The 56834-nt window shown below is 65.0% G+C and carries 47 protein-coding genes and 1 riboswitch (1 of these 48 running past the window's edge); of the genes, 28 read left to right on the plus strand and 19 right to left on the minus strand.

From position 1 onward, the window contains the following. Nucleotides 1-28: 28 nt before the first annotated feature. From A9O65_RS05515 to A9O65_RS05530, 4 genes are all read left to right on the plus strand, one after another. Nucleotides 29-1378, plus strand: coding sequence for a sodium-dependent transporter (locus A9O65_RS05515; protein WP_064701571.1), 1350 nt, complete (start codon nucleotides 29-31; stop codon nucleotides 1376-1378). 140 nt (nucleotides 1379-1518) lie between these two features. Then, a complete protein-coding gene (locus A9O65_RS05520; protein WP_064700093.1) occupies nucleotides 1519-2856 on the plus strand; it encodes a DUF2252 domain-containing protein in 1338 nt (445 codons plus the stop codon). A 76-nt stretch (nucleotides 2857-2932) separates the two neighbouring features. Continuing rightward, on the plus strand, nucleotides 2933-4411 hold the full coding sequence (locus A9O65_RS05525; protein ID WP_064701572.1) for a protein adenylyltransferase SelO: 1479 nt from the start codon (nucleotides 2933-2935) through the stop codon (nucleotides 4409-4411). A gap of 191 nt (nucleotides 4412-4602) precedes the next feature. Beyond that, nucleotides 4603-5472 carry an MBL fold metallo-hydrolase gene (locus A9O65_RS05530; protein WP_064700091.1) on the plus strand — a complete coding sequence of 290 codons (870 nt, stop codon included), beginning with the start codon at nucleotides 4603-4605 and terminating at the stop codon, nucleotides 5470-5472. A gap of 75 nt (nucleotides 5473-5547) precedes the next feature. Here the strand turns inward: A9O65_RS05530 and katG are convergent, their stop codons facing one another. Next, complete coding sequence (gene katG, locus A9O65_RS05535; protein WP_139180688.1) at nucleotides 5548-7767, minus strand: catalase/peroxidase HPI; 2220 nt, start codon at nucleotides 7765-7767, stop codon at nucleotides 5548-5550. A gap of 225 nt (nucleotides 7768-7992) precedes the next feature. Continuing rightward, entirely contained in the window at nucleotides 7993-8940 is a 948-nt protein-coding gene (locus tag A9O65_RS05540; RefSeq protein WP_064701573.1) for a LysR family transcriptional regulator, read from the minus strand. A gap of 159 nt (nucleotides 8941-9099) precedes the next feature. On the opposite strand from A9O65_RS05540, the gene A9O65_RS05545 reads away from it, so the two are divergent. Continuing rightward, the gene (locus A9O65_RS05545) at nucleotides 9100-10599 is read left to right on the plus strand and encodes a CoA-acylating methylmalonate-semialdehyde dehydrogenase (protein WP_064700089.1); all 1500 of its coding nucleotides are present in this window, start codon (nucleotides 9100-9102) and stop codon (nucleotides 10597-10599) included. 76 nt (nucleotides 10600-10675) lie between these two features. On the opposite strand, the gene A9O65_RS05550 is transcribed toward A9O65_RS05545, so the two are convergent. From A9O65_RS05550 to A9O65_RS05565, 4 genes are all read right to left on the minus strand, one after another. Continuing rightward, nucleotides 10676-12172 carry a sodium:solute symporter family protein gene (locus A9O65_RS05550; RefSeq protein ID WP_064701574.1) on the minus strand — a complete coding sequence of 499 codons (1497 nt, stop codon included), beginning with the start codon at nucleotides 12170-12172 and terminating at the stop codon, nucleotides 10676-10678. A gap of 176 nt (nucleotides 12173-12348) precedes the next feature. After that, a complete protein-coding gene (locus tag A9O65_RS05555) occupies nucleotides 12349-12741 on the minus strand; it encodes a RidA family protein (protein ID WP_064700087.1) in 393 nt (130 codons plus the stop codon). After that, nucleotides 12738-14219 (minus strand): N-acyl-D-amino-acid deacylase family protein, encoded by a 1482-nt coding sequence (locus A9O65_RS05560; protein WP_064701575.1) that lies wholly within the window; start codon nucleotides 14217-14219, stop codon nucleotides 12738-12740. Before A9O65_RS05560 ends, A9O65_RS05555 begins: the two co-directional genes overlap by 4 nt. Before the next feature lie 2 nt (nucleotides 14220-14221). Beyond that, nucleotides 14222-15085, minus strand: a complete 864-nt coding sequence (locus A9O65_RS05565; protein ID WP_064701576.1) for a MurR/RpiR family transcriptional regulator — start codon at nucleotides 15083-15085, stop codon at nucleotides 14222-14224. A gap of 167 nt (nucleotides 15086-15252) precedes the next feature. Here A9O65_RS05565 and A9O65_RS05570 point away from each other — a divergent pair, with 167 nt between their 5' ends. The 4 genes from A9O65_RS05570 to ilvD all read left to right on the plus strand — a co-directional run bounded on the left by A9O65_RS05570 (nucleotide 15253) and on the right by ilvD (nucleotide 20666). Further along, entirely contained in the window at nucleotides 15253-16464 is a 1212-nt protein-coding gene (locus A9O65_RS05570; protein WP_064701577.1) for an amino acid deaminase, read from the plus strand. A 159-nt stretch (nucleotides 16465-16623) separates the two neighbouring features. After that, nucleotides 16624-16732, plus strand: a riboswitch (TPP riboswitch). After that, on the plus strand, nucleotides 16722-18137 hold the full coding sequence (locus A9O65_RS05575) for an SLC5/6 family protein (protein ID WP_064700083.1): 1416 nt from the start codon (nucleotides 16722-16724) through the stop codon (nucleotides 18135-18137). (Overlaps the previous riboswitch by 11 nt.) Then, the gene (locus tag A9O65_RS05580; protein ID WP_064701578.1) at nucleotides 18124-18828 is read left to right on the plus strand and encodes a TenA family protein; all 705 of its coding nucleotides are present in this window, start codon (nucleotides 18124-18126) and stop codon (nucleotides 18826-18828) included. The genes A9O65_RS05575 and A9O65_RS05580 overlap by 14 nt, the downstream gene beginning before the upstream one ends. A 149-nt stretch (nucleotides 18829-18977) precedes the next feature. Beyond that, nucleotides 18978-20666 carry a dihydroxy-acid dehydratase gene (gene ilvD / locus A9O65_RS05585; RefSeq protein WP_064701579.1) on the plus strand — a complete coding sequence of 563 codons (1689 nt, stop codon included), beginning with the start codon at nucleotides 18978-18980 and terminating at the stop codon, nucleotides 20664-20666. 6 nt (nucleotides 20667-20672) lie between these two features. Here the strand turns inward: ilvD and A9O65_RS05590 are convergent, their stop codons facing one another. Then, a complete protein-coding gene (locus tag A9O65_RS05590; protein ID WP_064700080.1) occupies nucleotides 20673-21356 on the minus strand; it encodes a hypothetical protein in 684 nt (227 codons plus the stop codon). Between the two features lie 130 nt (nucleotides 21357-21486). Then, on the minus strand, nucleotides 21487-21768 hold the full coding sequence (locus A9O65_RS05595) for an XRE family transcriptional regulator (RefSeq protein ID WP_064700079.1): 282 nt from the start codon (nucleotides 21766-21768) through the stop codon (nucleotides 21487-21489). Nucleotides 21769-22103: 335 nt separating this feature from the next. Between A9O65_RS05595 and A9O65_RS05600 the strand changes: the two genes are divergently transcribed. The 5 genes from A9O65_RS05600 (at nucleotide 22104) to A9O65_RS05620 (ending at nucleotide 28544) form a co-directional block, all read left to right on the plus strand. Continuing rightward, complete coding sequence (locus A9O65_RS05600; protein WP_064700078.1) at nucleotides 22104-23528, plus strand: APC family permease; 1425 nt, start codon at nucleotides 22104-22106, stop codon at nucleotides 23526-23528. Nucleotides 23529-23568: 40 nt separating this feature from the next. After that, nucleotides 23569-24765 (plus strand): L-2-hydroxyglutarate dehydrogenase, encoded by a 1197-nt coding sequence (gene lhgD, locus A9O65_RS05605; RefSeq protein ID WP_064700077.1) that lies wholly within the window; start codon nucleotides 23569-23571, stop codon nucleotides 24763-24765. A gap of 152 nt (nucleotides 24766-24917) precedes the next feature. After that, nucleotides 24918-25880 carry a TAXI family TRAP transporter solute-binding subunit gene (locus tag A9O65_RS05610; RefSeq protein ID WP_064701580.1) on the plus strand — a complete coding sequence of 321 codons (963 nt, stop codon included), beginning with the start codon at nucleotides 24918-24920 and terminating at the stop codon, nucleotides 25878-25880. After that, nucleotides 25880-26476 carry a DUF1850 domain-containing protein gene (locus A9O65_RS05615; protein ID WP_064701581.1) on the plus strand — a complete coding sequence of 199 codons (597 nt, stop codon included), beginning with the start codon at nucleotides 25880-25882 and terminating at the stop codon, nucleotides 26474-26476. Before A9O65_RS05610 ends, A9O65_RS05615 begins: the two co-directional genes overlap by 1 nt. 61 nt (nucleotides 26477-26537) lie before the next feature. After that, nucleotides 26538-28544, plus strand: coding sequence for a TRAP transporter permease (locus A9O65_RS05620; RefSeq protein WP_064701582.1), 2007 nt, complete (start codon nucleotides 26538-26540; stop codon nucleotides 28542-28544). Nucleotides 28545-28628: 84 nt separating this feature from the next. On the opposite strand, the gene A9O65_RS05625 is transcribed toward A9O65_RS05620, so the two are convergent. Beyond that, entirely contained in the window at nucleotides 28629-29285 is a 657-nt protein-coding gene (locus tag A9O65_RS05625) for a YbaY family lipoprotein (RefSeq protein ID WP_064700073.1), read from the minus strand. 270 nt (nucleotides 29286-29555) lie between these two features. Between A9O65_RS05625 and purE the strand changes: the two genes are divergently transcribed. After that, nucleotides 29556-30065, plus strand: coding sequence for a 5-(carboxyamino)imidazole ribonucleotide mutase (purE, locus tag A9O65_RS05630; RefSeq protein WP_064700072.1), 510 nt, complete (start codon nucleotides 29556-29558; stop codon nucleotides 30063-30065). Nucleotides 30066-30073: 8 nt separating this feature from the next. After that, nucleotides 30074-31186, plus strand: coding sequence for a 5-(carboxyamino)imidazole ribonucleotide synthase (locus A9O65_RS05635; RefSeq protein WP_064700071.1), 1113 nt, complete (start codon nucleotides 30074-30076; stop codon nucleotides 31184-31186). Between the two features lie 101 nt (nucleotides 31187-31287). On the opposite strand, the gene A9O65_RS05640 is transcribed toward A9O65_RS05635, so the two are convergent. Then, nucleotides 31288-32280: a YeiH family protein gene (locus A9O65_RS05640; protein WP_064700070.1), complete on the minus strand. Its 993-nt coding sequence runs from the start codon at nucleotides 32278-32280 to the stop codon at nucleotides 31288-31290. 112 nt (nucleotides 32281-32392) lie between these two features. On the opposite strand from A9O65_RS05640, the gene A9O65_RS05645 reads away from it, so the two are divergent. From A9O65_RS05645 to A9O65_RS05675, 7 genes are all read left to right on the plus strand, one after another. Next, nucleotides 32393-33277, plus strand: coding sequence for a LysR substrate-binding domain-containing protein (locus tag A9O65_RS05645; protein ID WP_249260690.1), 885 nt, complete (start codon nucleotides 32393-32395; stop codon nucleotides 33275-33277). A 60-nt stretch (nucleotides 33278-33337) separates the two neighbouring features. Beyond that, nucleotides 33338-34294, plus strand: a complete 957-nt coding sequence (locus A9O65_RS05650; RefSeq protein WP_064700068.1) for a LysR family transcriptional regulator — start codon at nucleotides 33338-33340, stop codon at nucleotides 34292-34294. Nucleotides 34295-34527: 233 nt separating this feature from the next. Next, nucleotides 34528-35997: an ethanolamine permease gene (gene eat / locus A9O65_RS05655; RefSeq protein ID WP_064700067.1), complete on the plus strand. Its 1470-nt coding sequence runs from the start codon at nucleotides 34528-34530 to the stop codon at nucleotides 35995-35997. Nucleotides 35998-36048: 51 nt separating this feature from the next. Next, nucleotides 36049-37431 (plus strand): glutamine synthetase family protein, encoded by a 1383-nt coding sequence (locus A9O65_RS05660; protein ID WP_064701584.1) that lies wholly within the window; start codon nucleotides 36049-36051, stop codon nucleotides 37429-37431. 171 nt (nucleotides 37432-37602) lie between these two features. Further along, complete coding sequence (locus A9O65_RS05665) at nucleotides 37603-38988, plus strand: aldehyde dehydrogenase family protein (protein ID WP_064701585.1); 1386 nt, start codon at nucleotides 37603-37605, stop codon at nucleotides 38986-38988. 147 nt (nucleotides 38989-39135) lie between these two features. Further along, nucleotides 39136-40305, plus strand: a complete 1170-nt coding sequence (locus A9O65_RS05670) for an iron-containing alcohol dehydrogenase (protein ID WP_064701586.1) — start codon at nucleotides 39136-39138, stop codon at nucleotides 40303-40305. 39 nt (nucleotides 40306-40344) lie between these two features. Beyond that, nucleotides 40345-41052, plus strand: a complete 708-nt coding sequence (locus tag A9O65_RS05675) for a glutamine amidotransferase-related protein (protein ID WP_064701587.1) — start codon at nucleotides 40345-40347, stop codon at nucleotides 41050-41052. Here A9O65_RS05675 and A9O65_RS05680 read toward each other — a convergent pair. Beyond that, a complete protein-coding gene (locus tag A9O65_RS05680) occupies nucleotides 41049-41846 on the minus strand; it encodes a TraX family protein (protein WP_064700063.1) in 798 nt (265 codons plus the stop codon). The genes A9O65_RS05675 and A9O65_RS05680 overlap by 4 nt on opposite strands. A gap of 112 nt (nucleotides 41847-41958) precedes the next feature. Next, entirely contained in the window at nucleotides 41959-44157 is a 2199-nt protein-coding gene (locus A9O65_RS05685) for a heavy metal translocating P-type ATPase (RefSeq protein WP_064701588.1), read from the minus strand. A gap of 91 nt (nucleotides 44158-44248) precedes the next feature. On the opposite strand from A9O65_RS05685, the gene cadR reads away from it, so the two are divergent. Then, nucleotides 44249-44701: a Cd(II)/Pb(II)-responsive transcriptional regulator gene (cadR, locus tag A9O65_RS05690; RefSeq protein ID WP_064701589.1), complete on the plus strand. Its 453-nt coding sequence runs from the start codon at nucleotides 44249-44251 to the stop codon at nucleotides 44699-44701. A gap of 122 nt (nucleotides 44702-44823) precedes the next feature. On the opposite strand, the gene A9O65_RS05695 is transcribed toward cadR, so the two are convergent. The 6 genes from A9O65_RS05695 to A9O65_RS05720 form a co-directional block, all read right to left on the minus strand. Further along, a complete protein-coding gene (locus tag A9O65_RS05695; protein ID WP_064700060.1) occupies nucleotides 44824-45591 on the minus strand; it encodes a transporter substrate-binding domain-containing protein in 768 nt (255 codons plus the stop codon). 147 nt (nucleotides 45592-45738) lie between these two features. After that, a complete protein-coding gene (locus A9O65_RS05700) occupies nucleotides 45739-46470 on the minus strand; it encodes an ABC transporter permease (RefSeq protein WP_064701590.1) in 732 nt (243 codons plus the stop codon). Beyond that, entirely contained in the window at nucleotides 46470-47174 is a 705-nt protein-coding gene (locus A9O65_RS05705) for an ABC transporter permease (RefSeq protein ID WP_064700059.1), read from the minus strand. The genes A9O65_RS05700 and A9O65_RS05705 overlap by 1 nt, the downstream gene beginning before the upstream one ends. Nucleotides 47175-47198: 24 nt before the next feature. Further along, nucleotides 47199-47969, minus strand: coding sequence for an ABC transporter ATP-binding protein (locus A9O65_RS05710; protein WP_064700058.1), 771 nt, complete (start codon nucleotides 47967-47969; stop codon nucleotides 47199-47201). A 229-nt stretch (nucleotides 47970-48198) separates the two neighbouring features. Beyond that, a complete protein-coding gene (locus A9O65_RS05715; protein ID WP_064700057.1) occupies nucleotides 48199-49191 on the minus strand; it encodes a succinylglutamate desuccinylase in 993 nt (330 codons plus the stop codon). Between the two features lie 212 nt (nucleotides 49192-49403). Then, the gene (locus A9O65_RS05720) at nucleotides 49404-50423 is read right to left on the minus strand and encodes an SMP-30/gluconolactonase/LRE family protein (protein ID WP_064700056.1); all 1020 of its coding nucleotides are present in this window, start codon (nucleotides 50421-50423) and stop codon (nucleotides 49404-49406) included. A gap of 183 nt (nucleotides 50424-50606) precedes the next feature. On the opposite strand from A9O65_RS05720, the gene A9O65_RS05725 reads away from it, so the two are divergent. Next, entirely contained in the window at nucleotides 50607-51542 is a 936-nt protein-coding gene (locus A9O65_RS05725; protein WP_064701591.1) for a class I SAM-dependent methyltransferase, read from the plus strand. Between the two features lie 4 nt (nucleotides 51543-51546). Here the strand turns inward: A9O65_RS05725 and A9O65_RS05730 are convergent, their stop codons facing one another. Further along, the gene (locus A9O65_RS05730; protein ID WP_064700054.1) at nucleotides 51547-52485 is read right to left on the minus strand and encodes a 4-hydroxyproline epimerase; all 939 of its coding nucleotides are present in this window, start codon (nucleotides 52483-52485) and stop codon (nucleotides 51547-51549) included. A 121-nt stretch (nucleotides 52486-52606) separates the two neighbouring features. Between A9O65_RS05730 and A9O65_RS05735 the strand changes: the two genes are divergently transcribed. From A9O65_RS05735 to A9O65_RS05745, 3 genes are all read left to right on the plus strand, one after another. Next, the gene (locus tag A9O65_RS05735) at nucleotides 52607-53935 is read left to right on the plus strand and encodes an NAD(P)/FAD-dependent oxidoreductase (protein WP_139180687.1); all 1329 of its coding nucleotides are present in this window, start codon (nucleotides 52607-52609) and stop codon (nucleotides 53933-53935) included. A 64-nt stretch (nucleotides 53936-53999) separates the two neighbouring features. Next, a complete protein-coding gene (gene nhaC, locus A9O65_RS05740) occupies nucleotides 54000-55433 on the plus strand; it encodes a Na+/H+ antiporter NhaC (RefSeq protein WP_064701592.1) in 1434 nt (477 codons plus the stop codon). A 224-nt stretch (nucleotides 55434-55657) separates the two neighbouring features. Continuing rightward, nucleotides 55658-56834: the 5' portion of an alkaline phosphatase gene (locus A9O65_RS05745; RefSeq protein ID WP_064701605.1), read on the plus strand. 395 nt of this gene lie beyond the right edge of the window; the window shows 1177 of its 1572 coding nt (coding positions 1-1177); the start codon lies at nucleotides 55658-55660; its stop codon lies off the right edge, out of view.

Raw genomic sequence — 56834 nt, forward strand, 5'->3', positions numbered from 1 at the left:
TGAAATAGATGAAGAGCCATCTATTGCCATGAACAAGACAAGAGCGCAGTTCACCTCCCGCTTCGGTTTCCTGATGGCCGCGGCCGGTGCCGCCGTGGGCCTGGGCAATGTCTGGAGCTTTCCCTCCATGGCCGCCAACAACGGGGGCGGTGCCTTCCTGTTGCTGTATGCCTTGATGGCCTTCGTGCTGGCCTATCCGGCGCTGATGGCCGAACTGACCCTGGGACGTTACGCCCAGAGCGGTGTCATTCAGGCCATGTCGCGCCTCGGCGGGGCCGGCACTGCGGGTCGGTTGGGCGCAGCGATCGGGGGGCTGGCCATCCTCACCGCCTGCCTGGGGCAGGCCTTCTATGCCATCGTCACCGGCTGGCTGATCGGTGATACCCTGATCCCGATGCTCGAGTTGCTGGGCCTGAATAACTGGGCGAGGCGACTGGATGAGGCTGGTTTCTGGAAGGACTGGGGGCTGGCCAGCCTGGCCATGCTGGTGACCGTCGGTGTCGTGGTGGCCGGGGTCAACAAGGGGATCGAGCGCTGGTCCAAGCGCCTGATGCCGTTGCTGATCGCGCTGATGTTGGCACTGATCCTGGTGTTCATGACCCTGCCCGGGGCCACCACCGGACTCGCTGCCTACCTGGTGCCGGATGTCTCGCGGCTCTCCGCTCAACTGGTGGTGGATGCCATGGGCCAGGCCTTCTTCTCGCTGTCCATCGGCGTCGGTGCCATGGTGATCTACGGCTCCTACCTGAGTCGCCAGGCGAATCTACCGCGCGTCGGCGCCCAGGTGATGTTCATCGACATGGGCGTGGCCTTCATCGCGGGACTGTTGATCGTGCCCTCGATGTTCGTGGCCGATGGCCTGGGTGTGGATATCTTCAACGCGTCTGGACAGCTTCAGAGTTCATCCACCCTGTTGTTCGACGTGATGCCGGCGATGTTCGCCCAGTTGGGGCGACTGGGCGCTGGCCTGGAAGTGGCCTTCTTCGCCCTGCTGGCGATTGCCGCCTTGACCTCCATGTTTCCGGTACTCGAGGTACCGGTGGCAACCGTCGTCGAGACGGGCCGCATTTCGCGGCGTTGGGCGTCCCTGCTGATGGGGGCCGTGATATTTGCGATCTCCACGCTGATCCTGGTGTACTTCGATCCGCTTTTCGGCTGGGCGATTAGCGTCACCATCACCTATAACATGCCGCTCATTGGCGCTCTGGTGTGTCTCTATGTCGGCTGGCTGCTGTCGCGGGACGCCAAGCTTCGGGAATTACGTCGCGGCTCGCCCGATATGGAGAAAACCCTGTTCTGGCGGTGGTGGCCCTGGTACATACGTTTTGTCTGTCCGATATTGCCTTTGGTGGTACTGTTCAATGGTCTGATGGACTAGCCAGGGTTGCTTGCGGGAAACGAGCTTGCTTGACTGGTACAGGGCCGCGTCGGCGGCCTCAGCCTCGGGCGCTGCCTGAAACGTCGATGAATACAGACTCTCGTCGGACAAGGCCTTCGTCGATCATCGGGAGACATCACATGTCGCAACCCCTGACACGTCACAATCGCCCCCGCCAGGTGCTGGACGCGATCACCTCCGCCAATGCCGGGCTCTCCGAGGAGGACCGCGAGGCCAAGTACGCCAAGCTGGCCGAGTCACCCTATCAGTTCTTCCGGGGCACCAATCATCTTTACTGGGACGATGTCTGGCATGACTGGCGATTCGCCCTCTACGGCGGCCTGCCCGAGACGCAGACCTGGCTGCAGGGCGATGCCCACGCCTACAACTTCGGCGCCTACGGGCATCGCGACGATACCGTGCGCTATGGCATGGATGATTTCGACGACGCCATGATCGGCGATTACCAATACGATCTGTGGCGGCTGGCCATCAGCCTGGTGCTCGATGCCCGCGAGAACGTCGGCCTGTCGCGCAAGGCGATCGGCAAGGCGCTGGCGACGTTGACCGAGAGCTACCATGACGAACTGGCTGGCCACCTGAATGGCGAGGCGCCTGACGGCGTGACCCTGGACACCGCCAAGGGCCCCGTGCGGCCCTTTCTCGAGAAGGTCGCCGCCAAGCGCAGTCGCACCAGGATGCTCGACAAGTGGACGAGTGTGACCGATGAAGGTCGCCGCTTCGCCGAACGCCCGGACAAGCTGGCTCGCCTGCCGGCGCATCTGGCCAGCCAGTTGCGCAAGGCTATCGAGGAAGAATACCGCGAGACGCTGGGCGGTGAGCGTGCCGGGGCCGAGGAGGATCACTTCAGGGTCAAGGATCTGGCGCGTCGACTGGATGCCGGTACCGGCTCGCTGGGCCTGGAGCGTTACTATGCGCTGATCGAGGGTGGGCGCGATCATGAGCATGACGACGTGATTCTCGACATCAAGCAGCAGACGCCGCCGGAGGGCTGGCGCTTGATGAATGCCGCCGAAAAACGGGCCTGGCGTCGCGCCTTTCCTCATGAGGGAGCGCGCCATGCTGTCGCCTTCCGTGCCATTGCCGAGCATCCCGATCCCTACCTGGGGTGGTTGCACCTCGGGGACAGCGTGTTCTCGGTGCGTGAGCGCTCGCCCTTCAAGGAGGATTTCCCGACCCACAAGCTGGACGGTGGCAAGGACTACCGCAAGCTGGTCAAGCGCTGGGGGCGCATACTGGCGCGCGAGCACCTGCGCGGTGCCCAGGCTCTGTATCCCGATGATCCGGGCTGCTTTGCACGCAGTGTCTGTGCGCGGCTCGAGGGGCGAGTGGATCACTTCACCGACATGGTCGCCACTCTGGCGGTCAGTTATGCCGAATGCGTCGCCCAGGATCATCGCACCTTCGTTGCCAGCCGGGCCGAACAGGCCGAGGAAGCGTCAGCAGAGAAAGCATGATCGTTGCCGCGCTCGGGAATGTTGGCCGGCTGCGCCTGTCCCTGTAGGGTGAGGGGCCCACTGCACAGGAGGCGTCATGTTCCCGAGCTTTTCCCTGCGCTACGCGCGCCTGCCCGAACGGTTGCGCGCCGAATGCCTACCCACGCCGGTCGAGCGCCCCCGTTTGGTGGCCTTCAATCGGGAGCTTGCCGACGAGCTGGGCTTTGATCTGGCGGCGTTCGAGGCTGACGAGGCCGCCGGGGCACTCGCCGGCAACCAGGTGCCCAAGGGCGCCGAGCCGGTGGCCATGGCCTATGCCGGCCACCAGTTCGGCAACTTCGTGCCCCAGCTCGGTGACGGTCGGGCACTTCTGCTGGGCGAAGTGGTCGACCGCCACGGACGGATTCGCGATATTCAGCTCAAGGGCAGTGGCCGCACGCCTTTCTCCCGTGGTGGTGACGGGCGAGCGCCGCTCGGCCCGGTGTTGCGCGAATATCTGGTCAGCGAGGCCATGCATGCCCTGGGTATTCCGACCACCCGGGCGCTGGCCGCCGTGACCACCGGCGAGCGTGTCTTCCGCCGCATCCCCGAGCCCGGCGCGGTATTGACGCGAGTGGCATCCAGCCATCTGCGGGTGGGCACCTTCCAGTACTTCGCCGCCCGGGGCGACACCGAGGCAGTGCGCCTGCTGGCCGACGAGGCCATCGCCCGTCACTATCCGCATCTCGCCGATCGCGCCGACGACGGCGAGCGTTACCTGGCGCTGCTCGATGCGGTGGCGGAGCGCCAGACCGAGCTGGTGGCGCGCTGGATGGGCGTCGGCTTCATCCATGGCGTCATGAACACCGACAACACCGCCATCTCGGGCGAGACTATCGATTATGGCCCCTGTGCCTTCATGGACACCTTCGACCCGCGCACGGTGTACAGCTCCATCGACGAGCAGGGGCGCTATGCCTATGTCAATCAGCCGGTGGTCATCCAGTGGAATCTCGCGCGTTTTGCCGAGACGCTGGTGCCGCTGATCGACAGCGATGGTGAGCGTGCCGTCGAGCGTGCCACACCGATCATCCGAGAGGTTTCGGAACGCTTCGAGGCCCGCTGGCGCGAGGTGATGCGCGCCAAGCTGGGATTGGCCACCGACGAGGACGGCGATGGCGAACTCGCCCAGGCGCTGCTGGATGCCATGCGTGCCGGGCGTGCCGACTTCCATCTGGCCTTCCGTTACCTGGCCGATGCCGTCGAGGCAGCGGCCGAGGCGCCGCGCCTGAAGGACATCTTCGAATCCCGGGACGAGCTCGAGGCATGGCTGCCGCGCTGGCGCGAACGCCTGGCCCGGGAGGAAGCGTCGAACGCTGATATCGTGGCACGCCTGAACGCCGCCAACCCCGCCGTGATTCCTCGCAATCACCGTGTTGCCGAGGCCATCGCCGCCGCCGAGGAAGACGACTTCGAGCCCTTCGAGGCCTTGCTGGCGGTGATCTCCGATCCCTATACGACGCCGGACACCGAAGTCGATTACACGCGGCCGCCGCGCGATGAAGAGCGAGTGTTGCGGACGTTCTGCGGCACCTGAGGTTACCCTGCATCTGCCTGGTAACGTTGCCCGGGCGCGTCGTGGCGGGCTGGCACGAGCCTTGCCATTTGCTGGGTATGACAATATGACCTATCGATAGATAAAAAGGTTTGTTTATGATGGGGCGTGTCCCAGGGCGGGACGCGCCAACCTCGATACCTTTCATTCTTCGCTGCAAACGGAGGCATTCCATGTCCCAGCAGCCTATCGTCCAGGTCTTCTTCGACGAGTCCACCAAGACCTTCAGTTACGTGGTGCAGGACCCCGGCAGCAAGGCGTGCGCGATCCTCGATTCGGTGCTCGATTTCGATTATGCCGCCGGGCGTACCGATGTGCGATCCGCCGACGAGATCATCGCCTTCGTGCGCGCTAATCGCCTGGAGGTAGCGTGGATCCTCGAGACCCATGTGCACGCCGACCACCTCTCGGCGGCGCCTTACCTGCAAGAGAAGCTGGGCGGTCGGACCGGTATCGGCGCTAACATCACCGTGGTGCAGGATGTCTTCGGCAAGGCCTTCAATGCGGGGACTGACTTTGCGCGTGACGGCAGCCAGTTTGACCGTCTTTTCAAGGAGGGCGACACCTTCGCCATCGGCAGTCTGAGAGGGCGCGTGCTGCATACGCCGGGACACACGCCGGCTTGCCTGACCTATGTGTTCGAAGGTGTCGCCTTCGTCGGGGACACTCTGTTCATGCCGGATTATGGCACCGCACGCTGCGACTTTCCCGGTGGCGATGCCCGCATGCTGTACCGTTCCATCCAGAAGGTGCTGGCATTGCCCGCCGAGACGCGTCTGTTTTTGTGCCACGACTACAAGACGCCCGAGCGCGAGGAATACCGGCACGAGACCACGGTGGCCGAGCAGCGGGCCCACAACATTCATGTGCATGAAGGTGTCAGCGAGGAGGCGTTTGTCGAGCTGCGCACCGAGCGCGACGCAACCCTGGGCATGCCGCGGCTGATCATCCCCTCGGTGCAGGTCAACATGCGTGCCGGCGAAATGCCTGCCGCCGAGGATAACGGCCAGGTCTATCTCAAGGTACCCATCAACGCGTTCTGAGCCGTTGAGGACATGAAGACGCCGCGCCGACCAGGAGCCGACGCGGCGTCGTGTTCAGGTGTGAGACGGTTCGGATCAGGCGAGATCGAAGCGGTCCGCGTTCATCACCTTGTTCCAGGCAGCCACGAAGTCCTTCACGAATTTCTCCTTGGCGTCATCCTGGGCATAGACCTCGGTCAGGGCGCGCAACTGGGCGTTGGCGCCGAAGACCAGGTCGACACGGGTGGCGGTCCACTTCGTCTCGCCGGTCTTGCGGTCACGGCCCTCGTAGACGTCTTCCTCGGATGAGACCGGCTGCCAGTCGGTGCCCATGTCTGTCAAGTTGATGAAGAAGTCGTTGGTGAGGGTGCCAGGGCGGTCGGTGAGGATGCCATGCGGCACGTCGCCGTGGTTGGCTCCGAGAGCCCTCATGCCGCCGACCAGCACGGTCATTTCCGGGGCGGAAAGTCCCAGCAACTGGGCGCGGTCGACCAGCAGTTCCTCGTCGGGGACGGTGAACTTGGTGCGACGATAGTTGCGGAAACCATCAGCCTCGGGACGCAGCCACTCGAAGGACTCGGCATCGGTCTGGGCCTCGGTGGCGTCGGTACGGCCCGGCGCGAAGGGAACCTCGATGTCGTGGCCGGCATCCTTGGCGGCTTTCTCGATCGCCGCGGCGCCGCCGAGCACGATCAAATCGGCCAGCGAGACCTTCTTGTCGCCCGCTTGGGCGGCGTTGAAGTCGAACTGGATGCCTTCGAGCACCTGCAGCACCTTCGCCAGCTGCTCGGGCTGATTGACCTCCCAGTGCTTCTGCGGCGCCAGTCGAATGCGGGCACCATTGGCACCGCCGCGCTTGTCGGAGCTGCGGTAGGTGCTGGCGGAGGCCCAGGCGGTGTTGACCAGCTCGGTGATCGAGAGGCCGGACCCGAGGAGCTTGCGCTTGAGTTCGGCGATGTCCTGGTCATCGATCAGTTCGTGATCCACCGGCGGCACGGGGTCCTGCCAGATCAGGTCCTCGTCGGGGACTTCCGGGCCGAGGTAGCGGGCCTTTGGCCCCATGTCGCGGTGGGTCAGCTTGAACCAGGCTCGAGCGAAGGCGTCGGCGAACTCCTCCGGGTTCTCGTAGAAGCGACGCGAGATCTTCTCGTAGGCCGGGTCGTAACGCAGCGAGAGGTCGGTGACCAGCATCATCGGCGGGCGACGCTTCGAACCACTTTCCGGCCCCGGAACCTCATCGCCCTTGGCGTCCTTGGCAACGAATTGATAGGCGCCGGCCGGGCTCTTGGTCAGCTCCCATTCGTAGCCGAACAGGTTTTCGAAGAAGTAGTTGCTCCACTGGGTGGGGGTCTGCGTCCAGATCACTTCCGGGCCGCCGCCCATGGTGTCTTCGCCCATGCCCTTGCCGTAGCTGCTCTTCCAGCCGAGGCCCATCTGCTCGACGGGGGCGGCTTCGGGGTCGGGGCCGACCTGCTCTTCCGTGCCGGCACCGTGGGTCTTGCCGAAGGTGTGGCCGCCGGCGATCAGCGCTACGGTTTCTTCGTCGTTCATCGCCATGCGGGCGAAGGTCTCGCGGATGTCATGGGCCGCCTTGATCGGGTCGGGCTCGCCCTCGGGGCCCTCCGGGTTCACGTAGATGAGGCCCATGTGGGTGGCGCCCAGCGGGGTTTCCAGCTCTCGCTTTTCCTTGTCGACGATACGCTCGTCGCTGCCGAGCCATTCCTTCTCAGCGCCCCAGTAGACGTCTTCCTCCGGCTCCCAGGTGTCTTCACGACCGCCGGCGAAGCCGAAGGTCTTGAAGCCCATGGACTCCAGCGCCACGTTGCCGGCCAGCACGTACAGGTCGGCCCAGGAGAGCTTGTTGCCGTACTTCTGCTTGATTGGCCACAGCAGGCGGCGGGCCTTGTCCAGGTTGACGTTGTCCGGCCAGCTACTGAGCGGCGCGAAGCGTTGCTGGCCGCCTCCCGCACCGCCACGGCCGTCGCCGATGCGGTAGGTGCCGGCGCTGTGCCAGGCCATGCGGATCATCAGGCCGCCATAGTGGCCGAAGTCGGCCGGCCACCAGTCCTGGGAGTCGGTCATCAGGTCGTTGAGGTCCTGCTTGACGGCGGCCAGGTCGAGTTTCTTGAATTCCTCGGCGTAGTTGAACCCTTCGTCCATGGGGTTCGATTTTGTGGTGTGCTGATGGAGGATTCCCAGGTTGAGCTGATTGGGCCACCAGTCACGGTTTTCCGTGCCCTTGCCGCGCATGTTGGTGTTGCTGCCGTGCATCACGGGGCACTGGCCAGCCACCTTGCCATCGTGTTGTTCGCCCATGGTTTTCTCCCCCGATCAATAACTGCTTTAGGTGAAACTGCGTCGTGCGAGATGGGCCCATGCCGAGATGTCGATGCCACTCCGAGAAGCGCAGACATCCGGGGCGCGTCCGTCCATCTACAAGCTACTCCCTGCCGTCCGGGTGTTGCCAAATGCCTTTTCCAACCATAGTGATAGCATCATTCAATAGTGGTCGTGGCCGGCGATGGAGGTGGTGCTTGCGGTTCAGGAGGAGGCCTGGGGAATCGTCAGTTCCTGTCCTTCGCCCATCAGGAAGTCGCGATTGATTGCCAGGGCGTCGCGCAGAAAATCCCAGAGCAGCCGTACCCGGGCGAGTCGGCGCTGCTCCTGGCGCGAGGTGATCCAGAACTGTCGCACGATATCCACTTCGTCGGTCAGCAGGCTGGAAAGTTCCGGTGTGGTGGATGCCATGAAACAGGGTAGCACGGCGAGCCCGGCACCGCGCAGGCAGGCGCTGTACTGGGTGGTGACGCTGGTGCCGCGCATGGAGAAATGCGGGCCGGGATGGCCGACCACGGCCGGGTCGATCAATGGGTCGAGGTAGCTGAGCTGTTCGCTGAAGATCAGGTCGTCGATGTAGCCGATCAGCCGATGGCGGCCCAGGTCGGTGAGTCGCCGGGGGCTGCCCTGGCGATTCAGGTAGGCTTGGCTGCCATAGAGACGCAGTCGATAGTCGCAGAGCCGCGATATCACCAGGCCCGGGCTCGAGGGGCGTTCGATGGTGATCGCCAGGTCGGCCTCGTGACGGCTCAGGTTGACCACGCGGGGCAGGGCCAGCAGGTCCAGCGTCACGCTCGGATGGCGCTCGCAGAAGGCGGTGAGCAGCGGCGCGATCACCCAGGTGCCGAAGCCTTCGGTGACGCCGAGGCGAATCTGGCCGCTGATGCGGTGATTCTGGTCGGCAAGGCCCTCGCTGGCCTCGAAGGCATGACGCGCCATTTCCTCGGCATGAGCCAGCAAGCGATGACCCGCCTCGGTGAGGTGGTAGCCATGAGTGCTACGCTCGAAGAGCTGGGTATTGAGGCGCTGCTCGAAGCGGCGGGTGCGGCGTGACAGGGTCGAGTGGTCGAACCCCAGTCGTCGGGCGGCGTCGGCGAGTCGCTGGCTGCGCGCCACTTCCAGGAATATCTGGATGTCCTGCCAGTCGAGCATGGGAATCTCCGAGGGATCGGTGGTTGTGCATGAGCGCACAAGCAATGTGCCCGTGTGGCCGTTGTTTCGCTATCCGACGTCTGGCTAGACTCGAATCATTCGGACGTCTTGTCGATATGCACACGACACCACAATCACAATCGTCACAGGAGCATGCTCATGTCCGTCCGCGAGATTCCGATGTACATCGACGGCCAGGCCGTTCCCTCCCGGAGCCAGGAGGTGCGCGATGTGGTCAATCCCGCTACCCAGGAAGTGGTCGCCCGCGTGCCGTTTTGTACCATCGAGGAGGTCGATCGCGCCGTGGCCAGCGCCAAGGAGGCCTTCAAGAGCTGGCGGAAGGTGCCGCTGGCCAAGCGGCAGCGGATCATGCTCAAGCTTCAGGCACTGATTCGCGAGCACACCGAGGAGCTGGCGGCGCTGATCACCGAGGAGCACGGCAAGACCCTGCCGGATGCCGCCGGTGAGGTGGGGCGCGGTCTGGAAGTCGTGGAGCATGCCTGCTCGATCACCTCGCTTCAGCTCGGTGAGCTGGCCGAGAATGCCGCCAGCGAAGTGGATGTCTATACCCTCAACCAGCCACTGGGCGTGGGAGCCGGCATCACCGCCTTCAACTTCCCGATCATGCTGCCCTGCTTCATGTTTCCGCTGGCCATCGCCACCGGCAATACCTTCGTGCTCAAGCCCTCCGAGCAGGACCCCAGTTCGACCATGCGACTGGTGGAACTGGCCCACGAGGCCGGCGTACCGGCCGGCGTGCTCAATGTGGTGCATGGCGGGCCGGACGTCGCCAATCGAATCGCCGATCATCACGATATCAAGGCGCTGTCCTTCATCGGCTCGACCCATGTCGGCTCGCTGCTCTACAACCGCGCGGCGGCCGCCGGCAAACGCATGCAGGCGATGATGGGCGCCAAGAACCATTGCGTGGTCATGCCCGATGCCAATCGCAGCCAGGCCATCAACAACCTGCTGGGGTCGGCCTTCGGTGCTGCAGGTCAGCGTTGCATGGCCAACTCCGTGGTGGTACTGGTCGGCGAGGCGCGGGCCTGGCTTGACGATATCGCCGAGGGTGCGCGCAACATGAAAGTTGGTCCTGGCACCCAACGTGACGCCGATCTCGGGCCGCTGGTGTCGCCGGCCGCCAAGGCCCGGGTGGAGGACCTGATCGCCACCGGCGAACGCGAGGGGGCCAGGTTGCTGGTCGACGGACGTGGCCATCAGGTGGAAGGCTACCCCGATGGCAACTTCGTGGGGCCGACCCTGTTCAGCGACGTGACCGCCGAGATGACCATCTACCGCGAGGAGATCTTCGGGCCGGTACTGTGCGTGGTGGCTGTCGAGACCCTGGACGAGGCCATTGACTTCATCAACGCCAACCCCAATGGCAACGGCACCTCCATCTTCACCAACTCGGGCTGGGTGGCACGCCGCTTCGAGACCGAGATCGATGTCGGCCAGGTCGGCATCAACGTGCCGATTCCGGTGCCGGTGGCCTACTTCAGCTTCACCGGTTCCCGGGCCTCCAAGCTCGGCGACCTGGGACCCAACGGCAAGCAGGCGATTGCCTTCTGGACCCAGACCAAGACCGTGACCGCCCGCTGGTACGAGCCGGAGAACGTCTCCAGTGGCATCAACAGCACGATTTCGCTGAGCTGATTCGAGCGCGCCGATACCCGACGGCCCCGCCTCATGGGAGGCGGGGCCGTCGTCGTTCTCGAGGGGAAGGCGTCACTTACCCTTTGGAGGATGCCGCGGAGGCCGTCAGGTTGGCCTCGGGGGCTTCCTCCATGCGGCGCCGCTCCTGGTCGAGGATGGCCAGAGCCTGCTCGGGCGTGGTGCGCGGAGCCCGGGTCAGCAGGCTGGCGAGCACGCCGCCGCCGATCGCCAGCAGTACCGAGGGAATGCTCGGGTTGCCCCAAAAGTCGTTCCAGCCGGCATTGGCGGTGATCGCCAGCGACGTGGCCGAGGCAGTGACCAGCGAGGCTACGGCTCCTTGCCAGTTGTAGCGCGGCCAGAAGCGACCCAGCAGCCCGCACACGAACATCCCGGCCAGCACCGTCGAGATCATCGTGGTGATGTAGTCGATGACATTGTCGGAAGCCAGGGCGAACGTCAGGGCCAGGCCGATGGTGACGACCAGCGCGAGGCGCGAGTAGAGCACCACGTGACGTGCCGAGGGTGCCCGGCCGGTGAACAGCACGTAGAGGTCGCGCATCAGCGTCGAGACCCCGGCGATGGCATCGGAACTGGCGCTGGACATGGTCGCCGAAAGGCCGGCGACCAGCAGCAGCAGGCCGAGCCCCAGCGGCAGCACCTCGGTGGCGAGGAAGGGGAAGGCGAAGTTGCTGTTGTCCAGCCCGGGATTCAGGACATGGGTGGCCATGCCGATGATCGCCGGCACGATCGAGAAGGCCAGGTAGAGCACGCCGGTGACCAGGAAGGAGCGCCGCACAGAGCCCACCGACTTGCCGGAGTAGATGCGCTGGCGGAACGAGGGCGTGGCGAGCACACCGACGGCGATGACCGCTGCCAGCGACAGTGCCGGCAGCGCGCCGATCTTGTCGATGCCGAGCAGGCTGGTGGCATCGGCATCCATGTTCGCCGTGAGTCCCGAGAAGCCGCCGACCTCGACTAGTGCCAGGCCGGCCATCAGGAAGAAGCCGACGAACAGCACGATGGCTTGAATGGTGTCGGTCCAGACCACCGCCATGTAGCCGCCGATCACGCAGTAGATGCCGAAGCCCAGTGCCACGATGACCTTGGCCAGGGCGGGGTCGATATCGGCCATCCAGGCCAGGTAGAGACCGCCTCCCAGGATGTGGGCGCCGAGCCAGCCGATGCAGGCGATGTAGATCAACAGGGCGACGAGGTTGCGTACCAGGCGATTGGCGCCGACGTAGTATGCCAGCTCCTCGCTCATGGTCATGAAGCGCAGCTTGCGGACCGGGGCGAACAGCAGGGCCAGCAGCAGCACGCCGACCGCGCCGCCGATGCCGTACAGGGCGCCGGCCCAGCCATTGGTATAGCCGAAGCCGACCGCACCCATGCTCGAGCCGGTACCGACCATGGTGGCCACGGTGGTGCCGACGGTCAGAAACAGCGGCACGCTGCGCCCGCCGAGCAGGAAGTCATCGCCGCTGCCGCGACTGTGCCGCGAGACCCACCAGCCGAAGCCGATCATCAGGACGATGTAGGCGAAAAAGCTACCGAGGAAGATATGACTGTTCATACATGCCTCTTATAATTGTTGGCTCGGTCGTTGCCGCGACCGAGGCAGTGGTAAGAAGGTTGTGTCTATCGCTGTGTGGCGCCGTGCCCTTGCCGGGGCGCGGCGCCTTTTCGATTCACGGTCGCTGGGTGTCGCGCTCGCTGTCCTCCTCTCCTGCCGGTCCGTCGTTGACGTTCTCAGGCACGGTCGGCGCGGTAGCAGGCGACGTCGACCTCGACCTTGCAGTCGACCACCAGGTCCTGGACGCTGCAGATTCGCGCCGGCGGATGGTCTCCGAAGATCTCGGCGAACACCTTGTTGAACGACGAGAAATAGCGCGCGTCGGTGAGCACCGCGGTGACGTGCACCACGTCCTCCACGCCATAACCGGCCTCGTGCATGATGGCCAGGCAGTTGTCGAAGGCCAGGCGGGTCTGCTCGACGATGCCGCCTTCGACGACCTCGCCGTCGGTCATGGGCGTCTGGCCGGAGACGCGCAGCCAGCCGCCGGCCTCGACGGCGCGGGAGAAGGGCAGTTTCTGGCCGCCGGTACCGGTACCGCCTTCGGCGCCGTAGCGTTTGATGGTCATGGAGAATCCTCCGTCATGGCATGAATGGGAGTGGGAGAAAGGCGTTCCCGCCGGCGCAGCAGGCGCCCGCGGCGATGCTTGGCGAACTCGCCGTCGCGATAGGCGATCGCGCCGTTGACCGTGACCAGCTCGATGCCGCGAGCCGCGGCGATGGGCCGGGCGTAATCGGCGGTGTCCTCGAGCGTCGTCAGGTCGAACAGGGTCAGGTCGGCGTAGGCGCCCTCGCGGATGACGCCACGGTCGGTCAGGCCGAACTGCGCCGCCGAGAGGCCGGTCATCTTGCGTACGGCCTCGGCCAGTGGCATCAGGCCCAGGTCACGGCTGTAGCGGGCCAGGACCCGTGGAAAGGCGCCCCACAGGCGTGGATGCGGATGCGGGTCGTTGGGCAGGCCGTCGGAGCCGATCATCGACAGCGGGTGCGCCAGCACCCGGCGCATGTCGTCCTCGCTCATGTTGTGATAGACGGCGCCGGCCGGCTGCAGGCGTCGCGCGGTCTCCATCAGCGAGAGGTTCCAGTCGGCGGCGATGTCGGCCAACGGGCGGCGCGCCTGTTCGGGGTGAGGGTCCGACCAGGTGATGAAGATCGCGATCTCGTCGGTGACCTGCCCCAGATCGAGGGTCGAGGAACCCGCCGTGTAGGGATAGCAGTCGCAGTGCACGCGGTGTTCCTGCGCGGCGTGCTCGAGGCTGGAGAGGGCCTGGGGGGCGTTGCCCCAGTTGCCGGCGCCGGCGCACTTGAGATGCGAGATGACCAGTGGTGCCCGGCCGTGCCGGGCGGTGGCGTAGGCCTCGTCCATGGCGTCGAGCAGACCGGCGAATTCGTCGCGCAGGTGCGTGGTGTAGAGGCCGCCGGCGGCGCCGACCTCGTCGACCAGGGCGCGCATCTCGGCGCCGGGGGCGTGGAAGGCGTTGCGGTAGGCCAGACCCGAGCTCATGCCCAGGGCGCCATCATCGAGGGCCTCGCGCAACGAGCGCCGCATGGCCTCGATCTCCGCCGCCTCGGCGGGTCGGGCGAAGTCGTCCATCACCTGGCTGCGCAGGCTGGTATGGCCGACCAGCGCGGCGACGTTGACCGAAGGAACGGCCTCATCCACGGCGCGGGCGTAGTCGGCGAAGCTCGGGTAGCGGAAGTCCTCGACACCACCCAGAAGGTTCATCGGGTCCGGTACTGTGTCGTGCAGCGTCACGGGAGAGGCACTGATGCCGCAGTTGCCCACCACCACCGTGGTCACGCCCTGGGACAGCTTGGGCCGCATCTCGGGCGTGCGGATGACATTGGTGTCGTCGTGGGTGTGGACATCGATGAAGCCCGGCGCCAGATGGCGTCCGTGAGCCTCGATGACGGTCGTGGCGTCGTCCGCATCGAGCCTTCCCACGGCGGCGATGCGTTCGCCGTTCACGGCGACGTCGGCCGGGAAGGGGGCGCTACCGGTGCCGTCGAGCACCATGGCGCCGCGAATCAACAGGTCGAAATGCATGGTCAGTCCCCGAGTGGCTGGCGGTTGTCGCCGCCGCGATGGGCGTCCAGGGTGATCTTGAGCCGGCGCAGCTTGTCGCGGGAGCGGTCCTGGTGACGCAGAGCGAGTTCGAGGGCCAGCACATCGATGGCGGCGAGCACGGCATAGCGGGATGCCGAGGGGTGATAGATGAAGTCGGTCTCGCGGGCGGCCACCGGCAGCACGACATCGGCGTTCTCGGACAGGGGCGAGCCGTTGGCGGTGATCGCCACGACTCGCGCGCCGTACTGGCGGGCGATCTGTGCCGACTCGACGATCTCGGGCGTGTAACCGCTCACCGAGAGGGTGACCACCACGTCGTCGGCTTCCAGGGTCGAGGCCACCATGCGTGGCAGCAGCGATTGCGGGTAGGCGCTGATCGCATACCCGAGCCGGACCAGCCGGAACTGCAGTTCCTGGGCCAGCATGGTGGAGCCGCCGCCGGCACCGAACACCAGGATCTGGCGGGCGCCGTCGAGCAGATCGATGGCGCCCGCCACGTCGGCCTGTTCCATCAGCTCGCGATTGACGCCGAGCGTCTGGGTGGCGATGTCGTAGACAGCGCCGAGCCCATCGGTATCGCCGGCATCCTGGATGAAGCGTCGTCCGGCCGCCAGGGCGCGGGCCAGGCGCAGCTTGAGGTCGCGTACATTCTGGCACCCCACGGCACGGGCGAAGCGGGTCACGCTGGCGTCGCTGACGTCGGCCCGCTCGGCGATGGCGCCGATGCTAGCCTCGCTGACGAAGTCGATATCGGCGAAGATCAACTCGGCGACCTTCTTTTCGGCGTCACGCAAGCCGGCGAAATCGCTGGTGATGCGCGACAGAATGTCGATGTCCTGAGTCACCGCTGTCTCCTGGGGTGTGGCCAATGGCCTCGAGAGTGGCTGTGGTTGTCTGTCGAATACGTTATGGTATTTTCTAACAACAAATCAATATCTGTGAAAGTTTTTATCAGGCCGGCCGTCGGACAGGCATTTCGCAAGGCCGAGGCCCGCAAACGAGGAGTGACGAGATGCACGAGACGGCGCCGAAGATGGGCAACAAGGGAACCCCGGAATCCGGGGCTTCACTGCTGGAGGGCGTGAGCCTGCCGGCAGCCGCGATACAGGCGGCGCCGTTGGCGCACAACCTGGCGTGGATGCAGCGTTTCGCCGAGGCGCATGGCGCCCAGTTGGCGCCGCACGGCAAGACCACCATGACGCCCGAGCTGTTTCGCCGTCAGCTCGAGGCCGGCGCCTGGGGAATCACCCTGGCCACCGCGCCACAGTGCCGCGCGGCCTTCGTCAGCGGGGTCGAACGGCTACTGATGGCCAACCAGCTGGTGGGATGTGCCAACATGGCGATCATCGCCGATCTGCTCGAAGCCGGCGCCGATTTTTACTGCGTGGTCGACGGTGAGGACAATGCTCGGACCCTGGGGCGCTTCTTCGACGAGCGCGGCCTGACCCTCAAGGTATTGATCGAGCTGGGCGTCGAAGGCGGGCGCACTGGCTGTCGTTCCGTCGAGGCGGTGAGCGAGCTGGCTCGAGTCGTCGACGCTGAACCGGGCCTGGCGCTGGCCGGCATGGAGGGCTACGAGGGAGTGGTGCATGCCGAAGACCCGGTGCCGGCGATTCGCGATTACGCCGCCCGGCTGATCGAGGCCGCTCGTCGCTTGGATGGCGAGGGTCGGTTTGCCGTGGATGCCCCGATCATCACCGCCTCGGGGTCGGCCTGGTATGACCTGATCGCCGAGGCTTTCGATGCCGCCGAACTGCGTTCACGCTTCACGCCGGTGATCCGTCCTGGCTGCTATGTGGTGCACGATCACGGCATCTACCGCCAGGCTCAGCGTGGTGTGCTGTCGCGTCGGCCCGATCTGCACGAAGGGTTGCGACCGGCGCTCGAGGTCTTCGCCCAGATACAGTCGTTGCCCGAGCCGGGGCTGGCGATCATCGCGCTCGGCAAGCGGGACATCGGCTTCGATCACCTGCCCGAGCCGCTGCGCCGCTATCGTGAGGGCGGCTCGGCGGACGAGGCCCTGAGCGTCGAAGGCTGGGAGCTCACCAAGCTGATGGACCAGCACGCCTTCATCCGCCTGCCCGAGGGCGCCGACGATGTCCGGGTCGGCGATGTGGTGGCCTTCGGGGCTTCCCACCCTTGCCTGACCTTCGACAAGTGGCGGCGGATCTGCCTGGTCGATGAGCGGCTGAGGGTGACCGAGATGCTCGAGACGGCATTTTAGGGTCTGTACGAAAAGCGCCTGTGCTCGACGACTTCCAGGAAGACCTCCAAGCGTCCCGGGGCATTCGTCTTCCGGCGACGAGTGTGGCATGCTGTCGGACGGTCCTTTCGGGCCGTCATGCGCACGGGGATTTCTGCACCCTGTGCCCCACAATTCATTCACTGTCGCCAGGGGAGTCTCGTACCGACGGGGCTGAGAGAGCGCGTGGCGCTGACCCTGGAACCTGATCCGGTTCACACCGGCGGAGGAAGTGCGACATGCCTTACCTGACGTCAGCCGTGCTTGGCGCGGCGCTGCTGTGTTTTGCCTATCTGGGCCTGCGGGCTCGCCGGGCCGATGGCCCCCTCGACGACTATGTGACGGCGCGGAACTCCCAGAGTGCCCGCTCGCTGGGCGTGTCATTCCTGGCTTCGGGCATGGGCGCCTGGATTCTCTTCGCGCCACCGGAAATCGGTGCCATGGTGGGGCCGTTGGCGCTGGCCGGCTATGCGATCGGCTCCTCCTTACCCTTTATCGTGCTGAGTCTGTATGGCCCGGTGATCCGTCGTTATCTGCCCGAGGGGCGCAGCATCGGCGAGTTCGCCGAGGCGTGCTACGGGCAGGGCGTGCGCCGCTGGGTCACGCTTGTCTCGATTCTTTACATGGCCTGTTTCCTGGCCGCCGAGTTGACGGCCATCGGCGCGATCGCCTCCTTGCTGTCCGAGGTGCCGTCGTGGCTGGTGGTGATGGGGGTAGCGGTGGCCACCCTGGTGTACACGGCCGTGGGCGGGCTGCGCGCCAGCCTGGCCACGGATCGCTGGCAGGGCTGGCTGTTGCTGGCGCTCCTGGTGCTGGTGGTTGGCGTGGTGATCTGGGTGCTGCCGCCCTTGCCGGAGAACGCTGAAATGCCGACCGCGCCTTCGGTGAATGCGCTCTCGGTGGCCCTGACCCTGATCATCGCGGTCACGGCGGCAGAGCTGTTCCACCAGGGCTATTGGCAGCGCGTCTGGGCCGCCGAGACGAATCGTGCACTGGGACGCGGCGCTCTGCTGGGTGGGGCCGGTGTGCTGCTGGTGATCATGGCCATCGGGGGGCTCGGCATGCTGGCCGTCATGCATGGGTTGCCGCTGGGCGAGCCGCCGATTCCCTTCTTCGCCCTGCTGGCCGAGGCGCCGAGCTGGCTGGGCGTGCCGGCACTGGTACTGGCCGTCACCTTGGTGGCCTCGAGCGTGGATACCCTGCAGAACGCCATTGCCTCGCTGGTGGTGGCTGGCTCCGGGCGCCGCGGCCTGTCCATCGGCACCGCCCGGTTGGTGACCGTGCTGCTGATGCTCCCGGTGGTGGTGGTCGCCTTGCAGGAGCTCTCCGTGCTGCGGCTGTTTTTGATCGCCGACCTGCTGTGTGCCGCCACTGTGGTGCCGGTATTGCTGGGTGTCTGGCATCGGATGAGCTCGGTGGCGGCGATGGCCGGCGGCGTGGCTGGCCTGGTCGGTGCGATCGTGCCTGGCTGGGTAACCCAGGGGAGCCTGATGGCAGGCGTACAGGCGGCCAGCTTCCCGGGCGGCATTCCCACGCTCTCGCCGTTTCTCTGCGCTCTGGTGGCGTCCACCCTGGTCAGTCTGTTGATTGCCTGGTGTTGGCCAGCCACACGCGCCCCTCTGTCGGCGAAGGAGGCACGTCATGACCACGCGTGACAGCTGGCGAGCCTGGGCCTCGGGCCGGAAAGCCCCTCGCATCACCGACTGGCTGCGCGAGATCAGCGAGCCCGACTGGTCCGCCACGGTGCACCACCCGCTGTTCGACGATCTGGCCACCGGGCGTCTGGAGGGCGAGCGTTTCGCGGCCTACATGGTGCAGGACTATGGGTTCGTGGACCCCTTCACCGCCTTGATCGGTCACGCCATCGGTCATGCGCCGAGCATGGCGGATCGCGTGGTGCTGGGACAGTTCATGGGCATGTTGACCAGCGACGAGAACAGCACCTTCCAGCGTACCTTCGAGGCCTTTGGCGTGTCGGCCCGAGCCGACCACCTGCCGGCGACCCGTGATTTCCGGCACCTGCTTCACGAGGTCGGCATGGGCGGCCAGGCTTCCGCAAGTGGCCGCTATGCCGAGATACTGGCGGTGCTGGTGGTCACCGAATGGCTCTACCTGGCTTGGGCGACCCGGATTTCCCGGACCGAGGGCCTGCATCCACTGATGGGCGAGTGGATCGACCTGCATGACAACCCGGACTTCCAGGCTTTCGTCGACTGGCTGCGCCAGCGCCTGGACGAAGAGGCGGCCGGGCTCGATGACACCGACTTCTCGCGGATGGCCGAGCGCTTCCGCGAGACGGTGGCCAAGGAACTGGCGTTCCACGACGCCGTCCATCCCTGCCGCTGACGCTGTTGGGGAGGCCATCCTCGGCCACGAACGGGTTGTCAGCGCGGGCATGCCCGGTCACTCTCTGAAGGCCAGGCCTTTTACGCGAAAGGGCCCGCTCGTCGACTTTTTATATGACAACCAGGACTAGCGACCCGAGGAGAGCCCGCATGAGCGATACGCCAAGTGATGCACGTCGTCGATATTCCGCCCCGGTGGTAGATGGCGTCGGCAAGTCGGCCAGCCGCGCCATGTTACGTGCGGTCGGCTTTTCCGATGACGACTTCAGCAAGCCGCAGGTGGGCATTGCCTCGACCTGGAGCCAGGTCACGCCCTGCAACAGCCATCTCGCCGAACTGGCCGATCGGGCCAGTGCCGGGGCCGACGCGGCCGGTGGCAAGGGAGTGATCTTCAATACCATCACCATTTCCGATGGCATCGCCAACGGCACCGAGGGCATGAAGTACTCGCTGGTGTCGCGGGAGGTGATCGCCGACTCCATCGAGACGGTGGCCGGCTGCGAGGGCTTCGATGGCCTGGTGGCGCTGGGCGGCTGCGACAAGAACATGCCGGGGTGCCTGATGGGGCTGGCCCGATTGAATCGCCCCAGCGTCTTCGTCTATGGCGGTACCATCATGCCCGGCGCCGACCATACCGACCTGGTCTCGGTGTTCGAGGCCATGGGCGCCCACAGTCGAGGCGATCTCGATCTCATTGACGTGAAGCGCATCGAGGAGACGGCGATTCCCGGCCCCGGGGCCTGTGGCGGTATGTACACCGCCAACACCATGGCCTCGGCCATCGAAGCGTTGGGCATGAGCCTGCCGGGCAGCTCCGCCCAGAACGCCGTGTCGGACGAGAAGCGAGCCGACAGTCATGCGGCGGGGGAGGCCGTCTTGAACCTGCTCGAGCATGACATCAAGCCTTCGGACATCATGACCCGGGAGGCCTTCGAGAATGCCATCACGGTGGTGATCGCGCTGGGCGGCTCGACCAATGCCGTGCTGCATCTGATCGCCATGGCCGACACCATCGGCGTGCCGCTGGGTCTCGATGACTTCACCGCCATCGGCCGCCGTGTGCCGGTGCTTGCCGACCTGCGTCCCAGTGGGTACTACATGATGAGCGAGTTGGTCGCCATCGGCGGTATCTTGCCGCTGATGAAGACCCTGCTCGATGCCGGCCTGCTGCATGGCGATTGCCTGACGGTGACAGGGCGGACCCTGGCAGAGAACCTGGCCGATGTGGCGCCCTATCCCGAGGGCCAATCGATCATCGCCCCCCTCGAGGCACCGCTCAAGGACGAGAGCCATCTGCGCATCCTCTACGGCAATCTGGCGCCGGAGGGAGCTGTGGCCAAGATCACCGGCAAGGAAGGCACCCGGTTCACCGGCACGGCGCGGGTATTCGGCTCCGAGGAGCAGGCCCAGGCGAGCATCAACGACGGTGGCGTGGTGGCCGGCGATGTCGTGGTCATCCGTTACGAAGGGCCGCGTGGCGGGCCGGGCATGCGCGAGATGCTGACGCCGACCTCGGCGATCATGGGGCGAGGCCTCGGCGACCAGGTGGCCTTGATCACCGATGGGCGCTTCTCCGGTGGCAGCCACGGGTTCGTGGTCGGTCACGTCACGCCCGAAGCCTTCGACGGCGGCCCCCTGGCGCTGCTGGAGGATGGCGACATCATCACCATCGACGCCGAGGCCAATACCATCGACGTGGCGCTGGACGACGATGAACTGGCGCGGCGGCGTAACGCCTGGCGACGCCCCGAGCCTCGCTATACCCGGGGCGCCCTGGCCAAGTATGCGCGGGTTGTCAGCTCGGCCTCGATGGGCGCGGTGACCGACCGCCTGGAGTGACCAGGGTCACTCCGAGACGGCCGAGCGCATCATGTCCTCGAAGGACTTGGCGTTCTCGGGCAATTCGAAGACATCCGGCGCCGGCGAGGCGTCGGTCAGCTCGGCCAGTCGAAAGCGGTCACCGAAGCGCAGCATACCCAGGCCGCGCTCTTCCAGCGAGGTGGCGATGGGGTCGGGCTCTCCGGTCATGGTGCGCTGGTAGTCATGGAAGGCCGACATCAGTTCCCGCACCTGGGCATCGTCGCTGAGCACTACCTCGTCGTCGTGTGCGGTACCGTTCTTGTCGGTCCACTGGAGCCGATAGATCTCGCCTTCGAGGCCGGCGATGGTCTCGCTGTCGCCCGTGGCGTCGAGGGCGTCGACCTGGCTGGCCTGCTGGCCGGTCATGGTCTCGAGCTCACTGCCGCCCATGTTCTCGGCCATGTCCTTCAGCTTGGCCATGTCCATGACCATGGTTTGCCCCTGTACCTGGGTGACCAGATAGCCGTTGCCATCGCGGAGCAGCATGAAACCGGCTTGCGACTGGTCGGGAAAGTCCATTCTCAGGTTTTCGCCGGCCCAGCGTACGTCCATGGTGACGCTGCCCTGGTCGGACTGGGCCTCCAGCGTGGCACGGCCATCGGCCATCGCGGGGGACGCAGCGGCCATGACGAGCCCGGTGGCCAGCAGGCCGGTAACGAGATGTCGCATGGGGAAACTCCCTGTATCGCTGATCGGTGAAGGCTGGCGGCGTGCCAGCCCGTTGCTGGAGACTTGCTGAAAGCTATCGGCAGTCGTCGATCGGTCGGGTAGTGCCTGGGGCGACGGGCTGCCGGGGCGTTCAGGAAGACGTGAGTTCGGGGTCGATGGTCCTTCGCAGGCTCCGCAGCTCGTCGAGGGTGAGCTGTTCCAGGCGCCCGGCGAGGAGGTCGCTGATCTTCTGCATCGGCAGGCCGGCGCGGCGGGCAATATCGCGGCTGCCGAGATCTGATACGGCGATCAGCCGAGTGAGGATGCGCATGAGGCGCGTGCGTTGTTCCAGGTCCCTGACATCGAGGTCAGGGCATCTTCGTGGAGGAGGATCGACGGGATCCGTCTCGCAGGTATGGCTTGCCGTGCTCATGATGCTCCAGTGGGACAGAACGACCGCTACAGGATGCAACCTTTTTCCCACTTTCGCCAGTCTCTGACAAGTCCGAATCGGCAGGTCGTGGCAGGCAAGGCGTCGGGCACGGCGAGTGGGGCGCGTCCGGGGCGCCAGGCTACGACGAAAGGGGTAGGAAAGGGTTGAGGAAAGGGGCGAGACAGGGGGCGAGAGAAGGGAAGGAAAAAGCAGGCTGGCGTTGTCAGTCGGCATGTGTCGATGTTACTTATTTTTGACGTTGATTGATAAATGGAACATCACGATCAACCGATAACACGTCACGATCCATCGACAACAATAGGGATAACCGACAGATGCATGACGCTACGACACGACTGACACGAGTATTGGCGCGCAAGGATGTGCTGGCGCTGGCATTCGGCGCGATGATCGGCTGGGGCTGGATCGTGATGACGGGCAACTGGATCCAGTCGGCCGGCAGCCTGGGGGCGATCGTTGCCTTTCTGCTGGGCGGTGCCGTGATCGTGCTGGTGGGGCTGACCTATGCCGAGCTTGCCTCGGCCATGCCGCAGGTAGGCGGCGAGCACGTCTACAGCTACCGGGCGCTGGGCCATTTCGCTTCCTTTCTGTGCACCTGGGCGATCACGCTGGGCTATGTCAGCGTCGTCTCCTTCGAGGCCGTGGCCCTACCGACCGTGGTGGAGCATCTCTTCCCGAACTATGCCGTGGGACGGATGTGGACCATCGCTGGCTGGGAGGTCAACGCCACCTGGGTGGCCGTCGGGGTGGCTGGTTCGGTGGCGATGACATGGATCAACTACATCGGGGTGCGCACGGCGGCTCTGGTGCAGAAGGTCGTGACGTTGCTGATCCTGGTGGTGGGCATCATGTTCATCACCGGCGCCCTGTTCGAGGGTGAAGCGTCCACCCTGACGCCGCTGTTCAATGTGGAGGAGGGGGTGATCGGTGGGATCATGGCGGTGATCATCATGGTGCCGTTCATGTTCGTCGGTTTCGACGTGATTCCGCAGGCGGCCGAAGAGATCAACCTGCCGTTTCGAGACATCGGCCGAGTGCTGATGATCTCGGTGATCCTGGCAGTCTTCTGGTATGCCCTCATCATCCTCGGTACTGCCTTGATGCTCGATCCTTCGGCGCTGGCCGAGAGTTCGTTGGCGGTGCCCGATGCCATGCAGGCGGTCTTCCAGGCGCCCTGGGCCGGCAATCTCATGATCCTGGCCGGCATCGCCGGCATCATCACCAGCTGGAATGCCTTCTACATCGGGGGATCCCGCGCCATCTACGCCCTGGCGCACGCCGGTATGCTGCCGGCCTTTCTGGCCAGGCTGCATCCTCGGCATCGAACGCCGACCAATGCCATTCTGGTCATGGGGCTGCTGTCGGCCATCGCACCTTTCTTCGGGCGGCCGGCGCTGGTCTGGCTGGTGGTGGCCGGTGGCCTGGGCATCGTCATCGCCTATCTGTTCGTCGCGTTGTCCTTCGTCGTGCTGCGCCGCCGTGAGCCCGAATTGCATCGCCCGTTCCGCGTGCGCCACGGCAAGACCGTCGGTGCGCTCTCGGTGCTGCTCTCCATCGCGCTGATCGGTCTCTACCTGCCGGGGAGCCCATCGGCACTGTCCACGGTGGAGTGGAGCATCTTCGCCGCCTGGACGCTGCTCGGGCTGGTCTTCTATGCATGGTCCCGACACCGCTACGGCGTGGCCTACAGTGACACCATGATGCGCCGCGAGCTGGAGGGCGAGTCATCGTCGGGCTGATGCCAGAGCGGTATCCGTTAATCCAACGATGGGGCGGGCGATGCACGATTTCATCATCATCGGCGGCGGCATCCTCGGCATGTCCACCGCCATGCAGCTCAAGCAGGCCTTTCCGGATCGGCGCATGCTGCTCGTGGAAAAGGAGTCGGCACCGGCATGTCACCAGACCGGGCACAACAGCGGCGTGATCCATGCCGGCGTCTACTACACGCCGGGTAGCTTGAAGGCTCGTTTCTGCCTGGCGGGCAATCGTGCCACGCGCGACTTCTGCGATGCCCACGGTGTCGCGTACGACATCTGCGGCAAGCTGCTGGTGGCCACCAGCGAGCAGGAAAAGCAGCGCATGGAGGCGCTCTGGGAGCGCACCGCGGCCAATGGACTGGAGCGCGAGTGGTTGAGCGGCGAGGCGCTGCGCGAGCGCGAGCCCAATGTGACCGGCCTTGCCGGCATCTTCGTGCCATCCAGCGGGATCGTCGATTATGCTGCGGTGACGCGTGCCATGGCCGCCGAGTTCGAGCGGATGGGCGGCGAGATTCGCTATGGCGCCGAGGTCTCGAACCTGGAGGAACGTCGCCGCGAAGTGGTGGTGACGACCACTAAGGGTGAGTTCACCGGCCGCTATCTGGTGACCTGTTCCGGGCTGATGGCCGATCGCGTGATCCGCATGCTTGGGCAGAAGCCGGGGTTCACCATCTGTCCCTTCCGGGGGGAGTACTATGTGCTGCCCGAGCACCACAATGCGATCGTCAGCCATCTGATCTATCCGATTCCCGACCCTGCCATGCCGTTTCTCGGCGTGCACCTGACACGCATGATCGACGGCTCGGTCACCGTGGGGCCCAATGCCGTCCTGGCCCTCAAGCGCGAAGGATATCGCCGACGCGACGTCTCGCTGCGCGATCTTGCCGGCATGGCCGCCAATCCCGGCATTCTCAAGGTTCTGGGGCGGAACTGGCGGCCGGGCCTGGCGGAGATGAAGAATTCCTGGCACAAGCGAGGCTATCTGGCGCTCGTGCGCAAGTACTGTCCGAGCCTGACGCTGGACGATCTCGAGCCTTATCCGGCCGGTGTGAGGGCCCAGGCGGTATCCCGGGACGGCAAGCTGGTCGACGATTTTCTGTTCGTCAGCACGCCGCGCACGCTCAACGTGGGCAATGCCCCGTCGCCGGCAGCCACCTCGGCGTTGCCCATCGGTGCTCATATCGTCGAGAAACTCAAGGCGCAGGTGACGGACTGAGCGGCATACGACCTTGGGAGACTTGCCTGCCAGTCCCGAAAGCGTGGAAATAAGGTCTGGCCCCGCCGCCGGGGGGCTGCTAGCGTTTCCCGAGGCGGCCGAAGCCGTCGTCACCAATGACAACGATATCTGAATCGCAACGGAGGTTATTCATGCGCGCTCTCAAGTACGCTCTGGCGGCTTCGCTGCTGGTGGCCGCGCCCGCGGCAGTGGCCCAGCAGCAGCTGTCCATCGCCACCGGCGGTACCGGCGGTACCTACTATCCCTATGGCGGTGGCCTGGCCGAGCTGATCAAGGAACACATCGACGGCTATGACGCCGTGGCCGAGGTGACGGGCGCATCGGTGGAGAACATGGGGCTGGTCTGGCGTGGCGATTCCGACATGGCCCTGGCCCTGGCCGATACGGTCTACCAGGCCTATAACGGCACCGGCGACTTCGAGGGCCGCCAGCTCGAGAACATCCGGGCCTTGGCTTCCGTCTATCCCAACGCCGTGCAGATCGTGACCATGGCCGATTCCGGCATCGAGTCCCTGGAGGATCTCGAGGGCAAGATCGTCTCGGTGGGCGCGCCGGGGAGCGGTACCGAGCTCAACGCCCGGGCCGTGCTGGAGTCCAACGGCATCAGCTACGACGATTTCGAAGCGCGCCGTCTCAACTTCAACGAGACCGCCGATGCCATCCGCGACGGCGATATCGATGCCGGCTTCTGGAGTGTGGGGCCGCCCACCAGTTCGATCATGAACCTGGCCACCACCCGCGACATTCGCCTGATCGGCCTGAGCGACGAGGAAGTCGCCAATGCCCGCGAGGAAGTGCCGGTCTTCGCGCCCTATGAACTGCGCGCCGATCTCTACGAGGGCATGGAAGAGCCGGTGCAGACCATCGGTATCCCCAACATTCTGGCCACCAACGCCGAGATGGATGAGGAGCTGGCCTATCAGATCACCAAGACGCTGTTCGAGCACACCGATCAGTTGATCGCCATCCATCCGGCGGCCAATGACACCACCGTGAAATTCAGCGTCGATTCCACGCCCATTGCCTTCCATCCGGGGGCTCTGCGTTACTACGAGGAGCAGGGGGCCGAGATCGAGGATCGTCAACGTCCGTGATGCGGCGTCGGATGCACTGCGTGGCACCGGGGCGGGCTCGTCGAGGGCCCGCCCTGTTGCTGTGCCTGGCGTGTCTGCTGTTGCCGGCGCCGGCGCTGGCCGAGTGTCCGGCCCATGAGCTGAGAGTGAACGGCGCCGATGGGCGCCTGCTGGTGAGCCTGCCGATGCCGGAAGGCGCTGGCTGGTGCCTGGCCTGGAATCATTCGGTGGAAGGTTTTGCCGTGCACGATTGCTACCGCAATGTCGGTGGACATATGGTGCTGGAGCGCAGCCATCTGCCGGATTTCGCCGCCGGGCTCGATCACATTCCCGGGCGCGGGCGTCAGGTCTCCGACGGCCAGGGCGGCTACTGGATCGAAGATCTCGACGAGCCGGTCCCCGGAGATCGCTATCGCCTGCGTGTCGGTGCCATGCGCGTCGACCATCGACTGGTGCGGTATGGCGAGCCGAGCCTGCGAGCTTTGCTGGAGAGGTCACGGACGCGGGGGTGCCGCATCGACGAGCGCCTCCTTGCCGAGGACGGCCCCGTCGTGATCAGCCTCAGTGAGCTGGCCGCCAACGAAGGCGTGACCATCGGCCTGTACACCAACCCTTGAGACCCTTGCATCGTCCCGCAGAATCGGGCGGTGCTTCACCTGCCGTTGCGAGAGACTCTTCATGAGCGATTCGGGCAATTCCCCCGTCATTCCCGGCAGCCAGGCCAAGCATTCCCTGCCTGTGCTCAGGCTGATCACCCTGGTGGCCGTCGGACTTTCGCTGTTTCAGCTCTACTCCGCCGGTATCGAGCCCTTGGGGCTCTTCTACCAGCGCAGCATCCACCTGGCCTTGATCATGATGCTGGCTTTCCTGATGTTCCCTGTGTTCGGCCCCAACCGGCCCAGGGGCGTGGTCGGGAGCCTGATCGATCTGGTGTTCTTCGCCGGTGCGGTGATCACCGGGGGCTATTTGGTGTTGTATCTCGACGAGATCATCAACCGAGCCGGGTTCTGGACCCAGACTGACATCGTGGTCGGCTGCATCGCCACCGTCACCGTGCTCGAGGCGAGTCGTCGTGCGGTGGGGCTGGGCATGACGGTGATCGGCGTGCTCGCCATCCTCTACGCCTTCGCCGGGTCGCGTGGCGAGCTGCCCTGGCTTGGCGAGTGGCTGCCCGGCATCCTCGAGCACCGTGGCTATGGCCTGGACCGCCTGGTCGGACAACTCTACCTGGGGCAGGAAGGAATCTTCGGCCTGCCCATGGGGGTAGCGGCCACCTATATCTTCATCTTCGTGCTGTTCGGTGCCTTTCTCGAGATCACCGGTGCCGGCAAGTTCTTCATCGACCTGGCCTATGCGGCCACCGGCCGGCAGCGCGGCGGCCCGGCCAAGGCGGCGGTCATCGCCTCGGCCGGCATGGGGTCGATCTCGGGCAGCGCCATCGCCAATGTGGTGACCACCGGCGCCTTCACCATCCCGCTGATGAAGCGGTTGGGCTACCGGCCGCATCAGGCCGGCGGCATCGAGGCGGCGGCCTCCACCGGCGGGCAGATCATGCCGCCGCTGATGGGGGCGGGCGCCTTCCTGATCGCCGAATACACCCGCATGCCCTACCTGGAAGTGGTCAAGGTCAGCATCCTGCCGGCGATCATGTACTTCGGCACCGTCTATCTGTTCGTGCACATCATCGCCCTGAAGCAGGGCATGCAGGGCATGAGCAAGGACGAGCTGCCGCAGATGCGCGACGTGCTGGGAGCCGGATGGCACTTCCTGCTGCCGCTGGCAGTGCTGGTGTGGCTGCTGGTCATGAATCTGTCGCCGATGCGGGTCGGTTATTACGCCATCCTGACCACGCTGGCGGTGGCGGCCCTGCGTTTTTTCATCTGGATGTTTTTCGTGGCGCCCAAGCAGGGGCAGCCGGTCACGGCGAGCGCCCTGAAACTCGCCGTGCGCAACGGGGCGCTCAAGGTGCTCGAGGGGCTCGAGCTCGGTGCCCGCAATGCCGTGGCGGTCTCCATGGCCTGTGCTGTGGCCGGGATCATCGTCGGCGTGGTAGGGCTCACCGGCCTGGGCCTGAAATTCTCGGCGATGATGATGGCCTTCTCCAATGGCCACTTGTTGCTGGCGCTGGTGATGGTACTGCTGGCCAGCCTTGTGCTGGGCATGGGGCTGCCGGTGACGGCCAGCTATATCGTGTTGATCGTGCTGGTGGGGCCGGCGTTGACCGCCGAATTCGGCGTGCCGCTTCTGATCGCTCACCTGGTGGTGTTCTGGTATTCCCAGGATTCCAATGTCACGCCGCCGATCGCCCTGGCCGGCTTTGCCGGGGCGGCGATTGCGGGCAGCAAGCCCATGGATACGGGGTTCCAGGCCTGGAAGTTCGCCAAGGGGCTCTACCTGATCCCGCTGTTCATGGTCTACAACCCGGAGATCATCATGGGCGGGCCCTGGCCGTTGCTGGTGTGGACAGCGTTGACCGGCTTCCTGGCCCTGGGGGCCTTCGCTGCGGCCCTGGAGGGCTATCTGTTCACGCGCATGTCGATACCGGTGCGCCTGGTGCTGGTGCCGGCGATGATTGCCGTCTTCTATCCGAGCCTGGTGGCCGAGGTCATCGGGGCGACGGTGATGGTCGTGGCCATCGCCGGCAACTGGCTGGCCAGCCACCGCCAGGCAGCGACCGCCGGGTAGCGTCTGGCGATGGTTCGCGAGACGACAAGGCCCCCGCTGAGGTATCGAGCGGGGGCCTTTCTTGGTGCCGGGGCGCGTGCAGGATCAGTTCTGCGGATCGGGTTCCTGCATGTCGGTGGCCTGTTCGTTGACTTCATCCAATGAATCGGCGCTGTCGCCCTGGGGATCGGCGTCGTCCGCTTTTTCCTGCAGCATGTCCTGCTGGGCCTGTTGCAGGCTTTCGCCGTCCGGGGTGGTGTTCACCGGTTCCAGGACCAGCGTGATCGGGCCTTGCTTGGCGTCGGGACCGACGTCGACGGTGTGGCGGGATGTCGTCGTCCACAGCAGTTCGCCTTTGTCGCCATGCAGTGCGGCGCGCAGGCCGTGGGTGTGTTCCGGCTTCACATCGGCGGTGTCGTAATCGAGATGGAACTCCACGGGGTCTTCGTTGCCGGGCGTGACGGTCGTCTCGGCGATGGTGGTCGCCGGTGCATCGGCTCGCGAGATATCGCGCAGGCTGACCGTGACTTCGGCCCCATCGGGGAGAGGCACGTCGGTCGCGGAGAATTCCAGCACGCCCTCGAGGGAGCGGGTGACAGACGCCTCGCTCTGGGTCTCCTGATCCGACGACGTGCTGGCTTGTTCGGTCTGTTCGGCCTGGGCGTTTTCGGCGTTGTCCTGCTCGGCCTCCTTGGCGTCGTCGCAACCGGCCAGGAACAGGGTCCCTGTCAGGGCGGCGATCATTAGCAGGGAACGTTTCATGGGCATGCTCCGTACGGATAAAGGTGGGTTGCTGGCGACGATCCTGTGACTTGATATTAACAATCAAGTTCGCATGAAGCGTGAAATTCGTTGTCGCACCGTGGCGACGTTGTGCCGTGCCGGCACTCGACGAAACGGGGAGAGGTAGGCGCGGCGCGGCTCTGCTAGAATGGTCGACTTCCACTTTTCCATGTGTCGAATGGCTCCGCCATTCGGCGTGTCATTGTTTTTGAACGGGGTTTGTGAAAGCCCTTTTGCGAGGAGCCCTGGATGCCAGCAAACGAGTCGCCGCGCGTCGGTGTGATCATGGGGTCGCAGTCCGATTGGCCCGTCATGGAGCATGCTGTCGACATGCTCGAGCGCCTGGGGGTGTCCTGCGAGACACGGGTGGTCTCGGCCCATCGTACCCCCGATTTGCTGTTCGATTACGCCAAGTCCGCCGCCGAACGTGGCCTGCAGGTGATCATCGCCGGCGCCGGTGGTGCGGCCCACCTGCCTGGCATGGTGGCTTCCCAGACGGCGCTGCCGGTACTGGGCGTGCCGGTGGAGTCCAAATCGCTGAAGGGGCTGGATTCGCTGTTGTCGATCGTGCAGATGCCAGGCGGCGTTTCGGTGGGTACCCTGGCGATCGGCAAGGCCGGTGCCACCAATGCAGGGCTGATGGCCGCACAGATCGTCGGCCTGCAGGACGCTACGGTGCGCGAGGCGGTGGAGACCTTTCGTGCCGAGCAGACCCGCAAGGTGCTGGACAACCCCGATCCGCGTCCCGATTCACAGTGAGGCAGAGCATGAATATCGGTGTACTGGGAGCCGGCCAGCTGGGCCGGATGCTGGCCCTGGCGGGTTATCCGCTGGCCAATCGCTTCACCTTTCTCGATACCACCGGCCACCCCAGCGCCGGCATCGGTGATGTCATGGTGGATACCGACCAGAAGCACCTGGCCGACTTCCTGGCCAAGGTCGATCTGGTCACCTATGAGTTCGAGCACCTGCCGGTGTCGCTTGTCCAGGCCATCGAGGAGCACAAGCCTGTCCATCCCTCCAGCGAAGCGATCCGGGTCTGCCAGAATCGTGCCGAGGAGAAGGCGCTGTTCGATCGCCTGGGGATTCCCACGCCGGCCTATCGCCTGGTGGAAAGTGCCGAAGCGCTGGAGGATGCGGTACGCGAGCTGGGTACGCCAGTCGTCGCCAAGTCGGTGACCGAAGGCTACGACGGCAAGGGGCAGGCGGTGATCAAGTCGCCGTCAGAGGCCGTCGACGCCTGGCGAACCATCAATCATCCCCGTTTGATCGTCGAGGCTTTCGTCGATTTCGTGCGCGAGGTGTCGATCATCGCCGTGCGGGGGCGCGACGGCCAGGTGGTCTTCTACCCAATGGCCGAGAATCAGCACGTGGACGGCATTCTGCGCTACTCGGTGGCTCCCCTGCCGGATCTCGACGACGCCATCCAGGATACCGCCGACGGTTATATCCGGGCACTGCTCGACGAGCTCGATTATGTCGGTGTGCTGACCCTGGAGCTCTTCCAGACGCCTGACGGTGGCCTGCTGGCCAACGAGATGGCACCCCGGGTGCACAACTCCGGCCACTGGACCATGGACGGTGCGGTGACCAGCCAGTTCGAGAATCATCTGCGCGCCATCCAGGGGCTGCCGCTGGGCGACACGGCGGCACGCATGCCTTCATGCATGGTCAATGTCATCGGCCAGGAAGGCGAACCGGCGCGGCTGCTCGAGATTGAGGATGCCCACCTGCACCGCTACGACAAGAGCGAGCGCCCTGGACGCAAGCTGGCTCACGTCAACCTGGTGGCGCCGACCCATGCTGAGCTGATCGAGAAGGTTCGTCGTTGCGCTGAACTGTTGCCCGGCGCACCGACACCGCGCTTCAGCTTCGAGTGACATCCGGTCTCATCGGCCGATACGACAAGGCCGCGCCCGATGGACGCGGCCTTGTCGCATCTCCCCCACGCCTATTCTCTTCGCTCTTCTTTCTTATCTCTTCATCCCATCAGCAGATTGCTGGCGATCCAACCACCACCGATCAGCAGCACGAACAGGGTCAGTGCCAGAAGGAAAGGGCGGATGCCCAGGGCGCGCAGCTTCTCCAGCCGCGTTTCGAAACCCAGGGCAGCCATGGCCATGGTCAGCGCGACCTGGCCGGTCAGCACCAGAGCGTCGTGCAGCGGAGCGGGCAGGTCGACCAGACTGTTGAACACCACCATGGCCATGAAGCCGAAGGCGAACCAGGGAATCACCAGCCCGCCTTGTGCGCGGTCTTCGACAGCCGTATGGCGGCGCAGCCACCATTGGCCGACGATCAGCAGGAAAGGCACCAGCAGCATGACCCGCACCAGCTTGACGATCACCGCATTGGCCAGAGCCTCGGGGCCCACTGCCTCGCCGGCGGCCACGACCTGAGCGACCTCGTGAATGGTGGCCCCGATATAGATGCCGTAGAGGCCTTCGTCCATGCCCAGCAGCGGATAGAGCAGCGGGTAGAGCAGCATCGCCAGCGAGCCGAACAGCACCACGGTGGCAACCGCCATGGCCGTGGCGGCGGGGCGCGAGCGAATGGTGGACTCGGTGGCCAGCACCGCCGCGGCACCGCATATGGCGCTGCCGGCGCTGGTCAGCAGGGTGGTTTCGCGATCCATGCCGAGCACGCGCGTGCCGATCACGTAGCCGGCCGTCAGCACACTGGCGATGACCAGCATATCCAGCAGCAGGACCTTGGGCCCCAGGGCGACGACCTGCTGCAGGGTCAGCGACAGGCCGAACAGCACGATGCCGCCGCGCAGCAGCCAGCGGGTGGCGAAGGCCAGGCCGGGGCCGGTGCGTTTGGCGCGGCGCGCCAGGGGCAGGTTGCCGATCAGGATGCCGAGCAGCAAGGCCACCACCAGTGGGCTGACGCTGCTTTCGGCCAGGCCGGGTAACCGTACCAGGCCGAATCCGGCGCTGGTGAGGGCGGCGCATATCAACAGGCCTTGCCACATGCAGGAATCCTCGACGACGTTGTACCTGTCGAGCATCCTATGCGCTAATAGCTCATCTGGTTATCAGTTAATAACGAAACCTCTTTTCGGAAAAACCGATATGACACCCGCGGTGAGTTTTCGACAGCTGCAAGTGTTCGTCACCGTGGCGCGGCTGGGCACGGTGAGTGCGGCGGCCGAGTCGCTGAGCCTGTCGCAGTCGGCGACCAGCCAGGCCCTGTCCGATCTCGAGCGCCAGCTCGGAGTGGCCCTGTTCGAGCGTCCCGGTCGTCGCCTGCTGCTCAATGAGCTGGGGCGTCGAATGATGCCGCGGGCGGAGGAGCTTCTGGAGGGCGTCGCGGATTTCGTGGCGACCGCCCGGGAGCCCGAGGGGGCGTTGCACGGCGCGCTCAGCATTTCGGCCAGTGCCACGGTGGGGACCTATCTGCTGCCCGGGCTGGCCGGTCGCTTCAGCGAGCGTCACCCGGCGGTGGACCTGCGCCTCAAATTGCGCAATACCTTCGAGGTCATCACCGATGTATTGCGCCTCGAGGCGGATCTGGGCCTGATCGAGGGGGAATGTCGCGAACCGCGACTGGCCAGCGAGACCTGGTGCGAGGACCGGCTGGTCATTGTCGCCGCGCCCGACCATCCCCTGGCGGAGCGAACACGACTCGATGATGACACTCTCGCCGGAGCGAACTGGATTCTCCGAGAGCCGGGTTCCGGGACGCGCTCGGTCTTCGAGCGGGCGATGCAGGCTCGCGGTCTTCTTGCCAAAGGGCGCATGGAACTGGGGCAGCACGAGGCCATCAAGCAGGCCGTGCGCGCCGGCCTGGGGCTTGGCTGCCTGTCCCGGCTGAGCGTGGCGGGCGAACTCGAGCGGGGTGAGCTGGTGGCGCTCGACAGCGAGCTGTCGCTGCGCCGAACCTTCTCTCTGGTCTGGCATCCCGAACGTTATCGCAGCCCGCTGTGGCAGGCCTTCAAGGTCTTTCTCGTTGAATCGATCCCGTCATGACGCGCTTGGCGTGTGCCGCTGTGGCATGCTGTGGATCGGCAAGCACAAGGGAGACAGGGGATGCGAAGCGGCTTCGGGTTCGATCTGCGCAGCATGGAAATCTTCGTCGAGACGCTGGAGCGCGGTAGCCAGACCGCTGCTGCCGAATACCTCGGGCTCAAGCAGTCTTCGGTATCGCAGAGTCTCGCCAACCTCGAAGAAGGGTTGGGGCTGGTCCTGCTGGATCGTCATTCCCGGCCGCTGGAGCCAACCAGTGCCGGTCGTTTCTTCTATGATCGCGCCAAGCGATTGTTGCACGAAGCGCGCCATACTCGGCGAGAGCTCCAGTCGGGCGCCTTCGGCCGCCTGCATCAGGTCCGCATGGCATTGGTGGATTCCCTGGCCACCGCCGTGGGGCAACCCCTGATCGAGGTGATTCGACGTCATACCAGCGACTACAGCCTGACGACGGGCCTGTCGCACATGCATGGCCACTCGTTGCTGACGCGGCACGTCGACATCATCATCTCGGACGACCGTCTCGAGAATTACGATGGCCTGGAGCGCCACGCCATTCTCGGCGAGCCCTTCGTCCTGGTCCTGCCCGCCGACTGGACGGGGCCGGTGGATAACCTGCGCTGGCTGTCGCGCCAACTGGATTTCGTGCGCTATACCGCCCAGTCGTTGATCGGACAGAGCATCGAGCGACACCTGCGCCTCAATCGACTGGAGCTGCCGGCCCGGCTGTATATCGACAACACCTTCGCGCTGCTCAGTCTCGTCGGGTCGGGGAGCGGCTGGACGATCACCACACCGCTCTGTCTTTTCCAGGCGGGGCTCGATCGGCTCGCCCTGCGCATCGAGCCGCTACCCACGCCGCCGCTGCGACGCGACCTGACGCTGGTGTCGCGACGCGATGAACTGGGCGACCTGCCGGCTCAGCTCGCGCGGGATAGTCGCCATCTGCTCGACCAGCGCTTCATGGGGGCGTTGCGTCGACACCTGCCCTGGCTGGTCGCCGAGGTCAGTACTGGCTGACCTCACGTTCCGGGACACTCGCACGATGCCCCGAGGTCGTGCACGGCACGCGTCAGCGTGCTCTCGACGCGTGCATTATCGTTTTTACCTATAGTGCATCGGTCAGCCGTACCGATGCTGCTTGCTCCCTGATTCAAGCCCGCACCAGACTGCCAGGGCGCGTGACGAACCACGACCCGGTGGACGCGAACGCCACGCTAACAATGACAAGACAAGCGTTGGGGGTATTCAGAATGAGTCATTCCCGTACGTCCACGACCTCGGTGGACTATGAATCGGTCGACGAGGCTTATCTCGACAAGCGCAAGTTGAAGAAGGGGGCGGCCGGCTGGATCCTGCTGGCCAGCCTCGGTGTTTCCTACGTGATCTCCGGCGACTATGCCGGCTGGAACTTCGGCCTGGCGGCCGGTGGATTCGGTGGCATGCTGGTGGCGACCATCCTGATGGCGATCATGTACACGGCCATGGTGCTGTCGATCGCCGAACTCTCCTCCTCCCTGCCCACCGCCGGCGGCGGCTACAGTTTCGCCCGCCGTGCCTTCGGTCCCTGGGGAGGGTATGTCACCGGCACGGCGATACTGCTCGAGTACGCCATTGCGCCGGCGGCCATCGCGATCTTCATCGGCGGCTACGTCAACGAACTGATCGGCCTCAATGGCCCGCTGGTCTACGCCGTCTTCTATGCCGTCTTCGTCGGCATTCATCTTTGGGGGGCCGGTGAGGCACTGAAGATCATGATGGGGATCACCGCCCTGGCGGTCATCGCCATCCTGGTCTTCGTGGTCGGCATGCTGCCGCACTTCGATCCCGCCAATCTGTTCGATATTTCGGTCAATACCGGCGCTCTGGGGGCCTCGGCCTTTCTGCCCGAAGGGTTCATCGGTATCTGGGGCGCCTTGCCGTTCGCGATCTGGTTGTTCCTCGCTGTCGAAGGCGTGCCTCTGGCTGCCGAAGAGGCCGGCGATCCAGGACGCGACATGCCGCGTGGCATCATCACGGCCATGCTGGTGCTGCTGGTGTTCGGTGCCTGCGTGTTGCTGCTGGCGCCCGGCGGTGCCGGCGCCGCGGCGATGAGCGAGCACGCCGCGCCGCTGGTTGGTGCCCTGCAGGCGGTGTATGGCACTGACTCCTGGGCGGCGGGGTTCGTCAACCTGGTCGGCCTGGCCGGGCTGATAGCGTCCTTCTTCTCGATCATCTATGGCTATTCACGCCAGACCTTCGCGTTGTCCCGGGCCGGCTACCTGCCTCGCTGGCTGTCGGTCACCGGTGGTCGCAAGGTGCCGTTCCTGGCGCTGATCGTGCCTGGGGCCATCGGCTTTCTGCTCTCGCTCACCGGCAAGGGTGATCTGATGATCACCATGGCGGTCTTCGGTGCCACCATCTCCTACGCCATGATGACGCTCTCGCATATCCTGCTGCGCCGCCGCGAGCCCGAACTCGAACGTCCCTATCGTACGCCGGGCGGCATCCTGACCTCGGGCGTGGCCTTCGTGCTGGCCATCGTCGCCTTCCTCTCGACGTTCGTGGTCAGTGTCGAGGCGGCGCTGTGGTCGGCGGTGTTCTACGCCATCATGCTGGCCTATTTCGGGTTCTATAGCCGCCACCACCTAGTGGCCCAGGCGCCGGAAGAGGAATTCGAGGCGATCGCCCTGGCCGAGCGAGAACTCGACGAGCAAGCCGAGACAAGCCCGAAGCAGGCCTGAGCCCGATGCCAGGCCGCGAACAAGCACAATGTAGCCGATGAGGATGAAACGATGAGCCGAATGCAGGCGAGAGACATCAAGACGACGGAGGACGCTCGGCGCATCGTCGAGGAGCGCGGCCTGAGCCACGTCAAGGTGGGCATGTTCGATATCGACGGCGTGATGCTCGGCAAGTACATGCAGCGCGACAAGTTCTTCTCCGCCCTGGAAGACGGTTTCGCCTTCTGCGACGTGGTGCTGGGCTGGGACAGCAAGGACGAGCTTTACGACAATGTGCGCTTCACCGGCTGGCACACCGGTTACCCCGATGCGCCTCTGAGAATCATCGTCGACAGTTGTCGCGAGATGCCGAGCGAGGGAGGCGGGATGCTGCTGTTCCTGGCCGAGTTCGACGGTCCTGCCGGCGATATCTGTCCGCGTGGCCTGCTCGGCCGGGTGCTGGAGCAGGGACGAGACATGGGCTTCGAAGCCAGTGGCTCCCTGGAGTATGAGTTCTTCATGTTCCAGGAGACGCCGGAGTCGGTGCGCGAGAAGGGCTTTCGTGACCTCAAGCCGCTGACGCCGGACATGATGGGCTACTCGATGCTGCGCAGCTCGGTGCATAGCGAGCTCTATCATGAGCTGCTGGCGTTGTCGCAGGAGATGGACTTTCCCATCGAGGGGCTGCACACCGAGACCGGCCCCGGCGTGCTCGAGGCCGCCCTGGCGGTGGACGATGCCATGGCGGCCGGCGACAAGGGAGCACTGTTCAAGACCTTCACCAAGGTCTGGGCTCAGCGTCGCGGCCTGATGGCCACCTTCATGGCCAAGTGGTCGCCGGACTACCCGGGGCAGAGCGGGCATATTCATCTTTCGCTGCGGGATCGGGAAAGCGGCGAGTCGGTGTTCTTCGATGCCGACAAACCCTATCGCATGAGCGATGTGCAGCGCCATTTCGTCGCCGGGCAGCAGAAACTGATGCCGGAATTCCTGGCCATGTTCGCGCCCACCATCAACAGCTATACCCGGTTGATTCCCGGCTTCTGGGCGCCAACCGAGGCCACCTGGGGCGTGGAGAATCGTACCACGGCGCTGCGAGTGATACCGGGCAGCGCCAAGTCGCAGCGGGTCGAATATCGCCTCGGCAGCGCCGATGCCAATCCGTATCTGGCGCTGGCGGCCGCCATTGGCGCCGGCCTCTACGGCATCCAGCACCGGCTTGAGCCCGATGAGCAGGTCAAGGGCAATGCCTACGAGCTCGATCATCCCGCGCACCAGTCCTTGCCGCGCACCCTGTGGGAGGCGGCTCAGCGCCTCAAGGCGTCCGAGGCGGCCCGGGCGCTGTTCGGCGATGCCTTCGTCGAGCACTTCGCGGCAACCCGGGAATGGGAAGAGCGAGAATTCCGCAAGCATATTACGGACTGGGAGCTGGATCGCTACTTCGAAATTATTTAGTGGAAAGGCCGGTTGCACGACACCAAAGCTGTGTTGGAGCGCCTCGAAATCTGCTCATTGACGACAGTCAACGCCGCGATTTCTCGTTGCTCCGCCTTGCCTTGGTGCCGTCCACTCGGCCCTGGACCACGGGAATTCGTTAGATACCACGTCATGAGGTGAAAACGACAGATGGCAATACAACAGACGATTTCGCCGGTGGATGGTTCGGTGTATGTCGAGCGTGAGCTGGCCGATGCGGCGCAGGTAGAGGCGGCCCTTGAGCGGGCGGTGGCGGCGCAGCGTTCCTGGCAGGCGACGTCGATCGCCGAGCGAGCCGCTTTCTGTTCGGCGATGGTCGACGCCTTCGTCGCCCGCCGCGATGCGCTGGCCGAGGAGCTGACATGGCAGATGGGCCGGCCGATTGCCGCTGGCGGCGCGGAGATCGGCGGCTTCGAGGAGCGGGCCCGCGGCATGATCGTTCTGGCCGAGCAGGCTCTGGCGCCGATCACGCTGCCTGACAAGCCGGGCTTCACTCGCTATATCACCCGCGAGCCGCTGGGCGTGTCGTTCATCGTCGCCCCCTGGAACTTTCCGTTCATGACGGCGGTGAATGCCATCGTGCCGTCGCTCATGGCCGGCAATACGGTGATCCTCAAGCATTCCGCCCAGACCCCGTTGTGTGCCGAGCGAATCCAGCAGGCCTTCGAGACGGCGGGACTGCCCGAGGGAGTTTTTCAGTATCTTCACCTTTCCCATCCGGCGACCGAGGCTGTGATTCGCGATCCGCGTATCGATCATGTGTCCTTCACCGGCTCGGTCGGCGGTGGTGAAATGGTGGAGCGCAATGCTGCCGGGCGTTTCATTGCCACCGGCCTTGAGCTGGGCGGCAAGGACCCTGCCTATGTGCGCGCCGATGCCGATCTCGATGCGACCGTACCGGGCGTGATGGATGGCGCCTTCTTCAATGCCGGCCAGAGTTGCTGCGGCATCGAACGGATCTACGTGCATCGCGACCTTCATGATGCCTTCGTCGAGCGGGCCGTGGCCTGGGTGCGGCAGCTCAGGCTCGGCAACCCCACCGATCCGGCGACCACGCTGGGGCCATTGGTCAAGCCGGCGGCGGCGGATTTCGTGAGAGGCCAGGTGGAAGAGGCCGTGGCGGCCGGCGCGAAGGCCTGGATCGATCCCGGCGAGTATCCGCTTTCCGAGCCGGGCAGCGCCTACCTTGCCCCTCAGGTACTGACCGGCGTCGATCATTCCATGCGCGTGATGCACGAGGAGAGTTTCGGCCCGGTGGTGGGCATCATGCCGGTGGATTCCGACGATGAGGCCATCGCGCTGATGAACGACAGCGACTTCGGCCTGACCGCGGCGGTCTTCACTCGCGACATCACCATCGGCGAACAGCTGGCCCGGCGCCTGGAGGCGGGGACCGTCTTCACCAATCGCTGCGACTATCTGGATCCCGAGCTGGCCTGGACCGGCGTCAAGCAATCCGGACGCGGCTGCTCATTGTCACGCCTGGGCTACGAGACATTGACGCGGCCCAAGTCCTTCCACCTGAAGCATGGATAAGCGCAAGGCGTGTGGAAGCCGCAAGATCGGCGCTTCGCGCCAGGGTAGAACACGTATGACCCGGTGGGGCGGAATCGAGGCTTCCAGCAAGCGTCGGGTGCCGTGCCCCCGGTATTGGAGACTGAGGATATGAGGTGCAAAGACGACATGAGCCAGCTGACTGCCACCTGGAACTATCCTGCCCGGATTCTCGCCGGGGCAGGGCGGATACGGGAACTGCCTGAAGCTTGCCAAGCACTGGGCATGCGAGCCCCCTTGCTGGTGACCGATCCCGGCCTGGCGAGCTTGCCGATGGTGAACGACCTGGTGCAGCACTGTGCCGGCCAGGGCCTGCAGGTCGCCGTGTTCAGCGAGATCAAGGGCAACCCGACCGGGGCCAACGTCGAAGCGGGAGTAGCGGCTTTTCGCGAGGGCGGCCACGATGGTGTCATCGCCTTCGGCGGTGGCTCCGGTCTGGATGCCGCCAAGGCGGTGGCCTTGATGGCAGGACAGCGCGATGACCTGTCGATCTGGGAGCTGGAGGATATCGGCGATTACTGGAAACGCGCCGACGGCGATGCCGTAGCGCCGGTGGTCGCCGTGCCCACGACCGCGGGAACTGGCTCCGAGGTGGGGCGCGCGTCGGTCATCACCAATGAGCAGGAACACGTCAAACGGATCATCTTCCATCCGCAAATGGTGCCGGCGACGGTGATCCTCGATCCCGAGTTGACCGTCGACTTGCCGGCGTCGATCACCGCCGCCACGGGAATGGATGCGCTTTCCCATTGCCTGGAGGCCTGGTGTTCGCCCAACTATCACCCCATGGCCGAAGGAATCGCCGTGGAAGGCATGCGCCGGATTCGCGACCACTTGCCGCGCGTGCATGCCGATGGCCAGGATCTCGAGTCACGCCAGCACATGCTGGTGGCCTCGATGATGGGCGCTACCGCCTTTCAGCGTGGCCTGGGCGCCATGCATGCCCTGGCGCATCCTCTCGGGGCCTTGTACGACGCGCACCACGGGACCCTCAATGCCGTGCTGATGCCTTATGTCCTGCGCGCCAACGAACAGGCCATCGGCGAACCCATGGTGCGCCTGGGACGCTATCTCGACCTGAGCCAGCCGGGAACCGGGGCGGTGATCGACTGGGTGCTCGACCTGCGCGAGCGCCTGGGCATCCCACATACGCTGGCAGAGCTGGGCATCGGCACCGAGCAGGCGGAGAAGGTCGGTCGCATGGCGGTCGCCGATCCGTCGTCGGGCACCAACCCCATCGGCTTCTCGCCGGAGCAGTATCGCGACATCTTCGTTGCTGCGGTCGAAGGCCGTCTCTAGCGGGTCAGCGCCAAGCAGGCGTCAACGGGAGGAGGGGCAATGCGCATAGGGCTTTTGCAGTGTGACGACGTGGCGCCGGAGTTGCGGGAGCGCCACGGCAACTATCCGGCGATGTTCGAGAGACTGTTCACCTCGGTGGACCCGGCATTGACCTTCCAGGTATGGCGTTGCCTGGATGGCGAGCTGCCGGACGATGTCGATGCGGTGGATGCCTGGCTGACGACCGGCTCCAAGTTCGGTGTCAATGACGGCTTGCCGTGGATCGAGGATCTGTGCGGCTTCGTCCGACGCCTGTGGGAGGCCAACAGGCCTCTGGTGGGCATCTGCTTCGGTCACCAGCTGATCGCCAAGGCGTTGGGCGGCGAGGTCGTCAAGAGCTCCAGGGGCTGGGGCGTGGGCATGTCGTTCAATGACGTGGCGCAGCGGGCCGACTGGATGGATCCATGGCAGGAAGGGCTCGATCTGGTGGTCAGTCACCAGGACCAGGTGAACACGCTGCCGCCGAATGCCCGGGTGCTGGCGGGAAGTGACTTTTGCCCCCGGTACCTGATGCAGGTCGGCGAATGTTTTCTCGGCGTGCAGGGACACCCCGAGTTCTCCAAGGCCTATTCGGCGGACCTGATGCGACTGCGGCGCGACCAGGTTGGCGCGTCCCGGGTGCGGGAGGGCCTGGCCAGCCTCGATGCGCCGGTGGACGACCAGCTGATGGTGCGCTGGATACTCAATTTCATGCGCCGATGCCTCTAGGTCGCGAGCCCGCCCGACACCCAGAGCCACAGGGCGATGGCAGCGAAGTGGCCGGGATACCAGCCCAGCCACAATCGCCGTGGCATGCGCAGCGGCACCTCGGAAGGAAGCCGATGGGCGCCGGCGGCCAGCAGGAGCACTGCCAGGGTGGTGGCGACGGTGAAGGACTTGGCCATGTCGGAGCTGTTCATCAGGCCGGCGACGATCAGCACTGGCAGTGCCATGGCGGTACTGGCCAGACGGTTGGAGACGCCATTGCCACTCCGGTGCAGGTGCGCCATGGCGAGCATGTAGAGCGGAATCATCAGCAGGCCCAGGTGGCTGTATTCGACGACGTGGCCGGCCAGGGTCCAGACCACCAGGGCGATGCCGGCTTCGACGGCCAGGCGCCGGCGCCCCAGTGCGCCCCGCTCCAGGCGCTCAGGCAGGGCGCGTGCCCAGGTGCCGCCGGCCAGGCCCAACGACAGCGTGAAGCAGATGTTGAGGATCAGGCCATCGGCCTCCCGTGGCATCAACATGTAGGGAAGCTGGGCGATGAGGCCGATCACCAGCACGCGTCGCGCGTAGCGCAGCGGGTTGCGGGTATTGAAGAGGCCATGCCAGGCCACCATGGCGGCGAACAGCGGGAAGGCGACGCGCCCCACCGATGAGTCGGCCCAGCCCAGCCCCCAGGCATCCGGAACCACGTAGCGGGCCAGGTGATCGAGCGTCATGGTGATCAGGGCCAGCCACTGGCCCCAGCCTGTCCAGGCGGACGACGGGCGCGTGGCAGCGGCGGTGGAGACGTGCTGCATCTGATGTCCCTATCTGAAATGATGACTCCCTACTGACCGACAGCGAGGAGCTGGGTTCCGCGTATGGCGCGACTGTCGGTTTCTTGCACGGGGTGTCGCCATTCGAGGGCACTCAAGCGATCCGAGCACGCAGCAGACGCAATCCATTGGCGATGACCAGCAGGCTGGCGCCCAGGTCGGCGAACACCGCCATCCATAGCGTGGCCTGACCGGCGAAGGCCAGGACCAGAAAGACGGCCTTGATGCCGAGGGCCAGTACGATGTTCTGGACCAGCACGGCGTAGGCGGCCCGGGACAGGCGGAGGAAGGTCGGTAGCTTGCCGAGGTCATCGTCCATCAGCGCGACATCGGCGGTTTCGATGGCCACGTCACTGCCGGCCGCTCCCATGGAGAAGCCGATATCGGCGCGGGCCAGTGCCGGGGCATCGTTGATGCCATCCCCGACCATGCCGGTCACGCCACGCCGTCCGTATTCCTCGATGATGGCGAGCTTGTCCTCGGGCAGCAACTCACCCCGAGCGCTGTCGATGCCGGCTTCCGTGGCGATGGCACTCACCGCGTGCCGGTTGTCGCCGGACAGCATCAGCGTCTTCACGCCCAGGCCATGCAGGGCCTCGATGGCCGCCAGACTGGTGGGCTTGAGCGGGTCGCGCACGGCGAACAGCGCGAGGATGCTGTCGTTGGAGCCCAGCGCCACGACACTGGCGCCGCGACGTTCCAGCGCTTCGATGCGATCGGCAAGCGTCGCGTCTATCAGCCCCTTCGCATCGGCCATCCGGCGGTTGCCGAGCCAGAGCGCCCGGCCGTCCACGCAGCCCTCGACCCCCTGACCGGGACGTTCGCGGAAATCATCCACGCGGCCATCATCCGAATCCGGTGTAAGGGCACGATGAATGGCGGCGGATACGGGATGCGTCGAGCGGCCGGCGAGCAGGGCGGCCTGGCGTGTCAGGGTCGCGCGCGTGCTTGCATCCAACGGCTCGTCGAGGGGTTCCCAATGTTCCAGCGAGGGCTCGCCCTGTGTCAGGGTGCCGGTCTTGTCCAGAGCCAGCCAGCCGAGTCGTCTTCCCTGCTCCAGGAAGCGGCCGCCCTTGACCAGGATGCCGGCGCGGGCGGCAGCCGACAGGCCGCTGACGATGGTGACCGGGGTGGAGATGACCAGCGCACAAGGGCAGGCGATCACCAGCAGCACCAGCGCCCGGTAGATACCGTCCAGCCAGGCACCGCCGACGACCCAGGGCCAGGCCAGGGCCGTGAGCAGCGCCACGGTGAAGACCACGGGCGTATAGATGGCGGCGAAGCGGTCGATGAAACGCTGGGTGGGAGCCTGGCTGGCCTGGGCCTGCTCGACGGCATGGATGATGCGCGCCAGTGTGGTGTCGCTGGCCTCTCGAGTGGTGCGGATGTCGAAGTCGCCGTCATGGTTGATGGCACCGGCGAAGACGCTGTCGCCGGGCGCCTTGTCGACAGGCAGGCTCTCGCCGGTGATCGGCGATTCGTCCAGGCTGGGATGGCCCCGCACCACCTCGCCGTCCAGCGGCAGGCGCTCGCCCGGGAGTACCCGCACGATCTCGCCGATGGCCACATCCTCGGCGGCCACGGTCTCCCATTCTCCCGCTTCCGTGCGGCGCCGGGCCTGTCGGGGCGCGCTGTCCAGCAGATCGCGGATGGCACGGCGGGCACGTTCCAGAGAGCGTGATTCGATGTGTTCCGCCAGGGTGAACAGCACCATCACCATGGCGGCTTCCGACCAGTGGCCGATCAGCAGGGCGCCGGTCACCGCCACGCTCATCAGGGCATTGATGTTGAGGGTGCGGTGGCGGATCGCGACCCAGCCCTTGCGCCAGGTCGGCAGACCCACCAGGGCGATGGCCGGCAGGGCGAGCAGCGGGGCGAGCCAGGTGGTCCAGGGCCAGGGTGTCCAGCCGACGACCTCGGCGGCCAGGGCCAGGAGTGCCGCCAGTATCAGCTTGCCCCAAGGGGTGTCGTTGCTTTCCAGTGCTGCGCCGCTTGAAGCCTCGTCGACATCCAGAAGGTGAGGCGTCATGCCCAGGTCGCGAACGCGTGCCTGAAGCGCTGCGGTGTCGGCGTCGTGATGGTGGATGCTGAGGACCCTGGCCATCAGGTCGAATTCCAGCGCAGCGACGCCGGGCGCCGAGCCCAGAGCCTTGCGGAGCAGGGCTTCCTCGGTGGGGCAGTCCATCTCCTGGATGCGCAGACGCAGCGTCTCGCTGCCTGCCGGGGCGGACACGGCCTCGCGAGGCTCGGTGTGCTGGCTACCGCAGCAGCCATGTTCATGGGCATCGGACATCTCGGGCTCCGTTCATGATATCTTGTGCCATGACACACCCTATAGTCTGTATAGGGTCAAGCCCTGGCCCCGAGTTGAGTGGAGGTCGATGATGAAGATCGGTGAGCTGGCGATGCGTACGGGATGCCGGGTCGTGACCATTCGCTACTATGAACGGGAAGGTCTGCTGCCGGAGCCGGAACGCAGCGAGGCGAATTACCGCCTGTACGGCGAGACTCACGTCGAACGCCTGGCCTTCATTCGTCACTGCCGGGCGCTGGACATGACCCTGGACGAGATTCGCGCTCTGCTGGCGTGCCACGATGACCCGGAGGGAACCTGCCACCGGGCTGATGTCCTGATCGACGAGCACCTGACGCATGTGAAGGCGCGTATCGCCCAGCTTCAGGCCCTGGAAGACACGCTGGTGGCGCTGCGGGCGCGTTGTCAGGGGCAACGCTCGGCCGCCGAATGCGGCATCCTCAATGCCCTGGCACAGCCACCACGGGACGCAGCATTGAATGAGGACGCCGAACACGTGCCCGGCACGCATCCCAGGCGATGAGCGGTGCCGGACGAGAGAAGAAAAGCGGCCCCTGTTGTCAGGGGCCGCGCGTCAAGGTCAGAGCACGAGGCGCTTCAAGCGCCGAGCCATTCACTCACTGACGTACTCATTCACCGAAGTACTCATTCACTGAAATACTTGGCCTCGATGTCGGCGTAGGTGCCGTTTTCCTTCAGGGTGGCGAGTGCCTCGTTGAAGGCCTCGGCCAGCGCTTCGTCGCGCTTGCGGAAGGCAATGCCGAAGCCATCGCCGAAGTACTGCTTGGGTTCGGTGATCTTCTCGCCTACAGTCTTGTAGTCACCCGCCTCGCTGTCGAGCAGAGTGGACTTGCCCACCGGGAAGTCGAGGAAGACGATGTCCAGGCGGCCGGAGTCCATGTCCAGGACCATGTCGTCGGCGGTGGCGTAACGGTTCACGTCGGCCACGTCGCCGTACATGTCGGTGACATAGTTGTCCTGGAGAGTGCCGCGTTGCACGCCGATGGACATGCCCTCGAGCGTTGTCTCGTCGGGGGCGGTGATTTCGCTGTCTGCCGGTGCGAACCAGGCGGAGGGCGGGGTGAAGTAGGGATCGGAGAACAGCACCTGCTCACGGCGTTTGTCGTTGATGGTCATCGACGACATGATGGCGTCGTACTTGCGGGCCATCAGGCCGGGGATGATACCGTCCCAGCCTTGCACGACCCATTCGCACTTGATGCCGATCTCTTCGCACATAGCGTTGCCGAGCTCGATGTCGAAGCCGGTCAGCTCGCCGTCGGCGGTGCGGTACTCCATGGGTTCGTAGGGCACATCGACACCGATGCGGATGTCGCGGACCTCGGCGTTGGCGACGCCGGCGATCATACCGGCGCCCAGTACGCCGATGCTCAGGAGCTTGTTGAGTTTCATGAGGCGTTTCCCTTTTTGTTGATAGCTTCACCGCTAGAGCGCGAGTCGCTCAGCGCCTTGGGTGATGACCTATCCACCATAGCCGAAGCTCGGGTAGGTCGAAAGGCCGTGAACGAACGTTGTGAACCAACGTTCGTTCGACGGTCGTCAGCCGCTGACCGGCTTGAGGTGAGCGAGCAGCCGCTTCTCCAGGTGACGGAAGAAGTAGATGATCGTGAACGTCAGGCAGAGGTAGATGGCCGCGACGAACAGGAAGGCGTCGAAGGGCGCGTAGAAGCGGGCATAAACGAAACGGGCCGCGCCGGTCAGGTCCATGATGGTCACCACGCTGGCGATGGCGCTGGCATGGAGCATGAAGATCACCTCGTTGCCATAGGCCGGCAGCGCGCGGCGGAAGGCGCTGGGCAAGACGATGCGGCGCAGCATCAGGGCGCGTGACATGCCGTAGGCGCGGGCGGCCTCGATCTCGCCCTTGGGCGTGGACTTGATGGCGCCGCGGAAGATCTCGGTAGTGTAGGCGCCGGTATTCAGCGTGAAGGCGATCAATGCCGGCACGAAGGGTTTTTCGAGAATGACCCACAGCCAGGTGTCCTGGATGCCCTCGACGAAGACCACGCCATAGTAGATCAGGTAGAGCTGGACCAGCAGTGGCGTGCCCCGGAACACGTAGCAGTAGAAGAAGATCGGCAGACGAATCCAGGCATGCTTGGACCCGCGCCCGATGGCGAGTGGCACGGCCAGCACCAGGCCGATGATCAGCGAAAGGAAGACCAGTTGGACCGTGGTGACCAGGCCTTCGCCATAGTAGGAAAGGGTCTGCAGGGTGAAGATGCTGTTGTCGGCCAGTTGCGCCTGCAGCCAGTTCATCAGGCTTTCCATCAGTCCGCCTCCCCGTAGCCGATGTCATAGCGTTTCTGCAGTCGCGCGAAGCCCCATTCGGAGACGCTGGCGATCAGCAGGTAAACGGCGGCGACGATGATCATGAAGGTGAAGGGTTCGCGGGTGGCCTTGGAAGCCTCGGCGGCCACCCGGACCATGTCGGAGAGACCGATCACCGAGACCAGGGCGGTGGTCTTGAGCAGTACCATCCAGTTGTTCGAGAGCCCCGGCAGGGCGTGGCGCATCATCTGCGGGAAGCGGATGCGGCGGAACACCAGCCAGTGAGACATGCCATAGGCACGGCCGGCCTCGATCTGGCCGTTGTCCACGGCGAGGAAGGCGCCGCGAAACGTCTCGCCCATGTAGGCCCCGAAGATCAGTCCGATGGTCGCCACGCCGGCGACGAACTCATTGATGTTGATAAAAATGTCCACATCGAACTGGGTGTAGAGCCAGTCGGTGAACATGTTGATGCCGATCTGCCCGCCGAAGAACAGCAGCATCATCAGCACCAGGTCGGGTACGCCGCGTATCAGGGTCGTGTAGAGGGTGCCGAGACGATGCAGCACCCAATTGCGCGACATCTTGGCACTGGCCGTGGCCAGGCCCAGCACGATGGCAAGTATCAGCGATAGAACCGCCAGTTCGACGGTGACCAGGGCGCCTTCCGCGAGGCGTGGGCCGTAGCCGTGCAGGTCGATCATGGGAGTCTCCTCATCCGGGCCGTCTCAGTGCTTGGGCGCCAGGAACTGCTTGAGCCGCTCGGAATTCGGGTTGCCGAGGACCTGGTCGGGCGCCCCGGCTTCCTCGATCTGCCCCTGATGCAGATAGATCACCTGGGTGGAGACATCGCGGGCAAAGGCCATCTCGTGGGTCACGACGATCATGGTGCGGCCTTCCTCGGCGAGATCGCGCATGACCTTGAGCACGTCGCCGACCAGTTCCGGGTCGAGTGCCGAGGTGGGCTCGTCGAACAGCATCACTTCCGGGTCCATGGCCAGTGCTCGGGCGATGGCGCCGCGCTGCTGCTGGCCGCCGGAGAGCTGCGCCGGGTAGTAGTCGGCGCGATCCGCGAGGCCGACGCGTTCGAGCAATTGGCGAGCATGGTCGATGGCGTCGCGCTTCGATTTGCCGAGGACATGGACCGGTGCCTCGATGACGTTCTCGAGCAGTGTCATGTGGGCCCACAGGTTGAAGCTCTGGAACACCATGGACAGCTTGGCACGCATGTCGACGACCTGCTTCCAGTCCGCCGGCTCGCGACCGTGGCGCGTTTCCTTGAAACGGATGGATTCGCCGTGGACGATCAGTTCGCCTTCGTTGGGTTGCTCCAGCAGGTTCATGCAACGCAGGAAGGTACTCTTGCCGGAGCCGGAGGCTCCGATGAGGGTGATGACATCGCCCTTGTGGGCCTGCAGGGACAGGCCCTTGAGGACTTCGGTATTGCCGAAGCGCTTGGTGATGTTGCGCACTTCCAGCGGAATCGGGGTATCGGCCATGAAACGGGCTCCAGTTCGGGAAAGGTCGCCTGGGTCGGGACCGGACAGCATGTGGGCCGGCGCGAAAAGGTGGGCGATTCTAACAGGCCAGACGGTTGTCGGCAGGCCGTGTTGATCGATCGGTCATGCGACCTTGGTCTATGGAGGCGTGGGTCTCAAGCATAAAATAACTCCAAGTTGTTGTTATTTTGCAGTTTTAATAACCGTTGGTGAAGCGTGTATGGCGGCGTTATTGCGTTTCGGCATCCCGTACCGGAGTGACCAGCAGAGCCGCCCGGGCGCCGAGCTCGACGCGAGCGTTGGGGAAGACCACGCGCAAGGGCGTATCGCCGACCGTGAAGGGGCCAGCCTCGGCATCCTCCGACAGCCGCGTGCCGGGGGCGAACTCGGTGAAGTTCGGGGTGTCATCGGGAAAGCATAGCTGGAAGCCTTCGGCATGGCGGATCAGCTCATGCTCGACCCGGAAGAAGGCCATCCGCGAAGGGGGGGCCGAGGCGGGTTCGCGCCCCTCCAGTAGCGCGTCGAGCAGTTGGCCCATGGGTGCCAGGGGCGCGAGATCGTTGGCGCCGAAGGGCAGGGCGCGACCAAGCTCCAGGGTGAAGGCCTGGGCACCATGGTAATGCTTGCTGTAATGGGAGAAGGTCCAGCTGTGATCGTGCTGGTGAAGGACCGCCTGGATATCGGCGCCGGCCAGCCATTGCCATTGCTCGGGGGAGGTGACAGTGTCGGCGAAGGGGTCCACCGCGAAGCGGGGATACTGGCTGTCGCGGATCGCCGTGTGCAGGTCGTAATGTAACCGGGCACGGTCCGGATGGCGCGCATAGAAGGCATCCACCGCGTCCATCAAGGTGCGGGCCCGGTCCGGTTCCATGCCATCCTCGCCCAGGTCACGACGGAACAGGCGGTTGAGGTTGGTGTTGACGAAGCGGGCGCCGGCACGAATGGCCTCGAGATTGCCCAGGATCACCAGCACGGGGCTGCCCAGACGCAGCAGGCCGGCTTCAAGGCGGGCGAGGCTGGCGCCGAGCAACTCGATGGGGGCCGTTTCATTGCCGTGGATGCCAACCGACAGCACCACAGCGGGCGTCTCGGCCTCGGGGGCATCCGGCGTGAGCTCCAGCAGCCCTGGCCCCATGAAGCGGAATCGTCCACCTGGGATGTCGCCCTGTGCGGGGGCCGAGGCCGATCCGCCCAGGCTCCGCTCCAGCCAGTCAGCCAGCATGGCGGTGTTCCCGGCAAGGCGCGAAGGCGTTATCGACGCTCGAGTGTGGCAGGCTAGGCTCGGTGATCATGTCGCTCCCGGTCGTGGCTTCGTCATGGGTCTCGCTACCTTCATCACTGTCGACGGAGGGCTCAAGACCCGGCGTCGACTTGATGAAAGAGGCGGGTGCGATAATGAAAAGCCACGCCGGGAGTGGAGGCGTCGGCGCGTTTTCAGGCGCCGCGAGTGGCGGTGTAGAGTGTGTAGATCGACTGGCTCGCCGTCATCAGCAGGCGATTGCGATCTTCTCCCGTGAAGCAGACATTGGCGCAGATCTCGGGGAGCAGGACGCGCCCGATCAGGGTGCCCTCCGGGGTGAAGACGCTGACACCATCGATGCCTTCACCACCGGAGGTGCCCACCCAGAGATTGCCATCCGCGTCGCAGGTCAGGCCGTCGTATCCTTCCTCGCGGCTTTCGACGAGGCGCTGCGGGTTCTGCAGGGCCTTGCCGTCCTCGGCGAGGGTGAAGCGCGTGATGGTGGCCGGCTGGTCCGGATGGTGGGAAGGCGCGGTATCGGTAATGTACAGGCTGCGGCCATCCGGCCCGAGGGCGATGCCGTTGGGCTTGTACAGTTCGGTGGTCAGCACCCGGGGCTCGTCCATGCCGTCTTCCCAGTAATAGACCGCCGTGTCTAGTTGTAGCTCTCGGCGTTGCCCCTCATAGTCGACATGGGCGCCATAGCCCGGATCGGTGAAGATCAGGCCCCCGTTGTCCAGAGCGATGACATCGTTGGGGGCATTGAGCGGCTTGCCATCATGGCGCTCGGCCAGCACGCTCATGCTGCCGTCCCATTCGTAGCGAACGACGCGGGCGGGGGAGTGCTCGCAGGCGATCAGCCGGCCCCGGTTATCGAAGGTGTTGCCGTTCGAATGGCCAACCTTGTGTCGCAGCACCGAGACCTCGCCGGTGACTTCATCCCAGCGCATCTGCCGTGCCCGGGGAATGTCGCTGAAGACGGCATAGCGACCCACGGCGTTCCAGGCCGGGCCCTCGAGCCACAGGCCGCCTGTCCATTGGCGTTCCAGGGGGGTATTGAACAGCATGTAACGCTCGAAGCGTTCGTCGATGACCTGCCAGGTGGCGTCCGGGTAACGCGATGGCGCCGTGTTGCCGGCCAGCAGGCCAGGCGCGGCCACGGCCGCTCCGAGAGCCACGGAAGCGGTGAGAAACTGGCGTCGTTCCAGGGTCATGAAGGTGTCCTTGTCGTTATCGAGTGAATGGACCTGCAGGCGCGGATGGCCCGTGCTGTCAGCGTATGTGGTGTCATCGATTTTGTATGTTATACATTTTGGCGATATGCCGTCGTTCACTGCCGGAGGAGGCGTTTTCGTGCCGTAGGCCGAGAGAGCGGCAGCATGGGAGAGCAAGCGCGAATGACCAATGATGACTCCGGAGCAGAGAAACGCGACGGGAGCGGCCAGGCGGGCATGCTTGGGGATGCCGAACGGTTGGCTCGGCACTATGCCGGCGCTGGTGGCATAAAGGGGGCGAATCGCGAAACGCTACTCGACGGGTTGCGTCGCGCCTTCGTTGCCAGCGGACGGAACCCGGATCGTCTGACCCTTGATGACATTGCCGGCATCGACCAGCTGCATCTAGGCGGGCGGCGTGCCAGTCGCGCGCTGGCCCGGCTTGGCGAATTCTCTCCGGGCGTTCGCGTGCTGGATGTGGGATGCGGAACTGGCGGGGCCAGCCGGTTGCTGGCTGCGGAGCACGGTGTCGAGGTGGTCGGCATCGATATCACCGCGCCTTTTGTCGAGGTGGCGAGATGGCTGAGCCGGGCCACGGGGCTGGCGGCGCACACACGGTTCTGTTGTGCCGATGCCGCCCTGGTACCATTACCGGATGCTTGCGTGGATGTCGTCTGGTGCCAGCACGCGTTGATGAACATGCCGGATACGGAGGCGGTTCTGAAGGAATGGCGCCGCCTGCTGGTGCCGGGAGGCCGGGTGCTGTTGCATGAGGTCGTCGCCGGCGAAAATCCCGCCGAGCTGATGCTGCCGGTGCCCTGGGCCAGGGAGCGCTCGACGAGCCACCTGCAGACGCCAAGGATGCTGGAACGGCGACTGGCAACGGCCGGTTTCCGGCCGCTCGAGGTGGCCGATGTCACCGCTGAGGCACTGGCCTGGCGTCGCAGGCACGATCGTCAGGCGACACGCCGCCAGGCATCGGCCGTACTGCCCGGGCCAGTCGAGCTCTTCGGTGACAGCTTCGATGAGATGGGGCGCAACCTGCTCGCCAACCTGGCCGATGACAGGGTGCGCATCATCGAGGGCGCCTGGGGCTGGCAGGGAGACGAACGGGCGTGATGTGTCAGCCGGGGTGCCCGATTCCCCAGGCGAAGGGATCCGCTTCGTCGATGGTCAGCGTGGCCTCGGCGCTGATATGGGCCCTGCCGCGAAGGTAAGGACGAATCCGCTCGCCTTCCGGCTCGTAATGCGCCTCGAACTCGCTGCCGGTGATGCTGGCCTGACGCCAGACTTGACCGGGGGACAGCTTGCCGTCGGCCGCCAGGCAAGCCAGCTTGGCGCTGGTGCCGGTGCCGCAGGGCGAACGATCATAAGCCTTGCCGGGGCAGAGCACGAAGTTGCGGCTGTCGGCGTCCGGGTCCTCGGCGAACAGCTCGATATGATCGATCTCTCCACCATCCTCGCCGGTGACGCCCTGTGCCTCCAGCGCCTGGCGAATCGCCCAGGTGAAGTCAGTCAAGGCGTCGACGTTGTCCAGTGCGAGGCGTTGCCCATGATCGCTGACCAGGAAGAACCAGTTGCCGCCCCAGGCGATGTCGCCATGGAGGCGGCCATGGCCGGCCACATCTAGGGGGACCGCCCGCCGATAGCGATAGGCCGGCACATTGCGCACGGTCACGCTGCCGTCTTCGTGGAGCCGTGCCTCGATGGGGCCGACCGGCGTGTCAATGCGGTGCAGGCCGGGTAACAGCCGACCGTGATGGGCCAGGGAGGCGACCAAGCCGATGGTGCCGTGGCCGCACATGCCCAGATAACCGCTGTTGTTGAAGAAGATGACCCCACAGGTGGCCCCGGGGGTATCCGGCTCGCAGAGCAGGGCGCCGACCAGGACGTCATGGCCCCGCGGTTCCAGCATGCAGGCGGTGCGCCAGCGATCATGCTCGCCGCGCAGCCGCTCGAGCTTTTCTTGCAAGTTGCCTGAACCGAGGTCGGGGAAGCCCTCCAGCACGAGCCGGGTGGGTTCTCCACCGGTATGGGAATCGATCACCTGGATGCGCTTCATGCATCGTCCTCTCATTGTGTATTGGGTGATGGTCGCGGACTGATTCGGGTCGGCCATGCTTGCCAAGATAGATTATATATTTTATACATTCAACGGAAAGCACCTCAGGCGAGCAACGATCATGACCCAGGCGAGTCCCGATCCGAAGGCTTCCCCGCAAGCCCGACCCATGGTGGGTACCGGCTTTGATGATGCCGATATCGTGGTAGTCGGTGCCGGTGTGGTCGGTACGGCCTGCGCCTTGGCACTGGCACGCCAGGGCCTTCGGGTACGGGTGCTGGACAGCGATGCGCCGGGCATGGGGGCGTCCTTCGGCAACGCCGGCCACCTAGCCACCGAGCAGGTCTTTCCCATTGCCGATGCTTCTCTGCTGAAGCGTATTCCCGGCATGCTGATGGATCCACTCGGGCCGCTACGGCTGGACTGGCGATATTTGCCGAAGGCAGCGCCCTGGCTGATGCGACTGCTGTGGAATCTGCGCTCGTCTCCCTACCAGCGAAGCGTGTCAGGCATTCGGGCGCTCAACGAAGTGAGCCTGGCGGCCTGGCAGGAACTGCTGGCGTCCATCGGGCGTTCCGACCTGCTCTGTGGTCAGGGCTCTTTGCTGGTCCACGAGAAGGCCGAGACGGCGGATGCCTTGGCGGCATCGGCGACACGTTTCGCGGCGCATGGCGTCTCGCTGGAACGGCTGGACGGCGAGGAAGTCCGTCGCCGGGCGCCTGGACTGTCGGAGCGCATCCGTGGAGGCCTGTTCTTCCCCGATACCGGCCATGTGATCGATCCCCTCCAGGTGGTGAAGGAGCTGGTGAGGGCTGCCGAGGCCGCCGGGGTGCGGTTCTCCCGAGCCGCCGTGCAAGGCGGATGGGCCGATGCAGGTGGAGTTCGTCTGGAGACGAACCAGGGCCGATTGTCGGTGCCGAGGGTGCTGGTCGCCGCCGGCGCCCATTCGGCCTCGCTGGTCGCTGCGCTGACCGGGGTTCGGGTGCCGCTGGACACCGAGCGTGGCTATCACCTGATGCTGCCCCGGGAAGTCGAGCGGCTCTCCATGGCGGTCACCTCCCTGGAGCGGCGTTTCATCATGACGCCCATGGCCGAGGGGCTGCGACTGGCCGGTACCGTGGAGTTCGCCGGCCTCGAACGTCCTCCACGGATGGAACGCGCCTGGCAGCTTCGAGAGCTGGCGCGGGGGATGTTTGCCCGCCCCCTGGACGAGACGAATGCGACCCCCTGGATGGGCTTTCGCCCTTCCTTGCCGGATTCGCTGCCGGTCATCGATCGGGCCGGCCCGGAAGGGCGGGTCTGGCTGGCCTTCGGGCACCACCATCTCGGGCTGACCCAGGCTGCCATCACGGCCCGCCTGGTCAGCCAGTTCATCTCTCCCGAAAGGGAACCCACGAAAACGGCATTGCCGTCGCTGGCCCCCTACCGGCTGGCGCGTTTTGCCCGATAGTCAGGCCGGCGCTGGTCGGCATCGAGTCAATACAACATTGCGACAACAACAAGCGGAGTGAGTCATGAACGAGCAGCAAGCGGGGGGCCGTCTGCCTTCCTTGGGTGAAGTGGGTGCCGTGATGGTGGGCTTCATCGCCATCATGTTCCTGTTCATCAATGTCTTCGGACTGCCCATACAACTGGCCCTGTTCACCTCATGGTTCCTGGTGATGGGACTCGGGCTGAAGCTCAAGCTTTCCTACGAGGCCATGCAGCGGGGGCTGATCGACGGCATTCATAACGGCATGGAAGCGGTGCTGGTGCTGATCACCGTGGGAGCACTGATCGGTACCTGGATCGCCGGTGGCATCGTGCCCAGTATCATCTACTACGGATTGACGGTGATGAGCCCGCAGATCTTCCTGTGCGCGGCCTTTCTCATCTGTGCCGTCACCTCCCTGTCGACGGGTACCTCCTTCGGCACGGCAGGGACCGCCGGCGTCGCCATGATCGGCATCGGCCATAGCTTCGGCATTCCACTGCCGCTGGTGGCCGGCGCGGTGATCTCCGGCGCCTATGTGGGCGACAAGATGTCGCCGTTGTCCGATACCACCGTGATGACAGCCTCGCTGTGCCGGGTGAAGCTGGTGGATCACATCCGTTCCATGTCGCTCGTCAGCGGCCCCGCGGCGCTGATTGCCGCCCTGCTGTTCCTGGTGGTGGGCTTCTTCTATGTCGGTGAAGATGTCGATACTCAGCGCGCCGACATGGCCATGCAGGCCCTGCAGTCGCATTTCACCATCAACGGTTGGTTGTTGCTGCCGGCCGTCGTCGTCATCGGCCTGTTGGTCCGCCGTTATCCCGCCATCCCGGTGATCACCTTCGGTGCCGTGATGGGGATCCTCTGCGCCTGGCTGGCTCAGGGCGTGGCACCGCTCGATGCCATGCGGACCGCCTATGTCGGCAATGCCATGCAATCCGATGTGGACTTCCTCAATACCCTGCTCAACCGGGGCGGCATCGAATCCATGCTCGGGGTCATTGCTCTGATCCTGTTCGCCCTGGGACTCGGCGGGCTGATGGAGCGCGTCGGCGTACTGCAGACGATCAGCAACGGCTTTTTGCGCTGGGCCGACAACCCCGGTCGTCTGACGCTTTCCACCATGTTGGGGGGCTTTTTCGGCAACTTCTTCGGCGGGGCGGCCTATGTCTCCCTGATCACCGCCAGCACCATCACCGAGAAGAACTATGACAAGCAGGGCATTGATCGACGCGTGCTGTCCCGCAACGCCGAGGCCGGGGGCACCATCACCACGCCCATGGTGCCCTGGACGGACGGTGGTGTCTTCATGGCCATGACGCTGGGGGTCTCCACGCTCAGCTACCTGCCGTTCCTCTGGTACCACATGCTGGTGCTGTTGATCACTCTCTTCTACGGCTACGCCAATATCGCCATCTGGCGAACCGGCGAGGCTCAGGAAGACGACGCCACGCTGGGGGTTGCCGCGAAATCCTGAGCGGCGCTCCCTCACTGGCCATGTCGGGTTGGCTCGGCATGGCCTTCCTCAATGGCCGAGGCTACCGTGAAGAGGGCATTTCGGCTCATATTGATCATGTGAAGAGTGTCCATGAGAACGGGCCTGGCCTTCACCGTGCTTGGCTATTTATTCAGCATTTCCGTAGTGTGAAGTTGCGCATTACCGAGAATAACCGACAAAAAGGATGAGTCATGATATTTCGCATGAAGCTACGAGCGGCGATTGGCCCCGTGATGGGGAGTGTAATGCTTGCCTCGGTCGCGGCGCCGGCCGGTGCCGCCGAGGTCAGGAACGTGATCCTGATGATCGGAGACGGCATGGGACCCCAGCAGGTGGGGCTGCTGGAGACCTATGCCAACCAGGCGCCCGACTCCATCTACGACGGCGAACCGACGGCGTTTTACCAGTTGGCCAAGGAAGGTGTCGTCGGTGTCTCCCTGACGCATCCCGAGGATGCCGTCGTCGTGGATTCCGCCTGTTCCGCCACGCAGTTGGCGAGCGGTATCTACTCCGGTAGCGAAGTGATTGGTATCGACGCCGAGGGCAATCCTGTCGAGACGGTGCTCGAGCTGGCCAAGGCGCAGGGCAAGGCAACCGGCCTGGTCTCGGACACTCGCCTGACCCATGCCACGCCTGCCGCCTTTGCCGCCCACCAGCCCCACCGTTCGCTGGAGAACGAGATCGCCGTGGACATGCTCGAGGTGGGGCCCGACGTCATGCTCTCGGGCGGGCTGCGCCATTGGGTGCCGCAATCGGCGAGCGAAGATGCCGAGGTCACGGACCTGATGGATGGCGCTTATGAGCCGGTATCCAAGCGCCAGGACGATCGAAACCTGCTCGTGGAAGCGGCCGAAAAGGGCTATGGCCTGGCATTCAACCGCGAGCAACTCGAGGCCGATCAGAGCGACAAGCTGCTGGGCCTGTTTGCCAACTCCGGCATGGCCGATGGCATCGAGTATCGCAATACCAAGAGTGATGCCGACCGCCTCGAGCCGTCCCTGCACGAGATGACGCAGGCCGCGCTGAACAGGCTCGAGCAGGATGAAGATGGCTTCTTCCTGATGGTCGAGGGTGGACAGATCGATTGGGCCGGGCACTCGAACGATGCCGGCACCATGCTCAACGAGATGGTCAAGTTCGAGGAAGCGGTCCAGGGCGTCTACGACTGGGCCAAAGGGCGCGACGATACCGTGATTCTGGTCACCGCGGACCATGAAACGGGCGGGTTCGGGCTCAGTTACTCATCGGCCGACCTGCCGGAACCGCAGTCGAAGTCGGGGCCTGCCTTCGCGGAGCGGGACTATGCGCCCAACTTCAACTTCGGTGACGTCGCGCTTCTCGACTCTCTCTATCAACAAAAGGCCAGCTTCTCGACCCTGC

The organism is Halomonas caseinilytica (assembly GCF_001662305.1).
In the GTDB taxonomy this organism is placed as follows: Bacteria; Pseudomonadota; Gammaproteobacteria; order Pseudomonadales; family Halomonadaceae; genus Halomonas; species Halomonas caseinilytica.

What these genes read in the sequence shown, in the direction of transcription:
- A9O65_RS05640 (WP_064700070.1), bottom strand. Translation starts at nt 32,280, where the DNA reads ATGTGGCAAGGCCTGTTGATATGCGCCGCCCTCACCAGCGCCGGATTC.
- A9O65_RS05720 (WP_064700056.1), bottom strand. Translation starts at nt 50,423, where the DNA reads ATGACCCTGGAACGACGCCAGTTTCTCACCGCTTCCGTGGCTCTCGGA.
- katG (WP_139180688.1), bottom strand. Translation starts at nt 7,767, where the DNA reads ATGGGCGAACAACACGATGGCAAGGTGGCTGGCCAGTGCCCCGTGATG.
- A9O65_RS05705 (WP_064700059.1), bottom strand. Translation starts at nt 47,174, where the DNA reads ATGATCGACCTGCACGGCTACGGCCCACGCCTCGCGGAAGGCGCCCTG.
- A9O65_RS05615 (WP_064701581.1), top strand. Translation starts at nt 25,880, where the DNA reads ATGCGGCGTCGGATGCACTGCGTGGCACCGGGGCGGGCTCGTCGAGGG.
- A9O65_RS05715 (WP_064700057.1), bottom strand. Translation starts at nt 49,191, where the DNA reads ATGCTGGCTGACTGGCTGGAGCGGAGCCTGGGCGGATCGGCCTCGGCC.
- A9O65_RS05710 (WP_064700058.1), bottom strand. Translation starts at nt 47,969, where the DNA reads ATGGCCGATACCCCGATTCCGCTGGAAGTGCGCAACATCACCAAGCGC.
- A9O65_RS05530 (WP_064700091.1), top strand. Translation starts at nt 4,603, where the DNA reads ATGTCCCAGCAGCCTATCGTCCAGGTCTTCTTCGACGAGTCCACCAAG.
- A9O65_RS05540 (WP_064701573.1), bottom strand. Translation starts at nt 8,940, where the DNA reads ATGCTCGACTGGCAGGACATCCAGATATTCCTGGAAGTGGCGCGCAGC.
- A9O65_RS05685 (WP_064701588.1), bottom strand. Translation starts at nt 44,157, where the DNA reads ATGTCCGATGCCCATGAACATGGCTGCTGCGGTAGCCAGCACACCGAG.
- A9O65_RS05560 (WP_064701575.1), bottom strand. Translation starts at nt 14,219, where the DNA reads ATGCATTTCGACCTGTTGATTCGCGGCGCCATGGTGCTCGACGGCACC.
- A9O65_RS05580 (WP_064701578.1), top strand. Translation starts at nt 18,124, where the DNA reads ATGACCACGCGTGACAGCTGGCGAGCCTGGGCCTCGGGCCGGAAAGCC.
- purE (WP_064700072.1), top strand. Translation starts at nt 29,556, where the DNA reads ATGCCAGCAAACGAGTCGCCGCGCGTCGGTGTGATCATGGGGTCGCAG.
- A9O65_RS05600 (WP_064700078.1), top strand. Translation starts at nt 22,104, where the DNA reads ATGCATGACGCTACGACACGACTGACACGAGTATTGGCGCGCAAGGAT.
- nhaC (WP_064701592.1), top strand. Translation starts at nt 54,000, where the DNA reads ATGAACGAGCAGCAAGCGGGGGGCCGTCTGCCTTCCTTGGGTGAAGTG.
- eat (WP_064700067.1), top strand. Translation starts at nt 34,528, where the DNA reads ATGAGTCATTCCCGTACGTCCACGACCTCGGTGGACTATGAATCGGTC.
- A9O65_RS05620 (WP_064701582.1), top strand. Translation starts at nt 26,538, where the DNA reads ATGAGCGATTCGGGCAATTCCCCCGTCATTCCCGGCAGCCAGGCCAAG.
- A9O65_RS05625 (WP_064700073.1), bottom strand. Translation starts at nt 29,285, where the DNA reads ATGAAACGTTCCCTGCTAATGATCGCCGCCCTGACAGGGACCCTGTTC.
- A9O65_RS05660 (WP_064701584.1), top strand. Translation starts at nt 36,049, where the DNA reads ATGAGCCGAATGCAGGCGAGAGACATCAAGACGACGGAGGACGCTCGG.
- A9O65_RS05695 (WP_064700060.1), bottom strand. Translation starts at nt 45,591, where the DNA reads ATGAAACTCAACAAGCTCCTGAGCATCGGCGTACTGGGCGCCGGTATG.
- A9O65_RS05520 (WP_064700093.1), top strand. Translation starts at nt 1,519, where the DNA reads ATGTCGCAACCCCTGACACGTCACAATCGCCCCCGCCAGGTGCTGGAC.
- A9O65_RS05665 (WP_064701585.1), top strand. Translation starts at nt 37,603, where the DNA reads ATGGCAATACAACAGACGATTTCGCCGGTGGATGGTTCGGTGTATGTC.
- A9O65_RS05650 (WP_064700068.1), top strand. Translation starts at nt 33,338, where the DNA reads ATGCGAAGCGGCTTCGGGTTCGATCTGCGCAGCATGGAAATCTTCGTC.
- A9O65_RS05515 (WP_064701571.1), top strand. Translation starts at nt 29, where the DNA reads ATGAACAAGACAAGAGCGCAGTTCACCTCCCGCTTCGGTTTCCTGATG.
- A9O65_RS05610 (WP_064701580.1), top strand. Translation starts at nt 24,918, where the DNA reads ATGCGCGCTCTCAAGTACGCTCTGGCGGCTTCGCTGCTGGTGGCCGCG.
- A9O65_RS05570 (WP_064701577.1), top strand. Translation starts at nt 15,253, where the DNA reads ATGCACGAGACGGCGCCGAAGATGGGCAACAAGGGAACCCCGGAATCC.
- A9O65_RS05590 (WP_064700080.1), bottom strand. Translation starts at nt 21,356, where the DNA reads ATGCGACATCTCGTTACCGGCCTGCTGGCCACCGGGCTCGTCATGGCC.
- lhgD (WP_064700077.1), top strand. Translation starts at nt 23,569, where the DNA reads ATGCACGATTTCATCATCATCGGCGGCGGCATCCTCGGCATGTCCACC.
- A9O65_RS05635 (WP_064700071.1), top strand. Translation starts at nt 30,074, where the DNA reads ATGAATATCGGTGTACTGGGAGCCGGCCAGCTGGGCCGGATGCTGGCC.
- cadR (WP_064701589.1), top strand. Translation starts at nt 44,249, where the DNA reads ATGAAGATCGGTGAGCTGGCGATGCGTACGGGATGCCGGGTCGTGACC.
- ilvD (WP_064701579.1), top strand. Translation starts at nt 18,978, where the DNA reads ATGAGCGATACGCCAAGTGATGCACGTCGTCGATATTCCGCCCCGGTG.
- A9O65_RS05735 (WP_139180687.1), top strand. Translation starts at nt 52,607, where the DNA reads ATGACCCAGGCGAGTCCCGATCCGAAGGCTTCCCCGCAAGCCCGACCC.
- A9O65_RS05725 (WP_064701591.1), top strand. Translation starts at nt 50,607, where the DNA reads ATGACCAATGATGACTCCGGAGCAGAGAAACGCGACGGGAGCGGCCAG.
- A9O65_RS05550 (WP_064701574.1), bottom strand. Translation starts at nt 12,172, where the DNA reads ATGAACAGTCATATCTTCCTCGGTAGCTTTTTCGCCTACATCGTCCTG.
- A9O65_RS05700 (WP_064701590.1), bottom strand. Translation starts at nt 46,470, where the DNA reads ATGGAAAGCCTGATGAACTGGCTGCAGGCGCAACTGGCCGACAACAGC.
- A9O65_RS05525 (WP_064701572.1), top strand. Translation starts at nt 2,933, where the DNA reads ATGTTCCCGAGCTTTTCCCTGCGCTACGCGCGCCTGCCCGAACGGTTG.
- A9O65_RS05555 (WP_064700087.1), bottom strand. Translation starts at nt 12,741, where the DNA reads ATGACCATCAAACGCTACGGCGCCGAAGGCGGTACCGGTACCGGCGGC.
- A9O65_RS05545 (WP_064700089.1), top strand. Translation starts at nt 9,100, where the DNA reads ATGTCCGTCCGCGAGATTCCGATGTACATCGACGGCCAGGCCGTTCCC.
- A9O65_RS05575 (WP_064700083.1), top strand. Translation starts at nt 16,722, where the DNA reads ATGCCTTACCTGACGTCAGCCGTGCTTGGCGCGGCGCTGCTGTGTTTT.
- A9O65_RS05670 (WP_064701586.1), top strand. Translation starts at nt 39,136, where the DNA reads ATGAGCCAGCTGACTGCCACCTGGAACTATCCTGCCCGGATTCTCGCC.
- A9O65_RS05595 (WP_064700079.1), bottom strand. Translation starts at nt 21,768, where the DNA reads ATGAGCACGGCAAGCCATACCTGCGAGACGGATCCCGTCGATCCTCCT.
- A9O65_RS05675 (WP_064701587.1), top strand. Translation starts at nt 40,345, where the DNA reads ATGCGCATAGGGCTTTTGCAGTGTGACGACGTGGCGCCGGAGTTGCGG.
- A9O65_RS05680 (WP_064700063.1), bottom strand. Translation starts at nt 41,846, where the DNA reads ATGCAGCACGTCTCCACCGCCGCTGCCACGCGCCCGTCGTCCGCCTGG.
- A9O65_RS05730 (WP_064700054.1), bottom strand. Translation starts at nt 52,485, where the DNA reads ATGAAGCGCATCCAGGTGATCGATTCCCATACCGGTGGAGAACCCACC.